The following is a 55749-nucleotide window of genomic DNA, read 5'->3' as shown; positions in this document are numbered from 1 at the left end:
TCGCCGCCGCCGCGGCTTCCGCGCGCGCCTTCCTGCGCCGGGGTGAAATGCCGCCCCAGCCCGATCCGGCCGCGCCGCAGAAGGGCGCGCTGCTGTCGGTCCCGTTCTTCCACGCCACCGGCTGCTTCGCCGTGCTGAACCCGTCGCTGTTCGCCGGCGCCAAGCTGGCGATGATGCGCAAGTGGGATCCCGAGCGCGCCATGCAGGTGATCCAGGACGAAAAGCTGACCCAGATGGGCGGCGTGCCGACCATCGCCTGGCAGATCATCGAGCACCCGAACCGCGACAAGTACGACCTGTCGTCGATCGAGGCCGTGGCCTATGGCGGCGCGCCGTCGGCGCCGGAGCTGGTCCGCAAGATCAAGGAGATCTGGCCCAAGTCCTCGCCCGGCAACGGCTGGGGCATGACCGAGACCTCGGCCACGGCGACCAGCAACTCGGCCGAGGACTACGAAAACCGTCCCGACAGCTGCGGCCCGGCCGTGCCGGTCACCGACCTGAAGATCATGACCGTCGAGGCGCCGTATCGCGAGCTGCCGATCGGCGAGGTCGGCGAGCTGTGGTGCAAGGGCCCGCAGGTCGTGCGCGGCTACTGGAACAAGCCGGAAGCCACCGCCCAGACCTTCGTCGACGGCTGGGTGCGGACGGGCGACCTCGCGCGCCTCGACGCGGAAGGCTTCTGCTTCATCATCGACCGCGCCAAGGACATGCTGATCCGGGGCGGCGAGAACATCTACTGCATCGAGGTCGAGAACTGCCTCTACGACCATCCGGCGGTGATGGACGCGGCCCTGGTCGGCATTCCGCACAAGACGCTGGGCGAGGAGCCCGCGGCGGTCGTCACGTTGAAGCCGGGCGCGGAAGCGTCCGAGGCCGAGCTGCGCGCGTTCGTCGCCGACCGCCTGGCCGCCTTCAAGGTGCCGGTGAAGGTGGTGTTCTGGCCCGAGACCCTGCCGCGCAACGCCAACGGCAAGATCATGAAGAACGAACTGAAGAAGGTGTTCGTCGAGGGGTAGGGCGATTTCTCCACTGCCTTCCTGGGCCTTGCGCCCAGGACCCATGGTTCCGTTGCTCTAAAGAACTGAGGAGCGCTCCACGCTGGCGGAGCGCTCCTTTCACGTCTAAGCCAAGCTGGACCATGGGTCCTCGCCCCAGGGGCGAGGAAGGCCGGGATAAACGAGAGAGCCTAGGTTAGGCGCTGACCGGCGGTCGCTTGTGCGCCCAAGGCTGGGCCTCTTCCAACTGGTAGGCTAGGCCCAGCAGCGTGGCCTCGCCACCCGCGCGACCGGCGAACTGCACGCCCACCGGAAGGCCGTCCGCGGTCCAGTGCAGCGGCACGCTCATGGCCGGGGCGCCGGCGACGTTCTGGATGGGAGTGTAGCCGACATAGGCCATCAGCCGCGCCTGCAGCTCCTCGAACGGAACCCAGCCGGCGACATAGCCCAGCTCGACCGGCGGCTTGCCCAGCACCGGCGACAGGATGACGTCATACTTGCTCAGCCAGGCGTCATAGGCGCCGATCATGGCGTTCAAACGCTTCATGGCGGCCGGCAGGGCGTCCTTGGGCAGCTTGCCGACCAGCTCGGCCATGCCCAGGGTGAAGGGCTCCAGCAGGGTGGCGTCAGGAGCGCGCCCCAGGGTCTTGGTGACGCCGGCCACGAGTTCAGCCGCGCCGGTCGCCCAGAGCGCGGTGAAGTCTTGCCCGAACTGGGCGCCATCAAAGGGCAGGGCGGTCGGTTCGACCCGGTGGCCCAGGTCCTTCAGCAGCTTGGCGGCGTTCTCGACGGCCATCCGCACCTCGGGATCGGGCGCGAGGCCCGTGCCGCCATTCATCACCAGGCCGACCTTCAGCTTCTTCTTCAGCGGCTGGCTGACCATGCCGATCGCTTTGAACGGCGCGGCCGCGTCAGTGCGCTCGGTGGCCGCGAACATCGCCGCCGAGTCGCGGACGCTGTGGGTCAGGACGTGCGAGACCGACAGATCGATGCCGCGGTTGCTCGGGCGATTAGGGATCAGTCGCCCACGCGAGGGCTTGAGGCCGAAGAGACCGCAATTGGCCGACGGGATGCGGATCGAGCCGCCGCCGTCGCTGGCGTGGGCGATGGCCACCATGCCCGAAGCCACGGCCGCCGCAGCGCCGCCGGATGAGCCGCCCGACGAGTGCTTGGTGTTCCAGGGATTGCGCGTGGGCAGGAAGCCCATCGGCTCGGTCGTCGGCAGGAAGCCGTATTCCGGCGTCGTCGACTTGCCCAGGGTGATCAGGCCCGCCGCGTCGAAGGCGTCGATATAGGCCGTCTGCTCCTTGTCGGGCTTGGCGCCTTGGCTGACGCGCGTGCCATAGCGCGTCGGCAGGCCCTTGTAGGGGTCCAGGTCCTTGACCAGGAACGGCACGCCGGCGAACGGGCCGGAGAGCTTGCCGGCCTTGGCCTTGTCCAGCGCGCGCTCGAAGTCCGAGGCGACCAGGGCCTGGACCTGCGGCTGCAGCGTTTCGATCCGCTGGATCGCCGCCTCGACCAGCTCGGCCGCGCTGACCTCCTTGCGGCTGACCCGGCCAGCCAGTTCGGTGGCGTCGGGCGTCCACGGCGCCGGGGCGGCGGACGACTTGGGCTTGGCGAAGGCTGAAGGGGCGGCCGCTATGGCGGCGGAGGCGGCCAGAAGGCCGCGACGGCTGAAACGCATGAATTCTCTCCCAAGAGCCGGCGTCTTTCGCGCCGGTGATCGTCGTTAAGTTGACCCGGAAGAGACCTTGGCCGCAAGCCCGTGCTACACGGCGGCCTTCGGTTTTGAGGAGGCGTCGTGGCCCGCAAGCGCATCGATCAGCTGCTCGTCGAGCGAGGCGTCTTCGACAGCCGCGCCAAGGCTCGCGCGGCTGTCGAGGCGGGGCGTGTGGCTGTGGCCGGCAAGGTTGTCGCCAAGCCCTCGGAAAGCGTCGACGAGGACGCCGAGATCGTCGCCAAGGCCGCCCACCCCTGGGTCGGGCGCGGGGCGCTGAAACTGGTCCATGCGCTGGATCTGTGGCCGATCGCGGTCGAGGCGCGGGTGGCCGTCGATGTCGGCGCCTCGACCGGCGGCTTCACCGAGGTCTTGCTGTCGCGTGGGGCGGCCAAGGTGTTCGCGGTCGACGTCGGCCGCGACCAGCTTCACGCCAAGCTGAAGGCCGACGATCGTGTCATGGACCTGTCCGGCGTCGACGCGCGGGCGCTGGACGCCGAGCGCATCCCGACGCCGCCGCACCTGGTCGTCAGCGACGTCAGCTTCATCTCCCTGACCAAGGCGCTGCCGGCGGCGCTGGATCTCGCCGCCCAGGGCGCCGACCTCGTGGCGCTGATCAAGCCGCAGTTCGAGGCCGGCCGCGAGCACGTCGGCAAGGGCGGTCTGGTCAAGGACGCGGAGGTCATCGCCCGTGTCGAGCGCGAGATCGTCGCGTTCTTGGAGGCGGCCGGCTGGTCGGTGAAAGGCCTCGCCGAAAGCCCGATCAAGGGCGGCGAGGGCCAGGTCGAACGTTTGGTCTGGGCGACCAAGCGCTAAAAAGAAATCGGCCGCCCCCGAGGGAGCGGCCGATCGTCTTCCACAAGAGAGAGGTCGTTTAGTCGACGACCTGATACTTGCCGTTGGCGTCGGGGCAGACGCGCACGAAGCGCTTCTGGACGCGGCCGTCCGGCAAGTAGATCGGGCTTTCGGCCAGGGTGCAGCCGTTCATGTCGGCCTTCGGGCGATCGGCGACGCGATAGCCTTCGTGGCGCTCGTAGGTGCGTTCGTAATAGCTGTCGCGCTCGGCGTCGCGGCGGGCGTCGTCGTACGAAGACGGCGGCGGAGGCGGCGGTTCGTTATAGGCCACCGGCGGCGGGGGAGGCGGCGGCGGCGGAGCGCGACCCGGGGTGCAGGCGGCCGAGTGCTTGCCGACATTGGTCCCAATCACCGCGCCCAGCAGGCCGCCGAGCACGGCGCCTTCGGTGCGCGCGCCCTTGGCCGCGATACCGCTGCCGATCGCCGCGCCGATGCCGGCGCCGGCCAGGCCGCCGCCCGCGCCGCGCTGCGTCGTCGAGCGCTGGCACTGGTCGTAATAGTAGCCCTGGTTATAGGCGCCGCCCGAGCCATAGGCCTGGGCCGAGGCCAGGGTCGGCGTGAGAACGCCGCAGACGAGGGCGAAGGAGACGCCCAGAACGGTCTTCATCTTGGTGGTCCTGCTCTTGGTGGCGGTCATGGTCATGAGAGAGCTTGTCAATTTGGGGGCGAGGCCCAGTCCGTTCGTTGTCCAAGCTATGGCGTGGTCAACATGAACGACGCCTGACCGAGGTATTCAGCTTCCCTCCCACGCGGTATGGACGCCTCTGCGCGCCGGTGCTCGGCGCCGAAACGGATATGAAATGCGAGAACTGACGATCGACGCGGTCGGCGCCCAGGGTGACGGCCTCTCCCGCAATGCGGAGGGCAAGGGCGCGGCTTTCGTGCCCCTGACCCTGCCCGGCGAGCGGGTGTTGGCCAAGATGGAGGGCGCGCGCGGCGAGGTCGCCGAGATCCTGTCCGCAAGCCCGGATCGCGTGACGCCGCCGTGCCGTCATTTCGGGACCTGCGGCGGCTGCGCCCTGCAGCACTGGGCGGCCGAGCCCTACCGCGCGTGGAAGGGCGAACAGATCCGTCTGCAGCTGTCGATGGAGGGGCTCGAGACCGAGATCCTGCCGACCTTCGCCGCGCCGCCGGCCTCCCGCCGCCGGGTGGCGCTGCACGCCCGCAAAGGGCCCAAGGGCGCCGGCGCGCTGCTGGGCTTCAAGGAGCGCCGCTCCTGGAACCTGGTCCCGATCGCGGAGTGCCCGGTCACCGACCCCCGTCTCGTCGCCGCTCTGCCGGCCTTGGCCCGCCTGGCCGAGCCGTTCCTGGAGCATCCGAAGTCCGCGCCCACCCTACACGTGACCCTGACCGGCACCGGGCTCGACATCGACGTCACGGGCGTCGAGCGCAAGAGCGGCGGGCTGTCCGCCGACGCCCGCATGCGCGCGGCCATGGCGGCGAGCGAGGGCGACTTCGCCCGCGTGACCATGGCCGGCGAAACCGTCTATGGCGCGCGCCAGCCGCTGGTGAAGCTGGGGCCGGCGGTGGTCGCCCTGCCGCCCGGCGCCTTCCTGCAGGCCGTGCCCGCCGCCGAGCGGGCCATGGTCGACTTCGCCGTCGCCGAGGCGCAGGGCGCTAGTCGCCTCGCCGACCTCTATTGCGGCGTCGGCACCTTCACCTTCCGCCTGGCCGAGATCGGCGCGGTGCACGCCGCCGAGATGAGCGCGCCCGCCATCGAGGCGCTGAAGGCCGCCATCGGTTCGACGCCTGGTCTCAAGCCCATCCAGGCCGAAGCCCGCGACCTCGTCCGCCGTCCGGTGCTGAGCACCGAGCTCGCCAAGACCGACGTCGTGGTCATCGACCCGCCCCGCGCCGGCGCCGCCGAGCAGACGGTTGAAATCGCCAAGTCCAAGGTCGCCAAGGTGATCAGCGTCTCGTGCAATCCCGGCACCTTCGCCAAGGACGCCCGCGCCCTGGTCGACGCCGGCTTCCGGCTGGAAAAGGTGCTGCCGGTCGACCAGTTCGTCTGGTCGCCGCATATCGAGTTGGTCGGCGTCTTGTCGCGCTGACGCGGCGCCCTGGTTTGCGTCCGCCGCCCTGTCGGCTAAGCAAGGACAGGGAGCGAGGGCGGCGGATTGCGAGCTGACGACGCGGGACGACGGTTCGAGGCGCTGGACGGCCTGCGCGGCGTCGCGGCCGTGGGCGTCATGCTCTACCACATCGGCGGCTGGACCGGCCGGCATGGGCTGTTCCCGCACGGCTATCTCGCCGTCGACTTTTTCTTCTGCCTGTCGGGCTTCGTCCTGGCCCACGCCTATGGCCGGCGCGAGATCGGCTGGCTGGGCTTCATGCGCCAGCGGCTGATCCGGCTGTGGCCGCTGATCGCCCTGACCATGCTGCTGGGCGCGACCGTGATCATCCAGCACCGCGAGCGTGTTCCTGGCTGGCTCGGGTTGGGCCTGTTGATGATCCCCCGCGTCTGGACGAGCGACGACGGCTTTTCGCCGCTTTTTCCTTTGAATCCACCGGCTTGGTCGCTGTTCTTCGAGCTGGCGGTCGGGGCGGCATGGTTCCCGATCCGTCGGCTCGGCGTGATGGGCCACGTGCTGATGGTCGTACTGCTACTGCCCGTCGTGCTCTACGTCGCCCACGGCATGGGCGGGGTGCTGACGGGATGGGACCGGGGCACCTTCGTGATCAGCTTCCTGCGGACGGTGTTCGCCTTCCTACTGGGCTGGGGCTGCTATCGCGTCCAGGCCTTCACGACCTGGAGCGCGCCGGTCTGGCTCCTGGCGGCGGTTCTCGCGGCCGTCATGAGTTTTCCGTGGACGTCGTTGAATTGGCTCTATGATTTCGTCTGCGTGAGCGTGATTTTTCCGCTGGTGGTGCTGGCCGGAACGCGCGATCCGACGGGCTGGTTGGGGGCGCTGTGCCGGGTGTCGGGCGCGATCTCGTATCCCCTGTACGCGCTGCACTGGCTGGGCTGGGAGCTGATGCTGCGCGGCTTCCGGGCGATCGGCGGCAAGGGCTATCCGATCGGCTTCGCCCTGGTGGCGATCCCGGTCATCATCGGCGGCGCCTGGGCGGTGCTGAAGCTCTATGACGAACCGGTGCGTCGGCGCCTGCGCGCGCTGTCGGAAAAGTGTCGGCCCGGTGTCGGAAGCGGGCATAGTCCCTCGTCCTAGGGAGAGACGAGGACCGCCATGCTCTACGCCATACTTTGCTACAATCAGGAGGACGTCGTCTGGGCCTGGTCCAAGGACGAGGAAGACGCCGTCATGGAGAAGCTCAGCGCTGTCCAGGAGCGCTTGGCGCGGGAAGGGCGGCTGGGGCCTGTCGCCCGGCTGATGCCGACCACGGCGGCCACCACCCTGCGCAAGGACCGCGATCCGCACCTGGTGCTGGACGGCCCGTTCGCCGAGACCAAGGAGCAGCTGTTGGGCTTCTACGTGGTGGATTGCGACTCGCTGGATGGGGCGCTCGACATCGCCAAGGATCTCGGCAAGGCCAATCCCGGCGGCTCTTACGAAATCCGGCCGATCGCCCTGTTCAAGCCCGGCGAGGCCGGCGCATGACCGACCTGGCCTGGATCGAGGGCGCGGTCGTCGCAGCCCGGCCCCAGGCCATGGCGGCGCTGCTGCGCTACTTCCGCGACATGGACGCGGCCGAGGAGGCGTTCCAGGACGCGTGCCTGCGGGCGCTGAAGGCCTGGCCCAAGAACGGCCCGCCGCGCGACCCGACGGCCTGGCTGATCATGGTCGGCCGCAACGCCGCCATCGACGCCGTCCGCAAGACCAGCCGCAACGCGCCCCTGCCGCCGGAAGAGCTGCTCTCGGACCTCGAGGACGCCGAAGCCGAGGCGGCCGAACGGCTGGACGGCTCGCACTATCGCGACGACGTTCTGCGGCTGCTGTTCATCTGCTGCCATCCCGACCTGCCCGCCACCCAGCAGATCGCCTTGGCCCTGCGCATCGTCTCGGGCCTCACGGTCCGCCAGATCGCCCGCGCGTTTCTGGTCGGCGAGGCGGCCATGGAGCAAAGGATCACCCGCGCCAAGGCCAGGATCGGCGCCGGCGACGCGCCGTTCGAGGCGCCGGGGCCGGTCGAGCGCGCCCAGCGGTTCGCGGCCGTGGCGGCCATGATCTACCTGGTCTTCAACGAGGGCTATTCGGCCAGCGGCCGGGCCCTGGAGGCTCGCGGCGGGCTCTGCGACGAGGCGATCCGGCTGGCGCGGCTGCTGTTGCGCCTGTTCCCGGCCGAGCCGGAGATGATGGGGCTGACCGCCTTGCTCCTGCTGCAGCACGCCCGGGCCGAGGCCCGTTTCGCCGCCGACGGAACCGCCATCCTGCTTGAGGATCAGGATCGAAGCCTCTGGAATCGCAAGATGATTGGCGAGGGCCTCGCCTTGATCGACAAGGCCATGCTCAAGCGCGATCCAGGGCCCTATCAGGTCCAGGCCGCGATCGCCGCGCTGCATGCCCGAGCCGCGCGGCCGGAGGACACCGACTGGCGCGGCGTCGACCAGCTCTACGCCACGCTGGAGATCATGCAGCCATCGCCGGTGGTGACCCTGAACCGCGCGGTGGCGACGGCGAAGGTGCGGGGACCCGAGGCCGCCCTGGCGATGGTCGAGCCGTTGGGGGCGCGGCTGGACGGCTATTTCCACTACCACGGCGCGCGGGGCGCATTCCTGCTGCAGGCGGGGCGCGGCCCCGAAGCGCGCCAGGCGTTCGATCGCGCCATCGCCCTGGCCAACACCGCCGCCGAGGCCGCCAGTATCCGCAGCTATCTCGATCGCCTGAGCGCCGAGGTGGAGAGAACCTCCCATGAAGCTTGAGCGTCCGGCCGGAACCCTAGCTTGCTCCGTCTTTTGATCGCCAGAACCTGCCGCTTGGCGTGAAGAGGAACTCGCCGGCCGCACGCCGGGTTTTCCTCCGCACCCAGAGGAGGAAGCCATGACCCGATCGGCCGACGACAAACGCTGGGGCGGCCCCGGCGCCAGCCACGAGAACCGCGACAAGCCCCAGCCTGATCCGACCGTGAAGGATCGCGATGATCCCGACCGCTACAGCCGGCACAGCCAGGTCTCGGGCGGCGGCGGGGAGGCGGATGTCCATCACGCTCACCCGCCGGAACGCAAACGCGATTTCGAGGCTGGCGACGCGGAGAAGGACAAGGCCTGACGTGATCGAGACCTTTTCCAAGGGCTTGCCGGCGGATGTTCATGCGTTGGCCGAGGCTTTGATGGCCGAGGTCTGTCTCCGCGATCTGAAGGTGGCCGTGGCCGAGAGCTGCACGGGCGGTCTGGCCGCCGCGGTGCTGACCGATGTCGAGGGCCACTCGCACGGTTTTGATCGCGGCTTCGTCACCTATACCGACGAGGCCAAGCACGCCTTGCTCGACGTCGCCTGGGATGTCCTTAGGACCGTGGGCGCGGTCTCGCCCGAGGCGGCGAAAGCGATGGCGGCCGGTGCGCTGGCCGAGTCCGACGCCGACCTTGCCTTGTCGATCACCGGCTTCGCCGGACCCGGCGGTCCCGGCGACCAGCCTGGACTCGTCTATTTCGGTACGGCGGTGCGGGGGCGCGAACCGGAATACGCCGTGCGCCGCTTCGCCGATACGGACCGAACCTCTGTCAGAATCGAGAGTTTGCGGGTGGGATTTCAGCTTCTGCTCGAAACGGCCGATCGGTTCGTCGCCTCCTAAATGTTCTTGAAATGTTCTTTTCTCGTGACATGATTGGGCCATGGCCCAGGCGACGAACATCAAGGGCGCGGTTCCGCGCGGGCGGGGGGCGCGGTCCAACCGGACGGGGCGCTTCGAGGCGCTGGAGCGCGAGGCCTTCGACGACGGCTGGGGCGAGGAGGAAGAGCCCAAGCAGCTGAAGACCGAGCTTCAGCCGATGAAGTCGCGGACGATCATCGCCCGCAACCAGAGCCCCGACGTCGGCTTCGACCGCTCGATCAATCCGTACCGCGGCTGTAGCCACGGCTGCATCTACTGCTACGCGCGCCCCGCCCACGCTTATCTAGGGCTGTCGCCGGGTCTGGATTTCGAGAGCAAGATCTTCTTCAAGCCGCACGCGGGGGAGCTGCTTGAGAAGGAGCTCGCCAAGGCCAGCTATACGCCCGCGACGATCCACATCGGCGGCGACACCGATCCCTACCAGCCCGACGAGAAGCAGCTGCGCGTGACGCGACAAGTGATCGAGGTGCTGGAGCGCTGCAGCCACCCGTTCACGATCATCACCAAGTCGGCGCTGATCCTGCGCGACCTCGACATCTATGCGCGGCTGGCCGAGCGGAAGCTGACGCGGGTGGCGATCTCGATCACCACCCTGGACCGCAAGCTGGCGCGCAGCATGGAGCCGCGCGCGGCCACGCCTGGCAAGCGGATCGAGGCGGTGCGGCGGCTGACCGAGGCCGGCGTGCCGGTGACGGTGATGTTCGCCCCGGCCATCCCCGGCCTCAATGACCACGAGGTCGAGGCGGTGCTTGAGGCTTCCGCCAGGGCCGGCGCGCGCGGGGCGGGCTATGTCGCTTTGCGCCTGCCGCGCGAGATCGCCCAGCTGTTCGAGGAGTGGCTGGAGACCGATCACCCCGATCGCGCGCGGCGGGTGATGTCGCTGGTGCGTCAGGTGCGGCGCGGCGAGACCTATCGCTCGGGCTGGGGCGAGCGGATGACGGGCGAGGGGCCGGTGGCCGAGGTGCTGCGCCAGCGCTTCCACCTGGCGGTCAAGAAGTTCGGCCTGGATCAGCCGTGGTCGCCGCTGGACTGCAGCCAGTTCAAGCGGCCCGTGCTGGGCGGCGCGCAGATGGACCTGTTCGGCTAGTTGCCGCTTGACCGCGCGGCGCCCGCTAGCGAAGCAAGGCCATGATCTCCATCCTGCTGCTCGCTTCCGAGGATCTGCCGGGCCTGGCCGCCCAGATGGCCATGCTGGTGCCCGCCGCCGTCGATGGCCTGGTCAAGGAAGTGATCCTGGTTGGTCCCTCGCCGCCCGGCGTCGAAGCCTTGGCCGAGGATAGCGGCGCGCGGTTGGTTTCGACAGAGGGCGACGCGGCCGCCGGCTTTGCGGCGGGGGCGGGCGCGGCGCGAGGCGATTGGATCCTGACCCTGCGCGCGGCGCCGGCTTTGCGCGAGGGCTGGCGCGAGCCGGTCGAGAAACACTTGGCGGGGGGCGGCGGCGCTCCGGCGGTCCTGGCCGCGCCGGGCGGGCTGTTGGCGCGACGCCTGCACGGCGTGCTGCTCCGTCGCCTGGATTGGCCGGCGAATGGGGGCGATGAGCGGGCGCTGGCCAAGACTCTCAAAGCTAGGCGGCTGACCTACTAGCGCCTTTCCACCGACCTCCCCGGCGAATGTCGGGGTCCAGATCAATTCACGGGGTACGAGGTCTGGCGCCGCGGACTGGCGCATTCACGCCAACCGCTCAGTCTGTATCTGGGCCCCGGCGTTCGCCGGGGAGGTCGGAGTTCAAAAACCGTCCTACGGCAGACTGTTGACCAGCTCACCGATCGAGGTGACCTGCTGCACCTTGGGATCCAGGCGGAAGTCGACCAGGCGCGCGCCGCTGGCCACGGCGTCGAGCGTGCGGGTCTCGGCGCCCATCAGCTTGCGATAGGTCCAGTAGCTGGCCATCACCTTCTCGACGTAGTTGCGGGTCTCCTGGAACGGCAGGCTCTCGATCAGCAGCAGGCTGTCGCAGTCGGCGCCGAGTTGCTGCAGCGTGCGGTTCAGCGTGCCCGGCCCCCCGTTATAGGCGGCGACGGCGCGGAGGATGTCGGGGCTCTGCAGGCCGCGATCCATCAGCCAGGTGAAATAGTCCTGCCCGACCCGCAGGTTGAAGGCGGGATCGAACAGCGGCGTGGTGTCGGCTAGGAGCTTGTCGTCGCCGGCGGCCCGCGCGGCGGCGACGGGCATCACCTGCATCAGCCCCACGGCGCCGGCGTGCGAGACGGCCATCGGGTCGAAGCGGCTTTCCTGGCGCACCAGGGCGTAGACCAGGGCCTTGTCCAGCGTGAAGCCGCCGATCGGCTCCAGGGCGGGCAGGGGATAGTCCTCGCCGCCGACGCGGCGCATGGGGCGGCCGGCGTTCAGCGGGGCGTTGGCGTTGAGCGCCAGGGCCAGGGTGGTCCAGTCGCCGCGCAAGGTCTCGGTGTCGGCCAGGGAGAGGCCGGCGCGAAGCTCCTCGCCAGCTTCGCGCCAGCGGCCGATCTGGGCCAGGGCGGCGGCGCGATGGGCGCGCGGATCCGAGCGCAGCAGACGGTCCAGGGAGGCGCTGTCGGGCCCGGCGTACGACGCGCGGGTGATCAGGGCCGCGATCGGGTCCTCCAGCTCGCCGGGCGTCGCCAGGCCCGCCAAAGCCAGCTGGCGCATGGCGATCATGCCATAGAAGGTGTGCGGCGCGGCGCTGGCCTTGACCAGCAGCTGGCGGGCGCGGTCCTCGCCGCCGGCCTGGCTGGCCGCGCGCGCGGCCCAGAAGGCGCCGGCGGCGCGCATCCATTCGTCCTGCTTGGGATCGTCGGCGACTTGCTCGAAGAACCGCTGGGCCTGATCGGCCTCGCCCAGGCGATAGGACGACAGCCCGGCGATCCAGCGCTCGCCGCTGGCGACGGCCAGGGCATAGGCGCGGCGGACGTCGCCGGAATAATAGGCCTCGCGCGCGGCGCGGCCCTTGTCGACAGGCGACGGACGACGATCGTCGGTGACGAACAGCGCGGGGATCAGCGGCGATGCGACCTGCTTGCCGGCCGGCCTGCGCTTGACCGCCAGGGCGTAGATCCGCTCGGCGCCGGCTTCGTCGCCATAGCGGTTCAGCCAGCCAGCGAGCTCGTCATAGCGGGCCGAATAGAGCGTCGGATGCATCAGCTTGGCGAAGGCCAGCCGTCCGGACAGGCTGCGGTCGCGAACCTTGGCGAAGGCCGCCTCGGCGGCGTCGAAGTCACCGCGATCGGTCGCGGCGAAGGCGGCGCGATAGGCGCGCGCGTCGTCCTGCGACAGCGGTTCGAGCGCGCTGGCGTGCGCGATCGCGAAGCACAGGAAGAAGGCCGAAACGACGGCCAGGGCGCGAGTCCAAAGCGGCAAAAGCTGTCCGCGCCCCCGAAGCCGCGCGTCCCCGTTCAACTGGTGGGGGAAACTTCTAGTGGGGGCGCTCCGGCCGATCAAGCCGTTCGGTTAATGTCAGAAGGTCTTGCCACGCCTTCTTTTTCTGGGCGGGCGTCCGCAGCAGGAAAGCCGGGTGCAGGGTGGGCATGGCCGGCAGTTCGGTGGCCTTGTCTTCGGACAGCCATTCAAACCAGCGGCCGCGCATCGACAGGATGCCTTCGTCGCGCTTGAGCATCGCCTTGGCCGACGCGCCGCCGGCCAGGAGCAGCATCCTGGGCTTCACCAGCGCGATGGCGCGCTCGACGAAGGGGGCGCAGACGGCCTGCTCCTGCGGGGTGGGCGTGCGGTTGCCGGGCGGTCGCCAGAAGACGGTGTTGGTGATGAAGACGCGACCTTCTAGGCCGGCTGCCTTCAGCATCCGGTCCAGCAGCTTGCCGGCCCGGCCGACGAACGGCGCGCCTTGGGCGTCCTCGTCGGCGCCCGGGCCTTCGCCGATGATCATCAGCGGCGCGTCGGCGACGCCTCGCGAGAACACCGCCTGCTTGGCGCCTTGCGTTTTCAGCGCGCAGCCATCGAAGGCGGCGATGGCGGCGGCGAGGCTCTCCAGATCCTGGCAGGCGGCCGCGGCGGCCTTGGCCGCGGCGATCGCCGTTCCAACGTCGGGGCCACGTACGGCGGCCAGGCCCGGACGCGACGGCTGGGGCGGCGGCGGGGGCTGGCTCTTGGCCCGCAGCATCGCCGCGCCCTCGGCCAGGCGGTCGATTGGCGCCTCCGCGTACGAGGCCTCGACGCCCGCATCGGCCCAGAAGGCCAGCAGGCTCTCGACGGCGCGTTGATCGACGGCGGGGCTCATGTCACCGTCATAAAGCGGGACGCATGAAAAAGTCAGCGCTTTTGGCGCGACCGCGCGCCGAATGTGGAAACGCTTGGCGTTGGGAGGTCTTATCCACGCTGCGGCGCAGCGAAAAATTGCGGCGGACGCTTGACCGCCTCAGCGTCAGGTACGGATAAGCTGTGATTCAAACAGTGATAAGAGGGGCCGCAGGGCCCAACCGGGAGAACCCATGAGCGAAGACCTCGAACGCGAGTCGATGGAGTACGACGTCGTGATCGTCGGCGGCGGTCCCGCGGGGCTCTCGGCCGCGATCCGCCTGAAGCAGATGGCCGCCAAGGCCGGGACCGACATTTCGGTCGCCCTGCTGGAAAAAGGCTCGGAAGTCGGCGCGCACATCCTGTCGGGCGCCGTGATCGATCCCAAGGGCCTGGCCGAACTGTTCCCCAACTGGAAGGAAGAGGGTGCGCCGCTCGAGACGCCGGTCACCAAGGACCGCTTCAAGCTGCTGGGGCCGCAAGGCGAGCTTTCCCTGCCCATGTGGGCGATGCCGCCCTTCATGCACAACCACGGCTGCTACATCGCCTCGCTGGCCAACCTCACCCGCTGGCTGGCGACCAAGGCCGAAGAGCTGGGCGTCGAGATCTATCCGGGCTTCGCGGCCTCGGACCTCGTCTGGAACGCCGACGGCTCGGTCAAGGGCGTCGTCGTCGGCGTCGTCGGCATCGCCAAGGACGGCCACCACAAGCCGGACTACCAGCCGGGCATGGAACTGCATGGCAAGTACGTCTTCATCGCCGAGGGCGTGCGCGGCTCGTTGGCCAAGCAGCTGATCGCCAAGTTCAATCTCGACGCGGGCAAGTCGCCGCAGAAGTACGGCATCGGCATCAAGGAGCTGTGGCAGGTCCCGCCCGAAAAGCACCAGCCGGGCCTGGCCGAGCACACCACCGGCTGGCCGCTGGACAACAAGACCGGCGGCGGCAGCTTCATGTACCACTTCGGGGACAACTACGTGGCCATCGGCTACGTCGTGCACCTGAACTACAAGAACCCCTGGCTGTCGCCGTTCGACGAGTTCCAGCGCTTCAAGCAGCACCCGACCGTGCGCCCGCACCTGGAAGGCGGCAAGCGCATCGCCTACGGCGCCCGCGCCATCACCGAGGGCGGCTATCAGTCGGTGCCGAAACTGACCTTCCCGGGCGGCGCGCTGATCGGCTGCTCGGCCGGTTTCGTCAACGTGCCGCGCATCAAGGGCAGCCACAACGCCGTCAAGACCGGCATTCTGGCCGCCGAGGCCGCGTTCGAGGCGGTTCAGGCCGGCCGCGCCAGCGATGAGCTGACCGCCTACCAGGCGTCCTATGAGACCTCGTGGGTGGCCAAGGAGCTGAAGGTCGTTCGCAACGCCAAGCCGCTGCTGGGCAAGTTCGGCACCGCCCTGGGCGGCGCGTTCGGCATGCTGGACATGTGGACCAACCACCTGTTCGGCTTCTCGTTCTTCGGCACGATGAAGCACGACAAGACCGACGCGGCCTCGACGGGGCTGGCCAAGGACTACAAGCCGATCGTCTATCCCAAGCCCGACGGCGTGATCAGCTTCGACAAGCTGTCGAGCGTGTTCCTGTCGGCGACCAACCACGAGGAAGACCAGCCGGCGCACCTGAAGCTGAAGGACCCGTCGATCCCGATCGCGGTCAACCTGCCCAAGTACGGCGAGCCGGCGCGCCTTTACTGCCCGGCCGGCGTCTACGAGGTGCTCTACAACGAGCAGGGCGGGGATCCGCGCTTCCAGATCAACGCCCAGAACTGCGTCCACTGCAAGACCTGCGACATCAAGGATCCTTCGCAGAACATCGTCTGGACCACGCCGGAAGGCGGCGGCGGACCCAACTATCCGAACATGTAAGCGGCGCGCCTGAAGCGCCCGAAAGCCTCCCGGTCCGGACCGGGAGGCTTTTTGTTGCGGACCGCCTCGAAACCTCGGAGGGTGCGGGCCATGACGCGTATCAAAGTCCTCCTCGCCTGCGTTTCCGTCGCCGCCCTGGCCGCCTGTTCCAGCGTACCCCGTGAGATCACGATGCGGGGGCCGATCGCGCTCGGCTCGCCGCTGTTCGACACCCGCAGCTCCTATGGCCAGTTCCTGGCGGGCCAGGCGGCGTTGCGCGATGGGCAGTCGAAGCAGGCGGCGACCTATTTCGACGCGGCCGCCTCCATGGACGACGACCCGGGCTTGATCGGCGAGCGGGCCTTCACGGCCTTGCTGCTGGCCGGCGACATCACGCGCGCCGCGGCGGTGGCCCCGACGGCCGCCGACACGCCCGAGGCGGTCAAGCGGCTCAGCGTGCTGACTCGCGTGGTCGAGGCGATCGCGGTCGGAGATGGCAAGACGGCCGAGACGCTGCTGAAGACCTCGCCGCCTGGCTTCCCCCATCAGCAGGCGACCGCCTTGCTGGGCCCGTGGGCCGCCGCCCTCGCTGGCGACAAGGAAGGCGCGGTGGTCCAGCCGACCCTGCGCAACGACAAGCTGGTGCAGTTCTTCGGCCAGCAAGGCCAGGCGCGGCTTTACGAGCGCGCCAAACGCTATGACGAGGCCGAGACCGACTACAAGGCGCTGACCGCCAACGCCGCGACCGCCAGCATCTTCACGCTGGACTACGGCGCGTTCCTGGAGCGTCGCAAGCGTCACGCCGACGCCGTGGCCTTGTACGATGGCGCTCTGCGCGCGGCGCCGAACGATATCGGCCTGTTGCGCGCCCGCGCTCGGGCCGCCGCCAAGGGCGCGCCGCCGCCCCCGCCCACCATCCGCCAGGGCGCGGCCGAGGGCTTGATCGCCTGCGCCGCCACCTTCGCCGGCGAGCGCCAGATCCAATTCGCCCAGGCCTATCTGCGCCTGGCGCTGCGGCTCGATCCCGCCCGCGACGAGGCGTGGGTGCTGCTGGGCGACCTGATGAACCAGAACGAGGATCCCAAGGGCGCGATCGAGGCTTTCGCCCGTGTCCCGGCGACCTCGCCCCACTATGTCACCGCCCAGACCAAGACCGCCTGGTCGCTGAACGACCTGGGCGACAAGGCCAAGGCGCTGGAAGTGGCTCGCGCCGCCGCGACCGCGGCCCCGAACAATCGCGACGCTCAGGTGGCGCTGGCCGACCTCCTGCGGTCCAACAGCCAATGGAACGAGTCCGTCGCGGTGCTCGATCCGATCATCGCCCACGAGTCCGGTTCACCGGATTGGCGCCTGCTGTATCTGCGCGCGGTGTCGCTGGAGCAGGGCGGCCGCTGGCCGGAGGCCGAGCGCGACCTGCAGGCGGCGCTGAAGCTCAATCCGGACGAGCCCGAACTGCTGAATTTCCTGGGCTACAGCTGGATCGATCGCGGCCAGCACCTGAAGGAGGCCTTGGCCATGGTCCAGAAGGCGGTCGACGCGCGGCCGCAGTCGGGGGCCATGCTCGATTCCCTGGGGTGGGCCTATTACCGGCTCGGCGACTACAAGACCGCGGTCGAGAAGCTGGAAGCCGCTGTCGAGATGGAGCCGGGCGATCCCGACGTGAACGGCCACCTGGGCGACGCCTACTGGCAGGTGGGGCGCAAGATCGAGGCGACGTTCCAATGGCGGCGCGTGCTGAGCCTGGAGCCCGACGACAAGCAGAAGGCCGAGGCCGAAGCCAAGCTGAAGAACGGGCTGGGGCCGGCGACCGCGCCGATCGCCAAGTCGACGGTGGCCAACAACTGAGCTATCGCACGGCCGCTTTACGCAACTGAGCTTTGAAGATCCATGCGGCTTTCCGCCTTCGCGCCCGCCAAGGTCAATCTGTTCCTCCATGTCGGCGGGCCGGACGCCGAAGGCTATCACCCGATCTCGAGCCTGATGGTCTTCGCCGACCTCGGCGATCAGGTGATGATCCAGCCGAGCGACGCGCTGGCGTTCGAAACGACGGGGCCGTTCGGCGCGAGCATTCCGGCTGGCGACGACAACCTCGTCCTACGCGCCGCGCGGGCGTTCCACGCCAAGCTGGGCGGGCCGATCCCGCCGTACCGCCTGATCCTCGACAAGCGCCTGCCGATCGCGGCGGGGCTGGGCGGCGGCTCCAGCGACGCCGGCGCGGCCTTGAAGTTGCTTCGCGACGCGCTGGCGCCGAACATCCCCGATGATGCGTTGGAGCCTCTGGCCGCCAGTCTGGGCGCCGACGGCGCGGCCTGCTTCCGCGCCACGGCGCTGATGGCCGAAGGGCGAGGGGAGGCGCTGTCCCCCGCGCCAGCCTTGCCGCCGCTGCACGCGGTGCTGGTCAATCCGGGCGTCCCGTCGCCGACCGGCGCCGTCTATCGCGCCTATGACGCCGCCGTGCATCCGGAGGGAGCCGCGCGGCCGTTTGTTCCGTCTGAGCTCGAAACCGCCGAAGAGACCGCCGCCTGGCTGGGCGTCGCCACGCGCAACGATCTGGAGGCGCCGGCCGTGGCGCTGACGCCCTTGATCGGCGAGGCGCTGGACGTGCTGCGCGACCAGCCCGAAAGTCTGCTGGTCCGAATGTCGGGATCGGGCGCGACCTGTTTCGCGCTCTGCGCCGGCGACATCGAGGCCGAGACCCTGGCCGAACGGATCGAGACGGTCCGTCCGGACTGGTGGGTGCGGCGCTGCCGCCTGGGTTAGGAGAAGAGACGCATGAAGCGCCGCGACATACTGGCCGCCCTGGGCGGAATGGCCGCCGCGCCCGGCCTGGCCTCGGCGCAGATCCTGAACCTCGCCCCCGCCCCAATCGTCCCGGGACCGGGCGACGTGCTGGTGTCGCTGGAGACGAGCCTTGGTCCGATCATCATCGCGTTGAAGGTCAAACAGGCCCCGCTCACCACGGCCAACTTCCTGCGCTATGTCGACGAGAAGCGCTATGACGGCGCCAGCTTCTGGCGTTCGGCCAAGGCCAACAGCCCCGTGGACTACGGCCTGATCGAAGGCGGCCTGCAGGGCGATCCCAAGAAGCTGCTGCCGCCAATCGCGCATGAGCCCACCAGCCAGACGGGCCTGCGCCACGTGGACGGCACGGTGTCGTTGGCGCGGAAAGAGCCGGGCTCGGGCGACAGCGACTTCTTCATCTGCGTGGGCGAGGCGCCGTATCTGGACGCCAATCCGGCGGGCAATCCCGCCGATGGGGGCGACAACCTGGGCTTCGCCGCCTTCGGCCAGGTGATCAAGGGCATGGAGATCGTCCACAAGATCCTGAACCTGCCGACACCGGGCAAGGCGACCAATCCGGTGATGGAGGGCCAGATGCTGGACCCGGTGGTGCCGATCATCAGCGCGCGGCGGATCTAGAGCAGGCGCGCGAGGGCGGCGACGACCATCGCGGCCGGCACGAAGAGAACTTGGGCCAGCACCGTTCCCGCCACCCGGCTGCCGGCGAACCAGACGACGGCGCGGCGGAACGCCGGCTCGCTGACGCGCCCCTCCATCACGTCGTCGGTCATGATCGACAGGCTCGGATCGATCAGCACGAACAGGAGGATCGTCGCCACTCCGTTGATCACCGAGGATAGATTGCTGGCGGTCAGGCGGAACTGCGGGTCAAGATAGCCCGCGTACAGCGAGGCGAAGACGCCCACGGTGAGCAGCGCCTGGGCCAGCACGTTCATGACGATCACCCGAACGGGCACATCGATCTTCTGCTTGAGGCCCTTCAGGTGGCTGGATGAGGGCAGGGCGACCGACTGGCGCACATAGGACAGCCCGCCCTTGGCGAAGGCGTGCATCAGCAGCTTCGGGATCGAGCGATGGACCTGGAAGTGGGCCACCGCTCGGGTGAACAGGCGCTGGGCGGTGGGAATGGCCAGGGCGCCCACCAGGGCGGCCAGGCTGGCGCTGGCCATCAGCCACTGGAAGTCGTGGAGCAGCCGCTCGCCCGTGCCCGCCAGCAGATTGGTCTCGACACGCTTGGACAAGAACGGGCCTTGGAACGCGTTCGAGGTTCGCGACAACAGCACCAGCACGTTGAACAGCGCGAACGACATGGCGATGCGCCGCGTGCGCACGCCGGCGATCCGCACCGCATAGGCCAGGGCGCCGATCAGATGGATCACGAAGGTCAGGACGCAAAGCAGGAAGAGTTGGGCGTCCATGGCGATCTCCGTCGAGCCGAGCGCAGCTTGGCCAAGGCGGCGCGAGTCGCAAAGAGAAAGGGCGCGGAGATCGCTCTCCGCGCCCTTCGGCTTTCAGTGAGACCCTACGCCAGCCTTAGCTGTGGTAGGCGCGCTCGCCGTGTTCCGAGATGTCCAGGCCTTCTTCCTCGGCCTCGGGCGAGGCGCGCAGCCCGATGACCAGCTTGATCACGAAGAAGACGATGGCCGAGGCGATGGCCGACCACAGGATCGTGACGCCGACGGCCTTCAGTTGCGCCATCAGTTGGACGCCCATGTCGTAGACGGCGCTGTCGCAGGTCGAGAAGTCGCCGTCCTTGCCGCAGCTGGTGTAGTCGACGACGCCGGCGCCGCCCCAGGCGGGGTTGACCACCAGGCCGGTGCCGATGGCGCCGACGATGCCGCCGACGCCGTGGATGCCGAAGGCGTCCAGGCTGTCGTCGTACTTCAGCGCGTTCTTCACGACCGAGCAGAAGACGATGCAGATCGGCGAGACGACCAGACCCAGGATCAGGGCGCCCATCGGACCGGCGAAGCCGGCGGCCGGGGTGACGGCCACGAGGCCGGCGACGATGCCCGAAGCCAGGCCCAGGGCCGACGGCTTACCACGGGTGGCCCACTCGACGATGATCCACGACAAGCCGGCGCCAGCGGTGGCGATGAAGGTGTTGACCATGGCCAGCGAGGCGTAGCCGTTCGACTCCAGGTTCGAGCCGGCGTTGAAGCCGAACCAGCCCACCCACAGCAGGCCAGCGCCCACCAGGGTCAGGGTCAGCGAGTGCGGCGGCATCGGCTCCTTGCCGTAGCCTTGGCGCTTGCCGAGGATCAGGGCGCCGACCAGGGCGGCGATGCCGGCGTTGATGTGGACGACCGTGCCGCCGGCGAAGTCCAGGGCGCCGAAGCCCCAGAGCAGGCCCGACTTCACGGGGTCTTCAGGCGCCAGAGCAATGGCGTTCGGACCCGGCCACCACCAGACCATGTGGGCCATCGGGTAGTACGACAGCAGCGGCCACAGAACGGCGAAGGCGACGATGGCGGCGAACTTCATGCGCTCGACCAGCGAACCGACCACCAGGGCGGCGGTGATGGCCGCGAAGGTCGATTGGAAGGCGATGAAGGTCAGTTCCGGGATCACCACGCCGGTCGAGAACGTCGCGACGTTGCTGGCCGGGGTCACGTCCTTCAGGAAGATCCGACCAAAGCCCCCCACGAATTTGTCGAGGCCGCCGCCGTCGGTGAAGGCGAAGCTGTAGCCCCACAGCATCCAGGCCACGAAGCCGATCAGGGCGACGGTCGAGACCTGCATCATGACCGACAGCATGTTCTTGGCGCGAACCAGGCCGCCGTAGAACAGGGCCAGGCCCGGCAGGATCATCAGCAGAACCAGCAGGGCCGAGGTGAGCATCCAGGCGTTGTCGCCCTTGTCGTTCTTGTCGACGATGGCGGGCGCGGGGGCCTCGGCGGCGGCCGGAGCGGCGGCGGGCGCCGGAGCCGGGGCGGCTTCGGCCGGAGCGGCGGTCGCGGCGGCCGGCGCGGGCGCGGCCTCCTGGGCGAAGGCGGTCGCCCCCAGCGGAGCCCCCGCGATGGTCGCGGCGAGCATAAGCCCCGCCAGCGGTTTGAAGGTGAGTTTCATCTCGGTATCCCCTTGTTCCCGATTACAGCGCGGCCGAGCCGGTTTCGCCGGTGCGGATGCGGACGGCTTCCTCGACATTGAGGACGAAGATCTTGCCGTCGCCGATCTTGCCGGTGGCGGCGGCGGCCTTGACCGCCTCGACCGCCTTGGCGGCGGACGCGTCATCGACGACCGCTTCCAGCTTCACCTTCGGCACGAAATTCACCTGGTACTCGGCGCCCCGGTAGATTTCCGTCTGGCCCTTCTGGCGGCCGTAGCCCTTCACTTCCGACACCGTCAGACCTTCAACGCCGGCGGCGACGAGCGCTTCGCGCACCTCGTCCAGCTTGAAGGGTTTGACGACCGCTATGATCAGTTTCATCCGCCTTGCTCCGGCCCGCCGCGACGCGGGCTTGTTTGCTTGGTTGTGGGAAGCGAGACCGCCCCCGGTGTGATCACCGCCGACGCCGCGCACTCACGCGCCGCGTCGTTTTCCCCGGCCTGACCACGCTATCGGCGACGGTTCCGTGAAGGGGCGCGCGGAAAAGCTTTCGGAAAGGAATTGACGGAGGCGCCTAATTTTTGAGCGACGCGCGGTCCGGCTGCGCCAGAAAACGGCGTTTTTGGCTGACGGGACAGCTCTGGCGCCGGCGGCGCCACTTGCCCTAGGGTGCGGCCCTTCCCATGGACCCGCTTCGGAGACCGCCCGCATGCCGACCATCGTCCTGAAGATCGCGCCTTGGCTGATGCTGGTGGCGTCCAACATCTTCATGACCTTCGCTTGGTACGGCCACCTGAAGCACAAGAGCCTGGCCTTGCCGGTGGCGATCTTGTCCAGCTGGCTGATCGCGCTTCCGGAGTACATGCTGGCGGTTCCGGCGAACCGGATTGGCAGTGGCATGTATTCCACGGCTCAACTTAAGACGGGACAAGAGGCGATAACCCTGATCGTCTTTACACTGTTCTCGTATTTCTATCTGGGTGAGCCGATCAAATGGACGACGATGGTCGGGTTTGGCCTGATCGTCTGTGGCGCGGCGATGGTGTTCTTTTTCAAGTAACGGCCAAGATATTCACGAGGGCGTGATCGGGGAACCGAGTCCGAGGCTTGGGCGTAAACCGCTCGAACCGAAAGGAACTCGACCATGACCACCAAGCGCCTTCTGACCGCCGCCGCCGCGATCGCCCTGATGGCTGGCGCGGCTCATGCCCAAACCGCCGACACCGCGGCGCCCGCCGCGCAGGCGCCGGCCGCCGCCTCGCCGGTCGTTGCGAAGGGCGACCTGATCCAGACCGCCCAGGCCTCGGGCCAGTTCAACACCTTCCTGAAGGCCGTCTCGTCGGTGAACCTGACCAGCGTCCTGAAGACTAACCAGAACCTGACCCTGTTCGCCCCGACCGACGCGGCCTTCGCGGCCCTGCCGGCCGGCGAACTGGACAAGCTGATGGCGCCCGACAACGGTCCGCTGCTGCAGAAGGTCCTGACCTACCACCTGATCAACGCCAAGGTGGACTCCAGCAAGATCAAGGGCGCCAAGGGCGAGGTGAAGAGCGTCGAGGGCTCGGCCCTGATGCTGGACGGCAGCGGCGCGACGCCGATGGTCGACGGCGCCAACATCATCCAGGCGGACGTGATGGCCACCAATGGCGTGCTGCACGTCGTCGACAAGGTGTTGCTGCCCAAGGACGTGCCGGGCCCGCAAGCCGCTTCCGCCCCAGCCGCCACCGACTCCGGCGCGACGATGAACGTCGCGGCCAATGAGCAGGTCTCGCCTCCCGCGCCGCCGGAGCAAGCTGGCGCCCAGGTCCCCAGCGCCTCGACCACTTCCACCAACCCGACCCCGGCGACGCCGGCGACCGCCACCGACATGGCCGCCGATCCAGCCGCTTCGCCGTCGGCCATGGCGGCTCCGGCCGCTGGCGTCAGCGCCTCGGGCGTCGTGCCGGTCTCGTCGCAATCGCCGGACGCCCAGGCCTCGCTGAAGGCGGGTGACCCGAACGTCGTCTCGAACGGCCCGGTCGCCGACACCCCCGAAAACCGCGCCAAGTACGGCAAGCCGATGTCGAACGCCGGCAAGCGCACCGCGCCAAAGGGCAACTAAGGCCTTCCAAGCCTTCTTGCTGGTCGCGCGTCGGGCGGCGAAACCGCTCACACTTTCGCCTGACGCGCTCCGGACATCGCTTGAAGCACCGGTCGGCGGGCCCTATGGTCCGCCGACTTTTTTCTAGGCCTGCTTCGATTGATGTCGCGCGAAAAACCCAAGTCCTTCCAAAGCCTGATCCTGACGCTCCATGACTATTGGAGCCGGCAGGGCTGTGTGATCCTGCAACCGCACGACGTCGAGGTGGGGGCGGGGACCCTGCACCCGGCCACGGTGCTGCGCGCCCTGGGCCCCAAGCCCTGGAACGCGGCCTATGTGCAGCCCTCGCGCCGTCCGGGCGACGGCCGCTATGGCGAGAACCCCAACCGCCTTCAGCACTACTATCAGTATCAGGTCATCCTGAAGCCGAACCCCGAGAACATGCAGGACCTGTATCTCGGCTCGCTGGAAGCGATCGGTCTCGACCTGCGCACCCACGACATCCGCTTCGTCGAGGACGACTGGGAGAACCCGACCGTCGGCGCCTGGGGCCTGGGCTGGGAAGTCTGGTGCGACGGCATGGAGGTGTCGCAGTACACCTACTTCCAGCAGGTCGGCGGCCTGGACGTCAGCCCCGTCGCCGGCGAGCTGACCTATGGCCTGGAACGCCTGGCCATGTACGTGTTCGGCGTCGACAACGTCTATGACCTGCCGTTCAACGATCCCGACTCGCCGCTGGGCGCGACGACCTATGGCGATGTGTTCCTGGAGAACGAGCGCCAGCAGTCGGAAGCCAACTTCCATGGCTACGACGTCGCCGTGCTGAAGCAGCAGTTCGAGCAGATGGAAGAGCAGGTGCCGCTGATGCTGGCCCGCTCCTATCAGAACAAGGCCCTGGTCCTGCCCGCCTACGACATGGTCCTGAAGGCCAGCCACCTTTTCAACCTGATGAACGCCCGCGGCGCGATCGCCGTCGCCGAGCGCGCCAGCTACATCGGCCGCATCCGCGACCTTTGTAAGATGTGCGCCAGCGCCTGGGTCGAGCAGCAGGAAGCCGCGTAAGTCACGATGCCCCAACTTCTCCTCGAACTGTTCTCGGAAGAGATCCCCGCCCGCATGCAGGCCCAGGCCGCCAAGGACCTGGAGCGCATGGCGCGCGAGCACCTGGCCGCCGCCGGCTTCCTGCCCGAGGCCCTGACCACCTTCGCCGGCCCGCGCCGCCTGACCCTGGTGGCCGAAGGCCTGCCGCTGGCCCAGGCCGACCGCAAGGAAGAGCTGAAAGGCCCGCGCGTCGGCGCCCCGCCGCAAGCCATGGAAGGCTTCCTGCGCAAGACCGGCCTGACGCAAGACCAGCTGGTCGAGCGCGACGGCGTCTATATGGCCTTCATCGAGAAGAAGGGCCGCCCGACGGCCGAGATCGTCGCCGAGATGGTCGAGGCCATCGTCCGGGGCTTCCCGTGGCCCAAGTCGATGATCTGGGGCTACAAGAAGCTGCGCTGGGTGCGGCCGCTGAAGCGCATCCTGTGCGTGCTGGACCGCGAGGTCGTGCCGTTCTCGATCGAAGGCATCGAAAGCGGCGACGTGACCGAGGGCCACCGCTTCATGGGCGATGCGAAACCGTTCGTCGCCAAGGACTTCGACGAATATGCCGCCGGCCTGGAAAAGCACTTCGTCGTGCTGGACGTCGAGGAGCGCAAGCAGCGCATCCTGGAAGGCTGCAAGACCCTGTGCTTCGCGCGTCATCTGGAGCTGGTCGAGGACCAGGGCCTGCTGGACGAAGTCGCGGGCCTGGCCGAATGGCCGACGCCGGTGCTGGGCGACATGGACCCGTCGTTCCTCGATCTGCCGCCCGAGGTCATCCGCACCTCGATGCGCACGCACCAGAAGTACTTCGCGGTCAAGAAGCCGGGCCAGCCGGGTCTGGCCCCGCACTTCATCACCATCGCCAACATCGAAGCCGCCGACGGCGGCAAGGTGATCGCCGCCGGCAACGCCAAGGTGCTGTCGGCGCGCCTCTCCGACGCCCGCTTCTTCTGGGACGAGGACCGCAAGGCCGGCAATTTCGACGCCTGGCTGAAGAAGCTGGACGGCGTGACCTTCCACGCCAAGCTCGGCACCATGGCCCAGCGCGTCGAGCGCATCGTCGCCCTGGCCGGCGAGATCGCCCCGCTGGTCGGCGCCGATGTCGAAAAAGCCAAGGAAGCCGCGCGGCTGGCCAAGGCGGACCTGGCCTCGGGCATGGTCGGCGAGTTCCCGGAACTGCAGGGCCTGATGGGCGGCTACTACGCCCGCGAGGCCGGCCTCGACCCCGAGATCGCCGCCGCGATCCAGGACCACTACAAGCCGCAAGGCCCCTCGGACGCCGTCCCGACCTCGCCGTTGGCGATCGCCGTGGCCCTGGCGGACAAGCTGGACACCTTGGTTGGCTTCTTCGCGATCGACGAGAAGCCGACGGGCAGTAAGGACCCGTACGCGCTGCGTCGGGCGGCGTTGGGCGTGATCCGGATTGTGTTGGAGAACGGGCTGCGAGTTCCGCTGAACACAACCATCAATAAGGCGATGGAGATCGAGACCGGGCGTAAGGCCATGGAGTCTGCTGATAGTGCTGCGAAGCTCATCAGCGTCCGTCTGGATCTGAAAGCCTTCTTCGCCGACCGCCTGAAGGTCACGCTCCGCGACCAAGGCAAGCGCCACGACCTCGTCGACGCCGTCTTCGCCCTGGGCGATGACGACCTGGCGCGCATCGTCGCGCGGGTCGAGGCTCTGGACGGATTCCTGAAGACCGACGACGGCAAGAACCTGCTGGCCGGCTACAAGCGCGCCTCCAACATCCTCAAGGCCGAGGAGAAGAAGGGCGCCCTGCCGACCGGCGAGATGCAGGCTCCGACCGCCGACAACGCCGCCGAGGTGGGGCTCTACAACGCCCTGCGCCTGCTCGATATGCCGCTGAAGGAAGCCCTCGCCAAGGAAGACTTCACCGGCGCCATGACCCAGCTGGCCGAGCTGCGCGGTCCGGTTGACGCCTATCTGGACGGCGTCTTCGTCAACGAGCCCGAGCACCGCGACAACCGCCTGCGGACGCTGGCGGCGGTGCGTGATGCGATGGGTCAGGTGGCGGATTTTGGCCTGATCGCCGGGTAGGGAACCCTCCTCTTGTCATCCCGGCCGTAGCGCGGAGCGCGAAGAGCCGGGCCCCAGGGGCGGTGCGCACGGCGTTTCGTCACCCCCTGGGTCCCGGATAACGCCTGCGGCGTCTCCGGGATGACACGGGTTTAGATGACACGGGTTTAGAGGCGGTCGAGCCTACGGCTTCAACGACGCCGCATAGACCGCCAGATCCCGGATCTCCTCGTCATTCAACCCACGCGCGGGGCCTTGCATCTGGGCGGCCAGCGGGCCGTTCCGCGCGCCCGTCTTGATGTCCAGCAGCTGTCGCGCCAGATACGCCGCCGAACGGCCGGCCAGGGGCGGCGCGACGGGCGAGCCCTTCAGGCCCTGGCCGTGACAGGCCGCGCAAGCCTGGCCATTGCCGCCGCCGCTGGCCGCCAGCGCCTCGCCGCGCGCCGTGGCGCCGATCGGCGCGTGGACCACGATCACCGCGTTCGGATCGGCCAGCAGCATGCGCGGCCCGTCCTCGGCGACCTCGATCACTTGGCCGTTCAACGCTTGCGGCGGCTTGCCGGGATCGAGGTCCAGCCAGCCGTAGTAGTTCGGCTTGGTCGCCGGGGCGGTCTCGCCCTCCACGACCCGAACGCGCGGCTTGTAAGGCAGGGCGGCGTAGTAGGCCGCGGCGGCCGCCAGTTCCTCGTCGGTGACGGTCTTGGCGACCTTGATCATGTCCTGGTTCGTGGGCCAGTTGGCTTTCCACGACGCGCGCCGCCCCTCGCGGAACTCGCGGACCTGCTGGACGATGTAGTCCTCGGACAGCCCCGCCAGGTTCGGCGAGCCCAGCGAGCCGCCGCCGCCGATCTGGTGGCATTCGGCGCAGGCCATCAGCCCCTTGCGCCCCTGGGCGACCACTTCGGGCGCGGGCGGATGGCTGTCGGGGAACCAGTCGGGCGGGCCCGCGCCCTTGTTCAGCGCCTCGCCGGCATAGGTCACCGCGCTGCCGGGGATGTGTTGAGGGCCGGCCGGATAGGGCGGCAGATTGCTCTTCACGCCCTGCGGATAGGCCCAGCCGAGCAGGGCTCCAGGCGGGGGCTCGGGCTTGGGTTGGCAGGCGGCGAGGCTGAGCAAGGCTCCGCCCAGGATCATCGTCGACGACACCGCGCCCAAACGCATCTGAAAGCCCCCCGGCATGACGAGCGGCTATGACGCGCTCCGGCGCCGGCCCTCAAGCCTGAGCGATTTGAGGGCGGCGGCGCGAAGCCCTACCGAACGCTTGTTCGCGGGGCAAGCCTCAGGCGGCGGCCGCGTCGAATTCGGCCTTCCAGTCGGCGAACTGCGCGCGGTCGTCCTGGTCCCAGGGATGGAACCCCGGGCGGTACCAGGCGAAATAGGTCTTGGCGCCGCGGCTGAAGATCCCCGGCTCGCGCCAGACATAGCGCTTCACCGCCTTCAGCGCGTCTTCGGGCGTATAGCCGTCCGTCTCCAGCAGGCGCGCGGCGTAGCGGGTGATGTTGCGGGTGAACATGTAGGTCACCAGCGCCATCGCCCGGCAGCGGATGAAGTAGCGCTTCAGCGGCGACCAGTCCTTGGTCACCTCCAGAAAGACGTCATAGGCGACCGCCTTGTGCTCGGTCTCCTCCATGGCGTGCCAGCGCCACAGCTTCTCGATCTCGGGATCGGTGGTCTCGAAGAGGTCGCGATGGCGCGCGTGCATCTCGGCCATCATCGCCGTGAAGTGCTCAAGCGCGATCGTCGAGATCAGCATCGCCATCGGGCCGCGATCGCGGGCCATCTTCACGCGGCCGCGGATCGTCTCCTCGATCTCGGCGACGGGATAGCGCGCGCGGTCGATCAGGCTGTTCAGCTGATGGTGCTCGCGCGAGTGGATCGCTTCCTGGGCGATGAAGCCCTTGGCGTCCTGCGCCAACTTGCCGGTGAGGCGGTCGCGATAGGCCTTCACCGCGTCCATGAACATCCGCTCGCCGTCGGGGAAGGTCAGGGACAGGGCGTTGAACACCGCCGTGCCGACCGGATCGCCGCCCAGCCAATGGCCTTGGCGCGCGCTGTCGAGGGAAAAACGGATGTCGCGCGGGGCGACGTCGAGATCGTCGGGCGTGTGCTTGGTGTGGGTCATGGCGTTCTGGGCTCCGCCGGTTTAGGGCTTGGACATCGGCCTTAGAGCCTCAGAGTTGGTTATACTGACAAAAATGTCAATAGAAGCGTCCGCGCCCCGTCCGACCCGAGTCCGCCGCTCGCCCGAGGCCGCGCGCGAGAACATCCTGGCCGCGGCCGAGGCGATCCTGGTCGAGCAGGGGCCCCAGGCGCTGAAGCTGGCCGACGTCGCCAAGGCCGCTGGCGTGGTCCATGCCAACGTCATCCACCACTTCGGCTCGATCGCCGGCGTCGAGACGGCGCTGATGGAACGGATGATCCGCCAGCTGGCCGACAAGGTGATCACGGGGTTCAACAGCGGCGGCGCGGCCCCGGGGTTCGGGGCGCAGGCCCTGTTCGAGGCGTTCGAGACCAAGGGGGCGGCCCGTCTGGCGGCCTGGCTGGAACTGACGGGCGAGGGACGGCGGATGACCCTGGTTCGCGAGGTCGTGGACGAGATCGTCCAGACGCGGGTCGCTCAGGAGGTCGGCGTCGAGCGCGAAGCGATCGTGGACTTCATCCTGGTGAACATCATCCTGGCCGTCGGCGTCGGACTGTTTGGCCCGACCCTGTCGGAGCTGCTCGGTCGCCCTCCTGAGCGGGCGCGGGAGCTGGCTCTGGAGATGGTGCAGGGGCGCATCAGCGCCCTGGGCTCAAAGGGCTAGGGGCGTCAGCAGGGCCGGTAACACCCGCCGCGTCAGCAGCGGCGCCAAGCGCAGGTCACCGGGGGCCGCCGGGTCGACCCAGACGATCTCCTCGATCTCGGCGCGGGGAGCGATCTCGCCTTCGACCACAGCCAGATAGGTCGCCGACTGGACGGTAAAGCCGGCCTCGTTGGCGGCCGGGGCGCTGAAATGGCCCAGCAGGTCGGCGGAAACCAGCCGGCAGCCCAGCTCTTCCTCAAGCTCGCGGGCCAGGGTGGTCAGGTCGTCCTCGCCGGCGTCGCGCTTGCCGCCGGGCTTCATGAAGGTCGCGGTCCCGCGCTTGCGAACCAGCAGCATGCGGCCCGCCTGGTCGCGGATCACGGCGGTGACGATGTCGAGGACGCGGCTCATGCGTGAGCCTTAAGCGCCCAGCTTCTCCGCCGCCCACGGCGCGAAATAGGTGATGATCCCCGCCGCGCCGGCGCGCTTGAAGGCGGTCAGGCTTTCCAGGATGGCGCGGTCCTTGTCGATCCAGCCGTTCTGGGCGGCGGCCATGATCATCGCGTACTCGCCCGACACCTGGAAGGCGTAGGTCGGCATGCGGAACTCGTCGACGATGCGGCGGACGATGTCGAGATAGGGCATGCCCGGCTTGACCATGACCATGTCCGCGCCCTCGGCGATGTCCATGGCGACCTCGCGGATGGCTTCTTCGGTGTTGGCTGGGTCCATCTGGTAGGTCTTCTTGTCGCCCTGGCCCGCGGAGAGCTTCGCCGAGCCGATGGCGTCGCGGTACGGGCCGTAGAAGGCCGAGGCGTACTTGGCCGCGTAGGACATGATCATCACGTCCTGGTGGTTGGCGCCCTCCAGCGCCGCGCGCAGCTTGCCGATGCGGCCGTCCATCATGTCGGACGGGGCCAGGATGTCGGCGCCGGCCTCGGCCTGCATCAGGCCCTGTTCGATCAGGCGATCGATGGTCGGGTCGTTGAGAATCTTGCCGCCCTCGACCACGCCGTCGTGGCCGTGGTCGGTGAAGGGGTCCAGCGCCACGTCGCACATGATGCCGACCTCGGGGGCGGCGTCCTTCATGGCCTTCACGGCGCGCGGGATCACGCCGTCCGGATCGGCGGCGATCGAGCCCGCCGCGTCCTTCCGCGAGCCGTCGATGTGCGGGAAGATGGCGATGGCCGGAATGCCCAGGTCGCGGGCGCGGACGGCGGCCTTGGCGGCCTCCTTGACCGACAGGCGCTCGACGCCCGGCATCGAGGCCACGGGGATGGTCCCTTCGCCCTCGTGAACCACCATCGACCAGATCAGGTCGGAAGGCCGCGTCTCGGTCTCGCGGACGAGACGGCGGACCCAGTCGGCCTGGCGAACGCGGCGCAGGCGGGTGTGCGGGTAGGGGGCGAGCGGGGGCGTGGTCATGCCGCTGATTTGGACCGCGCCGCTCGTTGAGGCAAGACGGGCGGCCCCTTAAGGCCGCCCTCCGCGCGGATCAGGCGATCACGAATAGCGGAACGCCGGGTCGGCAAGGTCGATCTTCGGGAAGATCTCCTTCTCGGCCCAATAGTCCTGGGTGTGGCGCCACTCCGGCTTGTCGCCAGCCTTGGGCAACAGGTGCATGTTGCGCATCAGGTAGCCGGGATTGAAGTCCTCGGGATCGATCCAGTTCCCGATCTTCATGTCCTTGTCCTCGGGGCGCAGGGCGACCTCGACCTGCTTCTTGCCGGTCTTTTCCATGTGGGCCAACAAGCGACAGACGAAATCGCCGATCATGTCGGCGCGCAGCGTCCAGCTGGCGCGGAAATAGCCGAACACCCAGACGAGGTTCGGCACGCCGGTGAACATCATGCCGCGATAGGTGACGGTGTTTGCGAAATCGAGCGGCTTGCCGTCGATCTCGAAGGCGATGTCGCCCAGCACGCTGAGATCAAAGCCCGTGGCGGTGACGATGACGTCCGCCTCCAGCTCCTGGCCGGACTTCAGCCGCAGGCCCTTTTCGGTGAAGCGCTCGATCTCGTCGGTGACCACCGAGGCCTTGCCCGAGGCGATGCCCTGGAAGAGGTCGCCGTCGGGCACGAAGGCGATCCGCTGTCGCCAGGGGCGGTAGCGCGGCGTGAAGTGCTTGGCGATGTCGAAATCCTCGCCGAGGAACATCTTCACGCCCTCGAGCAGCTCCGCCTTCACCGCGTCGGCCTCTTCGATGGCGCGGCGCGTGAACGCGTGCTGGTCGAACAGCACCTTGCGGCGGACGATCTCGTGGATCCAGCTCTCGTCGATCTGCAACTGGCGCAGGATGTCGGCCAGCTCGTTCTCGTTGCGGCCGGGCACGAAATAGGTCGGCGAGCGCTGCAGAAGCGTAACGTGGGCGCAGTCGCCGGCGATGTTCGGGACCAGGGTCGCGGCCGTGGCGCCCGAGCCGATGACGACGACCTTCTTGCCTTTGAGATCGAGGTCCTTGGGCCAGGTCTGGGGGTGGACGATCCGACCCTTGTAGCGCTCCATGTCGGGCCATTCGGGCGTGTAGCCGACCGAATGCCGGTAATAGCCCTGGCACATCCAAAGGAAGTTGGTGGTGTAGGTCTCGACGCCGTCGGGACCCGAGACGGTCAGCGTCCACACCTTGTCCTGGCTGGACCAGACCGCGTTGGTGATGCGGCGGCGATAGCGGATGTGGCGCGCCAGATCGTTCTCGTCGATCACCTCGCCCATGTAGCTGAGGATCTCGCCGGCCGTGGCGATCGGCGGTCCGACCCAGGGCTTGAAGCGGTAGCCGAAGGTGTAGAGGTCGCTGTCCGAGCGGATGCCCGGATAGGTGTGGGTCAGCCAGGTGCCGCCGAAGCTCTCCAAGGCCTCCAGCACCACGAAGCGTGTTCCGGGCCTCTGATGCGTCAGGTGATAGGCGCCGCCGACCCCGGATATGCCGGCGCCCACGATAATGACGTCGAAATGTTCGCTGGCCGCGTCGCGCGCGGTCCTTTGAAGCGTCGCCGCTTCGTCCATGCTCGTTCCTCCCGTGCCAGCCGTCGCGCGGCCTGGATCGCTTGGCGTCTCTGTCGGACGCTCAAGTGATCACTGTACACTTAGAGGTTCGCGCGGCTCTTGCGCTGAATCAAGCGAAAGCGGCGAGAGCGTGTTTTAGGGAGCCGCGCGCGAGGCCAGGACCGCGGGACTGTCGATGCGGGTCCACAGCTGCGACTTGCACAGGAAGTTGCCGATCACACAGCCCTTGGCGCGCATGGTCTTGGTGTCGACGATGTCGGCGGTGCCGACCAGCGTGACCTTCAGGGTGGGGACCCAGACGCGCCCCTTCAGCGAGCCGTTGTTCTGGGCTTCGAAGTCGCGCAGCAGCTGTTTGCCGATCAGGGTGTCCGTGCCCGACTTGCGCGCGTCGGCTTCGGCCTTGGGGCTGGCCCAGACCACGACGCCACAGGTGCTGGGGCCGCAGTCCTTGATCTCCAGGTGGACGCTGTTCTTCGGATTGCGCCAGACGCCATAGCTGCGCGAGATATCGCCGCCGTCAGCCGCATGGGCCGAAGCGGTGATGACGGTCATTCCCAGGGCCGCCGCCAGGGCGGCCTTAACGAACTTCACGAAACGCATGGTCGTCGATGCAAATTTTATGTTGAGAACGGTCAGACTCGAAGATCGCCATTTGGGCTGAATGCGTATCGTTATCAAGGGGTGTGGCCCAATTGCCGATTCAAGTCGTGTAACGGAGGATTTCAGGCCACACCCTCCGGCGGCTTTCGCAACGTTCCGATGCGCCTTGCCGAGCGTGATTGACAGCGGTCCGTCGGCGCCGCAGTCAGGCGAAAAGAAGTGAGGGCCGTTCTGCCCCGATCGGGAGGAAGTTGCGCATGGATTTCGCGCTGAACGAGGATCAGGTCGCAATCCAGGATGCGGCGCGCGCGTTCGCCGAGGGACAGCTTGCCCCGTATTCGGCGGAATGGGACGAAAAGAAGCACTTCCCCGTCGATGTCCTGCGCCAAGCGGCCGAACTGGGCTTCGCCGGCATCTATGTGAATGAGGACGTCGGCGGCAGCGGCCTGTCGCGCCTCGACGCCTCGATCATCTTCGAGGCCTTGAGCTACGGCGATGTGCCGGTGGCGGCCTATCTGACCATTCACAACATGGCGTCGTGGATGATCGACCGCTTCGGTTCGGACGATCTGCGCCAGCGCTACCTGCCGCGCCTGACCTCCATGGAGCAGATCGCCAGCTACTGCCTGACCGAGCCGGGCTCGGGCTCGGACGCCGCGGCGATGCGCACCACGGCCAGGCTCGATGGCGACCACTACGTCCTGAACGGCGGCAAGGCGTTTATCTCGGGCGGCGGCGTTTCGGACGTCTATGTCGTGATGGCGCGCACCGGCGGCGAAGGCGCCAAGGGCGTCTCGGCCTTCGTGGTCGAGAAGGGAACGCCGGGCCTGAGCTTCGGCGCCAACGAGCGCAAGATGGGCTGGAACGCCCAGCCCACCGCCCAGGTCAATTTCGACAACTGCCGCGTGCCGGTCGAAAACCGCATCGGCCAGGAGGGCGAGGGCTTCCGCTTCGCCATGATGGGCCTGGACGGCGGGCGGCTGAACATCGCCTCGTGCTCCCTGGGCGGCGCCCAGTTCGCGCTCGACACGGCCAAGGCCTATCTGGAGACCCGCAACCAGTTCGGCCGTCCGCTGAAGGATTTCCAGGCCCTGCAGTTCAAGCTGGCCGACATGGCCACCGAGCTGGAGGCGGCGCGCCTGATGGTTCGGCGGGCGGCCCACGCGCTGGACCACAAGCACCCCGAAGCCACCAAGCTGTGCGCCATGGCCAAGCGCTTCGCCACGGACGCCGGCTTCCAGGTGGCCAATGACGCCTTGCAGCTGCATGGCGGCTACGGCTACCTCCAGGACTATCCGCTGGAGCGCATCGTGCGCGACCTGCGGGTGCACCAGATCCTGGAAGGGACCAACGAGATCATGCGCGTCATCATCGCCCGCGAGATGTTCCGCCAATGAGCGTCGGATGATCTATCTCTGCCGCCACGGCCAGACCTTCCACAATCGCGAGGGGCGCCTGCAAGGACGTACGGAGTCCGATCTCACGCGCTAGGCCAGGCGCAGGCCAGGGCGATGGCGGCGTTACTGGACGATCTGGCGCCAGCATCCGAGCGCGCGCCTTGGCGGCTGGTCTCTAGTCCTCTGCGTCGGGCGCATCACACGGCCCAGGCGATCGGCCAGCGCCTGGGTCTCGCCGTTGAGCTGGATGAGCGACTGGTCGAGATCGATGTCGGCGAATGGTCCGGACGGCTTCGCGAGGAGGTGAGGGGGCAGAACCCGCATCTGCTGGGCGACGACGCCTGGGGCTTTTGCGCGCCGGGCGGCGAGACCTACGAGGCCATGACAGCCCGCCTTGGCGCCTGGCTGGCGGAGCAAGCGGCCGAGCCGGAGCGTCGGCTGATCGTGGTCAGCCATGGCGTCGCCGGCCGTCTCCTGCGGGGCCTCTACGCGCGCCTTTCCAAGGAAGAGGCCCTGCGCCAGGACATCCCGCAGGACGCGATCTTCCGCCTCGCCGGAGGCCGGATCGAGCGCATCGACTGCGCGCCGGTCGCCGAACCCGCCGAACTCGCCTGAAGGCCATCCATGACCGAAGACCCCGAAGTCCTGATCCGCGTCGAAAAGAACGTCGGCCGCATCACGCTCAACCGCCCAAAGGCCCTGCACGCCCTCACCCTCGACATGTGCGAGGCGATGATCGCCGCGCTCGTGGAGTGGCGCGAGGACCCCGAGATCTACATGGTCCTGATCGATCATGCGGGCGAGCGCGGCTTCTGCGCCGGGGGCGACATCCGCATGCTGGCCGAAAGCGGCGCGAAGGACGGCGTCGAGGCCCGGAGGTTCTTCCAGACCGAGTACCGCCTGAACCACCTGCTGTTCACCTACGACATTCCCGTCGTGGCCGTGATGGACGGCGTGGTGATGGGCGGCGGGGTCGGGATCTCGATGCCGGCGCACGTGCGGATCGCCACCGAGCGCACGACCTTCGCCATGCCCGAGACCGGCATCGGCCTGTTCCCCGACGTCGGCGGCGGCTGGTACCTGCCGCGCTTGCCGGGCAAGGCGGGGCTGTGGCTGGCCTTGACCGGCGCGCGGATCAAGGGCGCGGACTGCATGCGCCTGGGGATCGCCACCCACTTCGTGGAGTTCGGCGCCATCGAGGGCCTGAAGAAGGCGATCATCGCCGATCCGCGCCGGATCGACGAGACGCTGCGAAAGTACCGCGCCGACGCCGGCAAGGCCGCGTTGCTGGGCTTCGAGCAGGACCTGAACCGCCTGTTCGTCGGCGACAGCGTCGAGGAGATCGTCGAATTCCTGACCGTCGATTCCAGCGACTGGGGCAAAGCTCAGCTGGAGGTGATGAAAACCAAATCGCCCCAGACCCTGAAGGTCGCCTTCGAGCAGCTGAAGCGCGGCGCGGCCATGACCGACTTCGCCGACAACATGGCCATGGAGTACCGGATCGGTTCGCGCGTCGTGCGCAAGCACGACTTCATCGAGGGCGTGCGGGCGGTGATCATCGACAAGGACAATGCTCCGCGCTGGAGCCCGGCGCGTCTGGAGGACGTCACCGACGCCATGCTCGACGAGATTTTCGCGCCCCTGCCGACCGACGAGGAATGGACGCCGCTGACGTGACGGATGTCGTGCGCTAACGTGCGCGACAACGATAAAGTGCCGGTTTGGAAGGATCGCCATGCGTAAGCCGCTTCTCAGTCTCGTCGCCGTGCTCGGCCTCGCCGCCTGCGCTACGCAGCCGATGCTGGGACCGCCGCCGCCGCCGCCCTCCGGCCCGGCTTCCGTTTCCATCCCGGCCAATATCGCCGCGGCGCTGAGCGATCCGTCGCGCCCCGCCGCCGACATGGTGCGCGACGAGGCTCGCCATCCGGGCGAGGTTCTGGCCTTCGCCGGCGTCAAGCCGGGCGCCAAGGTCGCCGACCTGATCCCGGGCGGCGGCTATTTCACGCGGATCTTCTCCAAGGCCGTCGGCCCCAGGGGCAAGGTCTACGCCTATGTGCCCGACGAGCTGACCAAGCTGGCCAAGCGCGAGCCGGCGGTGAACGCCATCGCCCGCGATCCGGCCTATTCGAACGTGACGGTGATCCTGAACACGCTGCCCAACTTCGCCACGCCGGAGAAGCTGGACCTGGTGTTCACGGCCCAGAACTATCACGACATGCACGACAAGTTCATGGGCCCGGCGGACCTGTCGGTCGTGAACCGCCAGGTCTTCAAGGCCCTGAAGCCGGGCGGCGTCTATCTGGTCATCGACCACTCGGCCGAGCCGGGCTCGGGCCTGCGCAACACCGAGGACCTGCACCGTATCGACTCGGCGGTGGTGAAGTCTGAAGTGACGGCGGCGGGCTTCATCTTCGAGGGCGAGAGCCGGGTGCTGCGCGCCCCGGCCGACACCCGCAAGGTCAACGTCTACGACCCGTCGATCCGCGGCAAGACCGACCAGTTCGTCTACAAGTTCCGCAAGCCCGCCTCGGCGCGCTGACGGACGCAGGCCATAACCATAAGAGCCGCGCCCAACGAGGCGCGGTTCGTCTTTGCAGGGAGTAGCGGATGACCCGCGTCGCGTTCATCGGGCTGGGCAACATGGGCGGCGGCATGGCCGCCAACCAGGCGGGCGCCGGACATCAGGTTCGCGCTTTCGACCTGTCGGCGGACGCCCTGGCGCGCGCGACGACCGCCGGATGCCAGGCCGCCACCTCGGTCGCCGAGGCGGTCGCGGACGCCGAGGTGGTGATCACCATGCTGCCCGCCGGTCCGCACGTGCGGTTGGTCTATGGCGAGCAGGTCTTCAAGAGCGCGCCGAAATCCGCTCTGCTGGTCGACTGTTCGACCATCGACGTCGAGACCGCCCGCGACGTGGCGCGCCAGGCGGCGGAGGCGGGCTTCCGCTTCGCCGACGCGCCGGTCTCTGGCGGGGTGATGGCGGCCGAGGCGGGGACCCTGGCCTTCATGGTCGGCTGCGACGAGGCCGATTTCGCCGCGGTCGAGGCGGCGCTGGAGCCGATGTCCCGCGCCACGATCCGCGCCGGCGACCACGGCGCGGGGCAGGCGGCCAAGATCTGCAACAACATGTTGCTCGGCGTCTCGATGCTGGGCGTCTGCGAGGCCTTCGCCCTGGCCGAGAAGCTGGGCCTGGCGGCGGAGAGTTTCTTCGAGATCGCCAGCAAGTCCTCGGGCCAGTGCTGGTCGCTCAGCACCTATTGCCCCGTGCCCGGCGTCGGTCCGCAGACGCCGGCCGATCGCGGCTACGAGGGCGGATTCGCCACGGCGATGATGCTCAAGGACCTGAAGCTGGCCCAGGGCGCGGCCGCCCAGGTCGGGGCGTCGACCCCGATGGGCGCCCAGGCCGAGGCGCTGTACGCGCTGTTCGCGGCCAACGGCTTTGGCGGCAAGGACTTCTCGGCGGTGATTCAGCTTTTGCGGGGCAGGTTGGACAAATTGACCTGATGCGCTCCGAGCGACAAAAGCGCACAGAGCTTACAGAGTTAGCGGCGTGGATCGGTTATTCTATTTGCTAGGTAAACGCCCGTAGATGGACACTCGTGACGCTTGGTGCGAAAAGCCAGGCCTGTAATCAAGGGGACCGCCCGCCCAATCGGCCGTCGGTTTAGAGATCGCAATGGACTACAAAGCCGCGTTCCGCAGCGCCGTCGACCAGATCCGCGACGAGGGCCGTTACCGGGTTTTCGCCGACCTGAAGCGCCAGCGCGGCCAGTTTCCGCGCGCCACCTGGACCCGCGAGGACGGCTCGGAACGCGAAGTCGTGGTCTGGTGCAGCAACGACTATCTCGGCCAAGGCCAGAACCCCGTCGTGCTGGAAGCCATGAAGGACGCGGTCGATCAGCACGGCTCCGGCTCGGGCGGCACCCGCAATATCTCGGGCACCAATCACGACCACGTCCTGCTTGAGCAGGAACTGGCGGATCTGCACGGCAAGGAAGCCGGCCTGTTGTTCACCTCGGGCTATGTCTCGAATGAGGCGGCGCTGTCGGTCGTCCAGAAGATTCTGCCCGGTCTGATCATCTTCTCGGACGAGCTGAACCACGCCTCGATGATCGCCGGCATCCGCAATGGCGGCGGTCCGCGCAAGATCTTCAAGCACAACGACCTGGCGCATCTGGAAGAGCTGCTGGCCGCGGCCCCGGCCGACGCGCCCAAGCTGATCGCCTTCGAAAGCGTCTATTCGATGGACGGCGACATCGCCGACATCGCCGGCACGATCGCGCTGGCCAAGAAGTACGGCGCCATGACCTATCTGGACGAGGTCCACGCGGTTGGCATGTACGGCCCGCGCGGCGGCGGCGTCGCCGAGCGCGAAGGCCTGATGGGCGACATCGACATCATCGAAGGCACGCTGGGCAAGGCGTTCGGCGTGATGGGCGGCTACATCACCGGCGACGCCGAGGTGATCGACGCCATCCGCTTGATGGCCGCCGGCTTCATCTTCACGACCTCGCTGCCGCCGGCCCTGGTGGCGGGCGCCCTGGCCAGCGTCCGTTGGCTGAAGCAGCACCCGGAAGTGCGCGAGATCCACCAGGAGCGCGCCGCGACCCTCAAGGCGATGTTCCGCGCCGCCGGCCTGCCGGTGATGGACAGCGAGAGCCACATCGTCCCGGTGCTGGTCGGCGATCCCGTCCACTGCAAGATGATCAGCGACATGCTGCTGGCCGATCACGGCGTCTATGTGCAGCCGATCAACTATCCGACCGTGCCGCGCGGCACCGAGCGCCTGCGCTTCACCCCCACGCCGTTCCATACCGACGAGATGATGCGCAAGCTGGTCGCCTCGATGGAAAAGCTGTGGGCCCACTGCAATGTCGCCCGCATGGGCGGTTACGCGGCTTAAGGACGAAACGCACTTCAGCTTCGACTCGAACCGTCATCGTCGAAACGAGAAACGCCGCCGGAGTCCGGCGGCGTTCGCATGCCCGGCGCGGCCGACGCGCTTAACTGCCGCGCCGCACGCCCTTGCCCAGCCCGATCTTCTTGGCGAAGTCCGAGCGCCGCGCGGCATAGGCCGGCGCCACCATCGGATAGTCGGGCGGCAGGCCCCACTTGCGACGGTATTCCTCGGGGCTCATGTCGTAGTGCGAGCGCAGATAGCGCTTGAGCATCTTCAACTTTTTCCCGTCCTCCAGGCAGACGATGTAGTCGTGCTGCACCGAGCGCCCCACCGGCACCGCCGGCTTGGCCTTCTCGACCGGGCGCGGCGGCTCACCGCCATTGTTCAACGACGTCAGCGCGTCGTGCACCGTCCGGATCAGCTCGGGAATGGCCGTCTGGGGCACGGTGTTCTGGCTTACATAGGCCGCCACGATTTCCGCGCTGAGGCCCAGGATGTCGAGGCTGTTGTTACTTGCCGTGTCCGAAGTGCCGCCGCCCTGAGACGCCATGAGATATCCCACTCTCGTTGCTGCCGTTGTTATGTCGCGGGGGGACGGAGCCGCCCTGCAGGACTGCAACGCACAGCTTCTCGTGTGGTTCCAAGATTGATTGCCGCGCCTATCTCGTTAAAGAGGGCGCCTCTGCCGACTCCCCGCAGCGCCAGGAGAGCGTGATGAATGAAGCCAACCTCAGCGCCTTTTTCGGCGCGGACCTCGCCACCGCCGACCGTGACATCTTCGATCGTATCGGTCGCGAACTGGATCGGCAGCAGAACCAGATCGAGCTGATCGCCTCGGAGAACATCGTCTCTAAGGCCGTGCTCGAGGCTCAGGGCTCGATCCTCACCAACAAGTACGCCGAGGGCTATCCCGGCAAGCGCTATTACGGCGGCTGCGAATATGTCGACGAGATCGAGACCATCGCCATCGAACGCGCCAAGGCGCTGTTCGGCGCCGGTTTCGCCAACGTCCAGCCGCACTCGGGCTCGCAGGCCAACCAGGCGGTGTTCATGGCCCTGCTGCAGCCGGGCGACACCTTCCTGGGCATGGACCTGGCCGCCGGGGGGCACCTGACCCACGGCTCGCCCGCCAACCAGTCGGGCAAGTGGTTCAAGCCGATCTCCTATTCGGTGCGCCAGCAGGACCAGCTGATCGACTATGACGGCGTGGCCGAGATCGCCCAGCGCGAGAAGCCCAAGCTGATCATCGCCGGCGGCAGCGCCTACAGCCGCGAGATCGACTTCGCCAAGTTCCGCCAGATCGCCGACTCGATCGGCGCCTATCTGATGGTCGACATGGCGCACTATGCCGGCCTGATCGCGGGCGGCGCCTATCCGAGCCCGATCCCGCACGCCCACATCGTGACCACGACCACGCACAAGACCCTGCGCGGTCCGCGCGGCGGCATGATCCTCACCAACGACGAAGCGATCATCAAGAAGGTCAATTCGGCCGTGTTCCCGGGCCTGCAAGGCGGTCCGCTGGAGCACGTCATCGCCGCCAAGGCCGTGGCCTTCGGCGAGGCTCTGCAGCCGTCGTTCAAGGCCTACGCCAAGCAGGTTGTCGCCAACGCCCGCGCGCTGTCGGAAGCCCTGCTGAAGTCGGGCGTCAACATCGTCTCGGGCGGCACCGACAGCCACCTGATGCTGGTCGACCTGCGTCCCAAGGGCGTGACGGGCCGCGACGCCGAGCACAGCCTCGAGCGCGCCCATATGACCTGCAACAAGAACGGCGTGCCGTTCGACACCGCGCCGTTCACGGTCACCTCGGGCATCCGCCTGGGCACGCCGGCCGGCACGACGCGCGGCTTCAAGGAGGCCGAGTTCACCCGCGTCGGCGAATTGATCGGCGAAGTGGTCAACGGCCTGGCGGCCAATGGCGTCGACGGCAACGCCGAGGTCGAGGCCAAGGTGCGCCAGGAAGTGCTGGCCTTGACGGGCCGGTTCCCGATCTACAACTAATAGAACCAGGCGCCGCGGGAGGGGCCACATCATGCGCTGCCCCTTCTGCGGACACGCCGAAAGCCAGGTCAAGGACAGCCGCCCGTCGGAAGATGGCGCGGCCATCCGCCGTCGCCGGATGTGCCCGGAGTGCGGCGGCCGCTTCACGACCTTCGAGCGCGTTCAACTGCGCGAGCTGATCATCCTGAAGCGGTCGGGCCGCCGCTCGCCCTTCGATCGCGACAAGCTTGTGCGCTCGATCACCCTGGCGATGCAGAAGCGTCCGGTGGACCCGGAACGGGTAGAGCGGATGATCAACGGCATCGTCCGCCAGCTGGAAAGCATGGGCGAGACCGAGCTTCCGTCCTCGACGGTGGGGGAAATGGTCATGAAGGCGTTGAAATCCCTCGATGACGTGGCCTATGTCCGCTACGCCTCGGTCTATCGCGATTTCAAGGAAACCGGCGACTTCGCCAAGTTCCTCACGGAAGAGGGACTGAGCGACGGCGTCGAGGAAGAGCTATAGTCCGTTAAGCCTAATGTGTGTTTCTGGTCGCGCGCGACGCGGCCGTGGAGAGTCGAGCTAGATGGTTGAAGACAACATCCGCCTGTTGATCGTGGAGGGACGAAGCCATTCGGGCGTCTCCGACGAGCTGCTGCGCGGTGCCGCCCAGGCGATCGAAGCCTATGGCGCGGAATACGACGTGATCACGGTTTCCAGCGCGCTTCAGATCCCGACGGCCATCGCCCTGGCGGAAGACGCCGGCCAAGGCCCGATGGGCCGACGCTATGACGGCTATGTCGCCCTGGGCTGCGTGATCCGCGGCGAGACCTACCACTTCGAGCTCGTTTCCAACGAGACCGCCCGCGGTCTGCAGGACCTGGGCATCGGCCGCCGCCTGCCGATCGGCTTCGGCGTGCTGGCGGTCGATGACGAGCAGCAGGCCTGGGCGCGCGCCAAGGTCAGCGAAGGCGATCGCGGCGGCGCGGCCGCCAAGGCTTGCCTGGAGACCATCGCGCTGAAACGCCAGCTTCTGGGGCGCGGCAGATGAGCGCACCCCGCACCCAACCGCGCTCGGTCGCGCGCCTGGCGGCCGTCCAGGCCCTCTATCAGATGGAAGTTTCGGGGGCCGGCGTCGACTCGGTCATCCGTGAATTCTCCGAGCATCGCTTCGACCGCGACGTCGAGGGCGAACGCCTGGCGCAGGCCGATGAAACCTTCTTCGCCGAGCTGGCGAAGGGCGTTGTGGCCCATCAGGCCAAGGTGGATCAGGGAATCGTCAAGCGTCTGGCCTCGGGCTGGCGGCTTGAGCGCCTGGACGCCACGGCGCGCGCCGTTCTGCGCGCCGGCGCCTACGAATTGATGTATCGGCCGGACGTTCCGACCGAAGTCGTCATCAATGAGTATGTCGAGATAGCGAAATCCTTTTTTGAGGGTCCTGAGTCAGGCTTCATCAATGGCGCCCTCGACGCGATCGCCCGTGATGCAAGAGACTGACGAAGAAGACTGGTTCGCTGAAGACGAGGCGCCATCCACAGCGGTGGCGCCCGCGACCGAGTTCGACCATATCGAACGCCTCCTGCGTCCTTTGACGCGGGGCGATCCGGCCGCATTGGATCTGTTGGACGACGCGGCCGTGCTGCCGTCGCGGCCTGGCTATGACCTGGTGATCACCAAGGACGCCATGGTCGGCGGCGTGCACTTCCTGGTCGACGAGGCGCTGGACGTGGTTGCGCGCAAGCTGTTGCGCACCAATCTCTCCGACCTCGCCGCCAAGGGCGCCGAGCCCTATGGCTATTTCCTGTCCGTCGGCTGGCCCTCGGGCTCGGACGTCACCTCGCGCGAGACCTTCGCCCGGGGGCTGGCGGAAGATGGGGCGCTGTTCGACATTTCGCTGCTGGGCGGCGATACGGTGACCACCTCGGGGCCGCTGGTGCTGTCGGCGACCCTGCTGGGCTGGGTTCCCCAGGGCGAGGCGATCCTGCGTCGGGGCGCCAAGCCGGGCGACAGGCTCATGGTGTCCGGCACGATCGGCGACGGTTGGCTCGGCCTGCTGGCCCAATGGGGCGAGGTCGCCGATCCCGACGGCGGGCTTCTGCGCCGTTATCGTCAGCCCGAGCCGCGCATCGGCCTTCGTGAGTCCATGCGCCAGCACGCCAAGGCCGCCGCCGACGTCTCCGACGGCCTGCTGGCCGACAGCAGCCACATCGCCAAGGCCAGCGGCTGCCGCGTCCGCGTCGACCTGGAACGCCTGCCGCTCTCGCCGGGCGGTCAGGCTTGGCTCGAGCTTCAGCCCGAGCAGGTCGAGGGGCGCATTTCCCTGGCCTCCGGCGGCGATGACTACGAGATCGTCTGCGCCGTCGATCCCAACGAGGCCTGGAACTTCCGCATCGCCGCCGCGGCGGCGGGCGTGAAGGTCAGCGAGATCGGCGAGTTCGTCGAGGGCGAGGGCGTGTCGGCCTATTACAAGGGCCGCGACGTGACCCCGTCGCGCCTGGGCTGGCTGCACGGCTAGAGCTTTCCGCCGGTAGGGGAATATCAAGCCCCGCTTGCTAGAAGCGGGGCATGAGCCCGACCTTTTCACGCCGATTTCTACTCAGCCTCGCCGCCGTCGCGGTGACAAGCGGGCCGGCGTTCGCCCGATCCGAGAAGAAGAAGGAAGGGGGGGAGCAGGCGCTCGACCCGACCTACAAGCTTGGCTCGATGACGATCCCGATCATCGCCAATGGGCGGATCGTCAACTACGTCTTCGTGGCCCTGACGCTCAGGCTGACCTCGGGCGCCGAAGTCGAGAGCTTCAAGGCTCAGGAACCAGCGCTGCGCGACGCCATCATGCGGGCTTCGTACCGCACGCCGTTCGTGCGTCAGGACACCTGGCAGGAAGTCGACGGACCTCGTCTCCAGGTCTTCGTCCTTAGCCAATGCGCCACTCTGTTCGGCAAGGGTAAGGTCGCGGCCGTGGAAATCGCCAAGCAGGTTCCGCGTCAGCACGTCATGCCGCCGAACGCCGCCGCCCTGCGCGCGATCCAGCAAAAGCCGGACGCGCCTAGCCCCTAAACCGCCGACGCCGGCGCTCTAGGAGCGCGGAATCGCTTGTTCTGACGCGGGTTGCGCGCCTCCCGGGCATCTGACAGTGTCCTTGGGATGACGCCGTTCGGCCGTCATTTCAGGGAGAACGAGGGGGCACGAGGCCAAAAAGGCCCGCTTGTCGACCTCGACGGCGATTGAGTTGGCTTGTTTGAGTTGGCTCAAGGTCGCCGCCGACGGATCGGCGTCCCCTCGTTGCAAAGAAGCGCGAAGGGGCGAAGAATCTAATGAGTCTTTGGCTTTATCTGGCCATCGGGGCCGGGCTTCTGGCGGTGCTGTATGGCGCCGTGCAGACGGCCAGTCTGATGCGGGCCTCGGCCGGCAACGCACGCATGCAAGAGATCGCCGCGGCGATCCAGGAAGGCGCTCAAGCCTATCTGCGGCGGCAGTATCTCACCATCTCCATCGTCGGCGCGGTCATTCTCGTCGCCGTCTATCTGCTGATCGGCCCGTGGGCCGCCCTCGGCTTCCTGGTCGGCGCGGTGCTGTCGGGCGCGGCGGGCTTCGCCGGCATGCTGATCTCGGTGCGCGCCAACGTCCGCACCGCCCAGGCCGCCTCCGAGGGCCTCGCCAAGGGCCTGTCGCTGGCTTTCACCTCCGGCGCCGTCACCGGCATGCTGGTGGCGGGCTTCGCCCTGCTCGGCGTGGCCGGCTACTACTGGGTGCTGACCGACGTCCTGGGTCTTGAGCCGACGGGCCGCGGCGTCGTCGACGCCCTGGTGGCCCTGGGCTTCGGCGCCTCGCTGATCTCGATCTTCGCGCGCCTCGGCGGCGGCATCTTCACCAAGGGCGCCGACGTGGGCGGCGATCTGGTGGGCAAGGTCGAGGCGGGTATCCCGGAAGATGATCCGCGCAACGCCGCGACCATCGCCGACAACGTCGGCGACAATGTCGGCGACTGCGCCGGCATGGCCGCCGACCTGTTCGAGACCTACGCCGTGACCACCGTCGCGACCATGGTCCTGGCGGCGATCTTCTTCCGCGGCCACGAGGCGGTCGGCGCGATGATGCTGCTGCCGCTGGCCATCTGCGCGGTCTGCATCGTCACCTCGATCATCGGCGCCTTCTTCGTCCGCCTGGGCAAGAGCCAGAACATCATGGGCGCGCTGTACAAGGGCCTGATCGTGACCGGCCTCCTGTCGATCCCGGCGGTCTGGTACGTGCTGCACCAGCTGGTCCCGGCCCCTGTGGTGACCGAAGCCCGCACCTACACGGCCGACGGCCTGTTCTACTGCGGTCTGGTCGGCCTGGCGGTCACCGCCGCCATCGTGATGATCACCGAGTACTACACCGGCACGAACTTCCGCCCGGTGAAGTCGGTGGCCCAGGCCTCGGTCTCGGGTCACGGCACCAACGTGATCCAGGGCCTGGCCATGTCGCTGGAAGCCACGGCCCTGCCGGCCCTGACCATCATCGTCGGCATCGTCGTCACCTATAACCTGGCCGGCCTGTTCGGCATCGCGATCGCCACCACGACCATGCTGTCGCTGGCCGGCTTCATCGTCGCCCTGGACGCCTTCGGCCCCGTCACCGACAACGCCGGCGGCATCGCCGAGATGGCGGGCCTGCCGCCGGAAGTGCGCGTCACCACCGACGCCCTGGACGCCGTGGGCAACACCACCAAGGCCGTGACCAAGGGCTACGCCATCGGCTCGGCCGGTCTCGGCGCCCTGGTGCTGTTCGCCGCCTATACCGAGGACCTGAAGTTCTTCTCGGCCAATGCGACGCCGGGCAGCTTCTTCGACGGCATGGGCCCGGTGACCTTCGACCTGTCGAACCCGTACGTCGTGGTCGGCCTGCTGTTCGGCGGCCTGCTGCCGTTCCTGTTCGGCGGCATGTCGATGACCGCCGTCGGCCGCGCGGCCGAGTCGGTCGTGGCCGAAGTGCGTCGTCAGTTCCGCGAGAACCCCGGCATCATGACGGGCGAGGTGAAGCCGGAATACGGCCGCGCCGTCGACATCCTGACCAAGGCGGCCATCCGCGAGATGATCGTGCCTAGCCTGCTGCCGGTCGTCTCGCCGGTGGTGCTGTTCTTCGTGATCAACGCCATCGCCGGCAAGGTCGACGCCTTCGCGGCGCTCGGCGCCATGCTGATGGGCGTGATCGTCACCGGCCTGTTCGTCGCCATCTCGATGACCAGCGGCGGCGGCGCCTGGGACAACGCCAAGAAGGTGATCGAGGAAGGCTTCACCGACAAGAACGGCGTCCTGCACAAGAAGGGCGGCGAGACCCACAAGGCCGCCGTCACGGGCGACACCGTCGGCGACCCCTACAAGGACACCTCGGGGCCGGCCGTGAACCCGATGATCAAGATCACCAACATCGTGGCCCTGCTGCTGCTGGCGGTCCTGGCCCACGGCGGCTGATCAAGAAAAGCGCCTGAAATGGAAACGCCCCGGAGGAGACTCCGGGGCGTTTTCTCATTCGGGCCGATCAGTAGACGTCTTCGGGATCCATCTCGGCGAGAGCGTCCTGGACCCTTGGAATCACGTCGATCGGCACTTCGCTCCGGCGGTCCACGCCGACGAAGTCGTGGTCGATCCGCCGACGACGGCAGGGACCGAAATACGCCTTGGCCTGCACGAAGGGGCGGGGATTGTTGATGATCTCGTTGATGCGATGCATCACCGTCCGCGCCGTCAGCGGCTTGGCCAGGAATTCGGTCACCCCAGCCATGCGCGCCTCGTTCAAGGTTCGCTGCGTGGCGTGGCCGGTCATCATGATGATCGGAACGAAACGATTGGGGCTGGCCGTCGAGGTGCGGGCCCACTTGACGAACGCCAAGCCATCGACCGGGTGCATCACCAGGTCGGTGAAGATGATGTCGATCTCTTTCGACTGAAAGATTCGCAAGGCTCCGAGGCCATCGTCGGCTTCGTAGATCTTCCGGACGCCCGCCGACTTCAGGATGGTGGTGATCACCCTGCGCATATTGGCGTTGTCGTCGATCAGCAGGACGGACAGCGCACGAAGATCTGTTGTTTCCACAGCGCGCCTCCTTAGCTTCCGTGAATTCGCTGGCGCGCTGCTTGCGCGTCATCAGAATTCGAGGATCGCTCAAACTGGGTTTATGGAGTGTTTAGGGCGCGACAATATGTCTCAAGAAAGATGGTCAATTTTGAATTCATAGTAAACCATCCGCCGTTTGGTTGCGGCGTTTCTCGAATACTGTCTGGGCGCATAAGAAAAGCCGCCCACCTTGCGGCGGGCGGCTTTCGTAAAGCTTTGCCTTGGTCGAATGTTAACGACGGTCGCCAGGGCGTTGGCCGGGGGCCTCGTCGTCTTGCGGAAGCATGCCGCCGCGACCGACGTTGCCGAGCAGTTGTTCCAGGATCGTCATCTCGCGACCGCGGGTCGGCGTCTCGCGACCGTTGTAGGCGATGACCTTGCCGTCCTTCAGCGTGTAGGTGTTCACCGAGGCGACCTTCTCGTCGGCCGGATTGAACTTGATCGCCACGACGTCGCGCTTGATCACGCGCGGGTAGTAGAAGGCCACCCGGTCGGTCGTCTGGGAGATGTAGTACCAGGTGTTGTTGTCGAAGGTCGAAACGGCCGACGGCGAGCCCAGCTTTTCCATCAAGGTCGACTTGCTGTCCTCGCCGACCTTCATGTCGGCGGGCTTGGCTTCGATGGCCTGAAAGCCGGAATAGCTCGTCAGCGGCGTACAGGCCGAAGTGGCGACAGCCAGGGCCAGGACGGCGGCGGCGAAAACGGCGGGGCGAGACATCAAGGCTCCGAACCGGAAAAATGCAGACTTTGACCTATCGCCCGCGGGAGCTTAGTTCAATGCCCGCGTGAAAGCGGACCCCGCCTCTAGCGGGATGTCGCGGCGAAATCGAGGCGTTTCAATGTTTCTGGATCGATGGCTAAAGCCCAGGCCCGCCAAGGCGGCGGGGGCCAAGCTCTACGCATCGGCCGTGGCCCAGGCGCGTTCGCCGGCTTTCTATCGCGATTTCGGCGTCCGCGACTCGATGGAAGGGCGCTTTGAACTGTTCAGCCTGCACGTGATCTTCCTGATCGAGCGGTTGAAAGGGCAGGGCGACGCCGCGGCGGAGACCTCGCAGGCGGTGTTTGATTCTTATGTGAAGGGGCTCGACGACGCCTTTCGCGAGATCGGCGTGGCCGACACCGCGGTCGGCAAGAAGATGAAGAAGCTGGCCGGCGCCTTCTACGGCCGCCTGAAGACCTATGACGAGGCCGTCGCCAGCCTGCCGGACGAGGCCGCGACTCGCGACTTCCTGGCCCGCACCGCGTTCGAGGAAAGGGGCGAGGGCGACGTCGCCGCCTTGAACGCCTATCTGATCAAGACGCGCGCGGCGCTGGCGGACCAGCCGCTGGCCGCGTTGCTGCAAGGAGACGTGACTTGGCCGAACCCGTGACCGCGCCCTGGCCCTGCGAGATTCCGCTGTCCCAGGTCGATCGTGGCGCCGTGAAGCTGCGCCTGGAGCCCAGCGCCGAACAACGCCAGGCGATCGCCAAGCAGCTGGGCCTCGTCAGCCTGGAGGCGCTTTCGGCCGAGGTGTTCCTGACCTCGTGGCTGGACGGCGCCGAGATCTCGGGCGTCCTGCGCGCGCGGGTCGTCCAGACCTGCAGCGCGACGGCCGACGACTTCGAGACGCCGATCGACGCCCGCTTCAGCCTCCGCGTCCTGCCCGCCAACAGCGAGAACGCGCCGCAGGAAGAGTTCGGCGACCTGGGCGCTGATCCCGATGGCGACGATCCGCCCGACGTGCTGGAAGGCCAATCAGTCGACGTCTCGGGCTATGTGGTCGAGCACTTGGCGTTGGAGCTGGATCCGTTCCCGCGCAAGCCCGGCGCGGTGTTCGTTCAACCGCCCGAACCGGTGGAATTGTCCCCGTTCGCGGCGCTGAAGGGGCTGAATTTGAAGGACGACCAGGGCTAAAGGCCCCGACTCGACCGCTTGCGTGATATTCACGCGGATGTATCGTCCGCCGCCTTGAAGGCGGCTGGCCGCCTGCCGGAGCTCTCAGCGCCACGTGACTCAATCCGTCGTCATCTCGATCGACGCCATGGGCGGCGATCATGGCCCCTCCATCGTCGTGCCCGGCGTCGCGCTCGCGGCCCAGGCGCTGCCGGGCGTGCGCTTCCTGCTGCATGGGGACGGCGCGGCTATCGAGGCCGAGCTGGCCAAATGCCCGGCGGCCAAGGCCGTCAGCGAGGTCCGTCACTGCGACAAGGCCATCAGCATGGACGAGAAGCCCGCCCAGGCCATGCGCCGGGGCAAGGGCTCCAGCCTGTGGAACGCGATCGAGGCGCTGCGCGAGAACGAAGCCCACGCCTGCGTCTCGGCCGGCAACACCGGCGCCCTGATGGCGATCTCCAAGCTGATCCTGCGCATGGGCGCGGGACTGGAGCGCCCGGCCATCGTCGCCAACTGGCCGACCATGAAGGGCGTCACGGCGGTGCTGGACGTCGGCGCCAATGTCGAGAGCGACGCGGCCCAGCTGGTCGAGTTCGCCATCATGGGCGCGGCCTTCCACCACGCGGTGCACGGCTCTCACCGCCCGACCGTCGGCCTGCTGAACGTCGGCTCCGAGGAGCAGAAGGGCCACGAGGAGGTGCGCGAGGCGCACGCCATCCTGCGCGAGACCAAGCTCGACTTCGACTATCACGGCTTCGTCGAGGGCAACGACATCGCCTACGGCACCGTGGACGTGGTCGTCACCGACGGCTTCACCGGCAATGTGGCCCTGAAGACCGCCGAGGGCTTGGCGCGGTTCTTCTCCAATGAGATCAAGTCCACCCTGACCTCGACGCCGCTGGCGATGCTAGGCGCGGCCGTGGCTTCGGGCGCGCTGAAGAAGATGCGCCAGCGCCTGGATCCGGGCCGGGTGAACGGCGGGCCGCTGCTGGGCCTGAACGGAATCGTGGTCAAGAGCCACGGCGGCGCGGACGCGGGCGGCTTCGCCTCGGCGATCCGGGTCGCCACCAACCTCGCGCGCAGCGACTTCCGCGCCGAGATCGACAGAAATCTGAAGCGCCTGACCGCCGCCGCGGCCAAGGACGAGGCCTCCGGCGAGGAGCCCGATCCCGGCGTTGATCCCCAGGGAGCGGCCGAGTGAGCGTAGTTCGTAGCGTAGTGACCGGCGTCGGCGCCTATCTGCCCCCCAAGGTCGTGACCAACGACGATCTGGCCAAGTTCGTCGACACCAGCGACGAATGGATCGTCGAGCGGACCGGCATCCGCCAGCGCCACCAGGCCGCCGACGACCAGCCGGTCTCTGACCTCGCGGTCGAGGCCGCCAAGGAGGCGCTGGCCGCCGCCGGCAAGACCGCGGCCGACGTCGACCTGATCATCGTCGCCACCACCACCGCGGATCTGACCTTCCCGGCGGTCGCCACGATCGTCCAGCGCAAGCTGGGCGCGCCGGTCGGCATCGCCTTCGACGTCCAGGCCGTCTGCTCGGGCTTCGTCTATGCGCTCAGCGTCGCCGACGGCTTCGTGGCGCGCGGCAACGCCAAGTGCGCCCTGGTCATCGGCGCCGAGACCATGACGCGTCTGATGGACTGGAGCGATCGCGGCACCTGCGTGCTGTTCGGCGACGGCGCGGGCGCGGTGGTTCTCGAGCCCGGCGAAGGGCAGGGGACGACCGAGGACCGTGGCATGCTGGGCTTCGCCCTGCGCGCCGACGGCACGAAGCAGGATCTGCTCTATGTCGACGGCGGTCCGTCGACGACGGGCACGGTCGGCAAGCTGCGGATGCTGGGCAACCAGGTCTTCAAGCACGCCGTGGTCAACATCTCCGAAGCGATCCACGCCGCCGCCGACAAGGCGGGCGTGGCGGTCGCCGACGTCGACTGGTTCATCCCGCACCAGGCCAACCAGCGAATCCTCCAGGGCGTCGCCCATCGCTGCGGCATCGACGAGCAGAAGGTGATCTCGACGGTCGCCGTCCACGCCAACACCTCGGCCGCCTCGATCCCGCTGGCCTTCGCCGAGGGCGTCAAGGACGGTCGGATCAAGAAGGGCGACCTCTTGCTGCTGGAGGCCATGGGCGGCGGTCTGACCTGGGGCGCCTGCGTTCTGCGCCTTTGACGCGCATCATGGCGCAAGCCTCGAATATGGCATGAACTGTTGACCTTGAGCCTTTGACTTCACGCGATAATCACGGCATGAGGTCATCGGTGGGCGAGGGCGTGGCTGGTTGAGGGCGGCCGCATCAAGCTCTTGTTCGCCGCGAGTGCTCTATCGGAGGTGGTCTCGTGGCCGCCAGGATACGCGTGAAGGGGGTTGCATGAAGGGCTCTACTTTGACCCGGGCCGACCTATGCGAGGCGGTCCACGAGGAGGTCGGCCTGACCCGTCAGGACTGCGCCGGCCTCGTCGAGCGCACCCTGGATCTGGTGGCCGAGGCCCTGGAGAAGGGCGAGACGGTCAAGCTTTCCGGCTTCGGCGTCTTCCAGGTTCGCGCCAAGCGGGCTCGGATGGGGCGCAATCCCAAGACGGGCGAGCCCGCCGAGATCGAGCCCCGGCGCGTGATCGGCTTCCGCGCTTCCCAGGTCATGAAGGCGCGAATCGACCGCGCCTTGGGCGACTAGGATTCGTGCGGTGGCGAAGGGGCCGAACGCCTTCCGCACGATTTCCGAAGCCGCCGAGGAGCTGGGCGTGCCGCAGCACGTCCTGCGCTTCTGGGAGACCAAGTTCTCCTTCATTCGCCCCATGAAACGCGCTGGCGGACGGCGCTTCTATCGTCCGCAGGACGTGGCCGTGCTGAACGGCGTCCGCACCTTGCTCCACAGCGAAGGCCTGACCATCAAGGGCGTGCAGAAGCTGCATCGCGACCATGGCCTGGCGCAGGTGATCGCCGCGGGGCTGGGCTCCAACGGCTCGGCCAAGCTCGCGACAGACATCGATTATGGCGCGCTCGACCAAGGCGGTCGGCGTCTGGAGAGCGAGGCGCGCGAGCGTCTGGCTTTCATGTTGCGCGACCTCACGGAGGTCAAATCGCGACTGGACGGACTGCTGTCGCGCTAGCGACGCATGGGTCCCGCGTTTTCCTCGGAAATGGCAGTTGCCCAACCCCGGACCGGCGCCTATAAGAGCGCCTCTTCCGCGTCGGAGCGTGGCGCAGCCTGGTAGCGCACTTGACTGGGGGTCAAGGGGTCGCAGGTTCGAATCCTGTCGCTCCGACCATTTCCTTCGGGAACAGCGGAAGCCGAAAGGGTCGCCGAAAGGCGGCCCTTTTTCATGTCCGGCCTGTTTACTTCACGACCGGCTTGTCGGCCTTGCCCATCCACGAGATCAGCGGAATCACGGGCAGGATCCAGCCCATGCCCAGCGCCACGAAGTAGACGAGGTGCACGAAGCGGTTCTGCGGCAGGCGGTCGTAGAGGCTGGTGAAAATCCAGATCCAGGCGAACAGAACGGCCATCACGGCGATCGAGCCGATCAGCTTTCGCAGACGGGCCGGAATGAGGGGAGCGCTCACGCGGGTCTCCGGAAGAGGCCGAGCACGGCCAGGAACACGATGGCGCCCACGCTGGAGACCATCAGTTCGCCAACGAATCCGCTGACGTGAAGATCGATGCGCGTCGCCACGAACGCTCCGATGAACGCGCCGATCACGCCGATCAAGAGCTTGATGAACAGGGAGTGGCGTCGATCCAGAACGAAATCGGCGATCCAGCCGGCGATAATGCCGACGATCGCCGCCGCGAAGACGCCCGTGCCGCTCATCAAAGTCCTCCTGCGCGGCGCTTTGTGCCACGCGGCGCGCGGGTCGTCATGCGTAGGCATACAGACGTTGAAGCGCGCGTCCGGCGGGCGTAGGGAAGGTTCGGCCGCATTTCGGCCCAGAAGTGACGCTTTTCCGATTCCATGACGTCTTTCCTGCGTTCCGACCGTTCGCGTCCTGTTGCGATCTGGCTCTTCATCGTGGCCGCCATGGTCTTTTCCATGGTCGTCGTCGGCGGCGCGACGCGCCTGACGGATTCGGGCCTGTCGATCACCCAGTGGCAGCCGATCATGGGCGCCCTGCCGCCGATGTCGGACCAGGCCTGGCGCGAGAGTTTCGAGCTCTACAAGCAGATCCCCCAGTACAAGCTGGTCAATCCGGACATGACGCTGGAGGGGTTCAAAGGGATCTTCTGGTGGGAGTGGGCGCACCGCCTGCTGGGACGGACCGTCGGCGTCGTCTTCGCGATCCCGTTCATCGTCTTTCTGATCCGCCGCGACATCCCGCGCCGGCTGATCTGGCGCTGCGCCGTGATGCTGGGCCTGGGCGGCCTGCAGGGTCTCGTCGGCTGGTGGATGGTCTCCAGCGGCCTGTCCGAGCGGGTCTCGGTGGCGCCGGAACGCCTGATGACGCACCTGGGCTTGGCCCTGGCGCTGTTCGTGGTCTTGATCTGGACCGCCCTGGACGCCTGGAACGGCGCGCCGCGCGTCGAGGAGCGTTCGCCCTGGCGCGGCTGGGCGCTGGCCTTCCTGGGGGCGGTGTTCTTCCAGAGCCTGCTGGGCGCCTTGGTGGCCGGAAACGACGCGGGCCTCGTCTATAACGACTGGCCGCTGATGAACGGCCGCTTCTTCCCGGCCGACTATTTTGGCGCCGGCTTCTGGGGCACGATCGCGCACAGCCATGGCGCGGTGCAGCTGCACCATCGTCTGGTGGCCTACGCCTTGTTCGTCGCCGGGATCGCCATCGCGGTGATCGCCCGGCGCGACAGGCCCCTGGCGGCTGGCAGCAAGGCGATCGCGACGGCCCTGGCGGTGATTGTCGTCCTGCAGGCCTTGCTGGGCGTCTGGACCCTGATGGCGGCCGTACCGATCACCCTGGGCGTTCTGCATCAGGCCGGTGCGGCGGTGCTGCTGGCCGCGGCCACCGCCTTCGCCTGGCGGGTGCGACGCGCCTGAAGCGCGCTTCGTCGTCACCAACGGAAAAACTGTCACACGCCGGGAGCAAATCGGGCCGATTCCTCATGGAGCTTGGCCTTGATCCGCCCCTTTGTTCTCGCCCTGGTGGCGTCCGCCTCGATCTCGACCTTCGCTCACGCCCAGGTCGGCGGGCCCATGGCGGCCGTCAGCGCCGCCGATCCCTATTACAAGGCGGGCGAAGCGGCTCTGGCGCGGCAGCTGACGGTGGTTCCCAACACCGGCCGGGCCAAGAACGTCATCCTGTTCCTGGGCGACGGCATGGGCATTTCGACGGTCACGGCCGGCCGCATCTATGACGGCCAGCAAAAGGGCGTCGACGGCGAGTCCAATTCGCTGGCCTTCGAGAAGCTGTCCTACGCGGCGCTCTCCAAGACCTACAGCCACGACACCCAGGTCACCGACAGCGCCGCCGGCATCACGGCGATCATGACCGGCGTGAAGACGCGCAACAAGATCATCGGCCTGACCGGCGCGGCGATCGGCGAGAAGTGCGAGACCGAGAAGGGCAATGCGGTCCAGACCCTGGCCGAGCTGGCCAAGGCCAACGGCAAGGCGGCCGGCGCGGTCACCACGACCCGCGTCACCCACGCCACGCCCGCCGGCGCCTACGCCCATACGGCCTATCGTGATTGGGAAGGCGACAGCGACATGCCCGTCGAGGCCATCAAGGGCGGCTGCAAGGACATCGCCCGGCAACTGGTCGAGGCGCCCGACGCCCTGCGCCTGGACGTCGTCATGGGCGGCGGTCGCTCGCGCTTCCTGCCCGGGGACAAGGACGGCAAGCGCGCCGACGGCCGCGACCTGACCGCCGAATGGCTGAAGGCCGAAGGCCCGGATTCCGCCTATGTCACCACCGTCGATCAGCTGAAGGCGCTCCCCGCCGACACCAAGCACGTGCTGGGCCTGTTCGCCTCCGAGCACCTGCCTTACGAGGTCGAGCGCCCGGTGCTGGGGCAGGGCGTGCCGACCCTGGCCGAGATGGCGACGACGGCCGTGGATATCCTCTCCAAGAACCCGAACGGCTATTTCCTGATGGTCGAGGGCGGCAAGATCGACATGGGCAGCCACCTGGGCAACGCCAAGCGCACGCTGAGCGAGACGGTCGAGTTCTCCAAGGCCATCGACGCGGTGCTGGCCAAGGTCGACCTCAAGGACACGCTGGTCGTGGTCACGGCCGACCACAGCCACGGCCTGGTGATCTCGGGCTACGCGCCGCGCAACTCGCCGATCCTGGGCGTGGCGGGCAACGAGGGCGAGCCGGCGATCGCCGCCGACGGCAAGGCCTATACGACTCTCATGTTCGCGACGGGGCCCGGCGGCCCTCTGGGCAGTGACACCCGCGCCGATCCGGCCAAGGAAGACCTGGACGACGTCGACTACCACCAGCAGGCGGTCGTGAACCTCTACAGCGCCGCCCACGCGGGCGAGGACGTCGGCGTCTTCGCCGACGGCCCGCAAGCCTATCTGGTGCGCGGCGTGGTCGAGGAAAGCTACATCTTCCAGGTCATGCGCCACGCGTTCGGGTTTGACGCGCAGGCGCCGGCCGCGAAGAAGCGCTGAGGTTCGAAAGTCCCTCTCCCCTTGTGGGAGAGGGTGGCCCGGAGGGCCGGGTGAGGGGTTGCGCGGCGGCGCCGTCTATCGACCCCTCATCCGTCAGCTTCGCTGACACCTTCTCCCGCAAGGGGAGAAGG

General features: G+C 67.8%; 57 protein-coding genes, 1 tRNA gene and 1 pseudogene (1 of these 59 only partly in view). 41 read left to right on the top strand and 18 right to left on the bottom strand.

Features of this window, described 5'->3' with window-relative positions; all coding sequences use genetic code 11:
• A protein-coding gene (locus AX690_RS18890; protein ID WP_066687030.1) for a class I adenylate-forming enzyme family protein crosses the window boundary here: on the top strand, positions 1–1016 show its 3' portion. 739 nt of this gene lie to the left of the window's left edge; the window shows 1016 of its 1755 coding nt (coding positions 740–1755); its start codon lies beyond the left edge, outside the window; the stop codon is at positions 1014–1016.
• Between the two features lie 175 nt (positions 1017–1191).
• Here the strand turns inward: AX690_RS18890 and AX690_RS18885 are convergent, their stop codons facing one another.
• Positions 1192–2679 carry an amidase gene (locus tag AX690_RS18885; protein ID WP_066687027.1) on the bottom strand — a complete coding sequence of 496 codons (1488 nt, stop codon included), beginning with the start codon at positions 2677–2679 and terminating at the stop codon, positions 1192–1194.
• Between the two features lie 117 nt (positions 2680–2796).
• Between AX690_RS18885 and AX690_RS18880 the strand changes: the two genes are divergently transcribed.
• Positions 2797–3528 carry a TlyA family RNA methyltransferase gene (locus AX690_RS18880; RefSeq protein ID WP_066687024.1) on the top strand — a complete coding sequence of 244 codons (732 nt, stop codon included), beginning with the start codon at positions 2797–2799 and terminating at the stop codon, positions 3526–3528.
• A 58-nt stretch (positions 3529–3586) separates the two neighbouring features.
• Here AX690_RS18880 and AX690_RS18875 read toward each other — a convergent pair whose 3' ends face one another.
• Positions 3587–4210 (bottom strand): hypothetical protein, encoded by a 624-nt coding sequence (locus tag AX690_RS18875; protein ID WP_082769743.1) that lies wholly within the window; start codon positions 4208–4210, stop codon positions 3587–3589.
• A gap of 157 nt (positions 4211–4367) precedes the next feature.
• Between AX690_RS18875 and AX690_RS18870 the strand changes: the two genes are divergently transcribed.
• The 8 genes from AX690_RS18870 (at position 4368) to AX690_RS18835 (ending at position 10878) form a co-directional block, all read left to right on the top strand.
• The gene (locus AX690_RS18870) at positions 4368–5618 is read left to right on the top strand and encodes a class I SAM-dependent RNA methyltransferase (RefSeq protein ID WP_066687021.1); all 1251 of its coding nucleotides are present in this window, start codon (positions 4368–4370) and stop codon (positions 5616–5618) included.
• A gap of 66 nt (positions 5619–5684) precedes the next feature.
• Complete coding sequence (locus AX690_RS18865) at positions 5685–6734, top strand: acyltransferase (RefSeq protein ID WP_066687019.1); 1050 nt, start codon at positions 5685–5687, stop codon at positions 6732–6734.
• Positions 6735–6752: 18 nt separating this feature from the next.
• Entirely contained in the window at positions 6753–7124 is a 372-nt protein-coding gene (locus tag AX690_RS18860) for a YciI family protein (RefSeq protein ID WP_066687017.1), read from the top strand.
• Positions 7121–8386, top strand: coding sequence for an RNA polymerase sigma factor (locus AX690_RS18855; protein ID WP_066687014.1), 1266 nt, complete (start codon positions 7121–7123; stop codon positions 8384–8386). The genes AX690_RS18860 and AX690_RS18855 overlap by 4 nt, the downstream gene beginning before the upstream one ends.
• A 118-nt stretch (positions 8387–8504) precedes the next feature.
• Positions 8505–8732 carry a hypothetical protein gene (locus tag AX690_RS18850; protein WP_066687011.1) on the top strand — a complete coding sequence of 76 codons (228 nt, stop codon included), beginning with the start codon at positions 8505–8507 and terminating at the stop codon, positions 8730–8732.
• 1 nt (position 8733) lies between these two features.
• A complete protein-coding gene (locus AX690_RS18845; protein WP_231732238.1) occupies positions 8734–9255 on the top strand; it encodes a CinA family protein in 522 nt (173 codons plus the stop codon).
• Between the two features lie 40 nt (positions 9256–9295).
• Positions 9296–10381, top strand: a complete 1086-nt coding sequence (locus AX690_RS18840; RefSeq protein ID WP_066687008.1) for a PA0069 family radical SAM protein — start codon at positions 9296–9298, stop codon at positions 10379–10381.
• 41 nt (positions 10382–10422) lie between these two features.
• Positions 10423–10878, top strand: a complete 456-nt coding sequence (locus AX690_RS18835) for a cell wall biosynthesis glycosyltransferase (RefSeq protein WP_066687004.1) — start codon at positions 10423–10425, stop codon at positions 10876–10878.
• A gap of 153 nt (positions 10879–11031) precedes the next feature.
• Here the strand turns inward: AX690_RS18835 and AX690_RS18830 are convergent, their stop codons facing one another.
• Both AX690_RS18830 and AX690_RS18825 read right to left on the bottom strand, forming a co-directional pair.
• The gene (locus tag AX690_RS18830; protein WP_066687003.1) at positions 11032–12669 is read right to left on the bottom strand and encodes a lytic transglycosylase domain-containing protein; all 1638 of its coding nucleotides are present in this window, start codon (positions 12667–12669) and stop codon (positions 11032–11034) included.
• A gap of 16 nt (positions 12670–12685) precedes the next feature.
• A complete protein-coding gene (locus AX690_RS18825) occupies positions 12686–13504 on the bottom strand; it encodes a uracil-DNA glycosylase (protein WP_066687001.1) in 819 nt (272 codons plus the stop codon).
• A gap of 211 nt (positions 13505–13715) precedes the next feature.
• Here AX690_RS18825 and AX690_RS18820 point away from each other — a divergent pair, with 211 nt between their 5' ends.
• The 4 genes from AX690_RS18820 (at position 13716) to AX690_RS18805 (ending at position 18785) form a co-directional block, all read left to right on the top strand.
• The gene (locus AX690_RS18820) at positions 13716–15386 is read left to right on the top strand and encodes an electron transfer flavoprotein-ubiquinone oxidoreductase (protein WP_066686991.1); all 1671 of its coding nucleotides are present in this window, start codon (positions 13716–13718) and stop codon (positions 15384–15386) included.
• Between the two features lie 90 nt (positions 15387–15476).
• Positions 15477–17210: a tetratricopeptide repeat protein gene (locus AX690_RS18815; RefSeq protein ID WP_066686987.1), complete on the top strand. Its 1734-nt coding sequence runs from the start codon at positions 15477–15479 to the stop codon at positions 17208–17210.
• A gap of 42 nt (positions 17211–17252) precedes the next feature.
• Positions 17253–18125, top strand: a complete 873-nt coding sequence (locus AX690_RS18810; protein ID WP_066686984.1) for a 4-(cytidine 5'-diphospho)-2-C-methyl-D-erythritol kinase — start codon at positions 17253–17255, stop codon at positions 18123–18125.
• A 12-nt stretch (positions 18126–18137) separates the two neighbouring features.
• Positions 18138–18785, top strand: a complete 648-nt coding sequence (locus AX690_RS18805) for a peptidylprolyl isomerase (RefSeq protein WP_066686981.1) — start codon at positions 18138–18140, stop codon at positions 18783–18785.
• Here AX690_RS18805 and AX690_RS18800 read toward each other — a convergent pair.
• From AX690_RS18800 to AX690_RS18790, 3 genes are all read right to left on the bottom strand, one after another.
• Positions 18782–19585 (bottom strand): lipid II flippase Amj family protein, encoded by an 804-nt coding sequence (locus tag AX690_RS18800; protein WP_066686978.1) that lies wholly within the window; start codon positions 19583–19585, stop codon positions 18782–18784. The genes AX690_RS18805 and AX690_RS18800 overlap by 4 nt on opposite strands.
• 115 nt (positions 19586–19700) lie before the next feature.
• On the bottom strand, positions 19701–21236 hold the full coding sequence (locus AX690_RS18795) for an ammonium transporter (RefSeq protein WP_066686976.1): 1536 nt from the start codon (positions 21234–21236) through the stop codon (positions 19701–19703).
• Between the two features lie 22 nt (positions 21237–21258).
• On the bottom strand, positions 21259–21597 hold the full coding sequence (locus tag AX690_RS18790) for a P-II family nitrogen regulator (protein WP_004623580.1): 339 nt from the start codon (positions 21595–21597) through the stop codon (positions 21259–21261).
• A 328-nt stretch (positions 21598–21925) separates the two neighbouring features.
• Between AX690_RS18790 and AX690_RS18785 the strand changes: the two genes are divergently transcribed.
• From AX690_RS18785 to glyS, 4 genes are all read left to right on the top strand, one after another.
• Positions 21926–22276, top strand: coding sequence for a DMT family protein (locus AX690_RS18785; RefSeq protein ID WP_066686973.1), 351 nt, complete (start codon positions 21926–21928; stop codon positions 22274–22276).
• Between the two features lie 84 nt (positions 22277–22360).
• Positions 22361–23317 (top strand): fasciclin domain-containing protein, encoded by a 957-nt coding sequence (locus AX690_RS18780; protein WP_066686970.1) that lies wholly within the window; start codon positions 22361–22363, stop codon positions 23315–23317.
• Between the two features lie 141 nt (positions 23318–23458).
• Complete coding sequence (locus AX690_RS18775) at positions 23459–24358, top strand: glycine--tRNA ligase subunit alpha (RefSeq protein WP_066686968.1); 900 nt, start codon at positions 23459–23461, stop codon at positions 24356–24358.
• 6 nt (positions 24359–24364) lie between these two features.
• Positions 24365–26437, top strand: coding sequence for a glycine--tRNA ligase subunit beta (gene glyS / locus AX690_RS18770; RefSeq protein WP_066686965.1), 2073 nt, complete (start codon positions 24365–24367; stop codon positions 26435–26437).
• Positions 26438–26599: 162 nt separating this feature from the next.
• Here the strand turns inward: glyS and AX690_RS18765 are convergent, their stop codons facing one another.
• Positions 26600–27577, bottom strand: a complete 978-nt coding sequence (locus AX690_RS18765) for a c-type cytochrome (RefSeq protein ID WP_066687058.1) — start codon at positions 27575–27577, stop codon at positions 26600–26602.
• Between the two features lie 118 nt (positions 27578–27695).
• On the bottom strand, positions 27696–28538 hold the full coding sequence (locus AX690_RS18760) for a metal-dependent hydrolase (RefSeq protein ID WP_066686962.1): 843 nt from the start codon (positions 28536–28538) through the stop codon (positions 27696–27698).
• A 55-nt stretch (positions 28539–28593) separates the two neighbouring features.
• On the opposite strand from AX690_RS18760, the gene AX690_RS18755 reads away from it, so the two are divergent.
• A complete protein-coding gene (locus AX690_RS18755) occupies positions 28594–29220 on the top strand; it encodes a TetR/AcrR family transcriptional regulator (protein WP_082769741.1) in 627 nt (208 codons plus the stop codon).
• On the opposite strand, the gene AX690_RS18750 is transcribed toward AX690_RS18755, so the two are convergent.
• The 4 genes from AX690_RS18750 to AX690_RS18735 form a co-directional block, all read right to left on the bottom strand.
• Positions 29209–29610 (bottom strand): NUDIX domain-containing protein, encoded by a 402-nt coding sequence (locus AX690_RS18750; RefSeq protein WP_066686956.1) that lies wholly within the window; start codon positions 29608–29610, stop codon positions 29209–29211. The genes AX690_RS18755 and AX690_RS18750 overlap by 12 nt on opposite strands.
• Before the next feature lie 9 nt (positions 29611–29619).
• Positions 29620–30624 (bottom strand): porphobilinogen synthase, encoded by a 1005-nt coding sequence (gene hemB, locus AX690_RS18745; protein ID WP_066686953.1) that lies wholly within the window; start codon positions 30622–30624, stop codon positions 29620–29622.
• A 78-nt stretch (positions 30625–30702) separates the two neighbouring features.
• Positions 30703–32202: an NAD(P)/FAD-dependent oxidoreductase gene (locus tag AX690_RS18740; protein WP_066686950.1), complete on the bottom strand. Its 1500-nt coding sequence runs from the start codon at positions 32200–32202 to the stop codon at positions 30703–30705.
• Positions 32203–32337: 135 nt separating this feature from the next.
• Positions 32338–32802 (bottom strand): DUF2147 domain-containing protein, encoded by a 465-nt coding sequence (locus tag AX690_RS18735; RefSeq protein WP_066686947.1) that lies wholly within the window; start codon positions 32800–32802, stop codon positions 32338–32340.
• A gap of 251 nt (positions 32803–33053) precedes the next feature.
• Here AX690_RS18735 and AX690_RS18730 point away from each other — a divergent pair, with 251 nt between their 5' ends.
• From AX690_RS18730 to hemA, 6 genes and pseudogenes are all read left to right on the top strand, one after another.
• Positions 33054–34199: an isobutyryl-CoA dehydrogenase gene (locus AX690_RS18730; protein WP_197426910.1), complete on the top strand. Its 1146-nt coding sequence runs from the start codon at positions 33054–33056 to the stop codon at positions 34197–34199.
• A gap of 7 nt (positions 34200–34206) precedes the next feature.
• A pseudogene (locus tag AX690_RS18725) lies at positions 34207–34814 on the top strand (histidine phosphatase family protein).
• Positions 34815–34823: 9 nt separating this feature from the next.
• A complete protein-coding gene (locus AX690_RS18720) occupies positions 34824–35876 on the top strand; it encodes an enoyl-CoA hydratase/isomerase family protein (RefSeq protein WP_066686932.1) in 1053 nt (350 codons plus the stop codon).
• A 58-nt stretch (positions 35877–35934) separates the two neighbouring features.
• Positions 35935–36738 carry a class I SAM-dependent methyltransferase gene (locus AX690_RS18715; RefSeq protein WP_066686928.1) on the top strand — a complete coding sequence of 268 codons (804 nt, stop codon included), beginning with the start codon at positions 35935–35937 and terminating at the stop codon, positions 36736–36738.
• 68 nt (positions 36739–36806) lie between these two features.
• Complete coding sequence (gene mmsB / locus AX690_RS18710; protein WP_066686925.1) at positions 36807–37703, top strand: 3-hydroxyisobutyrate dehydrogenase; 897 nt, start codon at positions 36807–36809, stop codon at positions 37701–37703.
• Between the two features lie 172 nt (positions 37704–37875).
• Complete coding sequence (gene hemA, locus AX690_RS18705; protein WP_066686923.1) at positions 37876–39102, top strand: 5-aminolevulinate synthase; 1227 nt, start codon at positions 37876–37878, stop codon at positions 39100–39102.
• Positions 39103–39202: 100 nt separating this feature from the next.
• Here the strand turns inward: hemA and AX690_RS18700 are convergent, their stop codons facing one another.
• Positions 39203–39649 (bottom strand): MucR family transcriptional regulator, encoded by a 447-nt coding sequence (locus tag AX690_RS18700; RefSeq protein ID WP_066686921.1) that lies wholly within the window; start codon positions 39647–39649, stop codon positions 39203–39205.
• 164 nt (positions 39650–39813) lie between these two features.
• On the opposite strand from AX690_RS18700, the gene glyA reads away from it, so the two are divergent.
• The 7 genes from glyA (at position 39814) to AX690_RS18665 (ending at position 46533) form a co-directional block, all read left to right on the top strand.
• On the top strand, positions 39814–41100 hold the full coding sequence (glyA, locus tag AX690_RS18695) for a serine hydroxymethyltransferase (RefSeq protein WP_066686919.1): 1287 nt from the start codon (positions 39814–39816) through the stop codon (positions 41098–41100).
• Positions 41101–41131: 31 nt separating this feature from the next.
• The gene (nrdR, locus tag AX690_RS18690; RefSeq protein ID WP_066686918.1) at positions 41132–41605 is read left to right on the top strand and encodes a transcriptional regulator NrdR; all 474 of its coding nucleotides are present in this window, start codon (positions 41132–41134) and stop codon (positions 41603–41605) included.
• A 61-nt stretch (positions 41606–41666) separates the two neighbouring features.
• Entirely contained in the window at positions 41667–42131 is a 465-nt protein-coding gene (gene ribH / locus AX690_RS18685) for a 6,7-dimethyl-8-ribityllumazine synthase (RefSeq protein WP_066686910.1), read from the top strand.
• Positions 42128–42577 carry a transcription antitermination factor NusB gene (gene nusB, locus AX690_RS18680; protein ID WP_066686908.1) on the top strand — a complete coding sequence of 150 codons (450 nt, stop codon included), beginning with the start codon at positions 42128–42130 and terminating at the stop codon, positions 42575–42577. Before ribH ends, nusB begins: the two co-directional genes overlap by 4 nt.
• On the top strand, positions 42537–43595 hold the full coding sequence (gene thiL / locus AX690_RS18675) for a thiamine-phosphate kinase (protein ID WP_066686906.1): 1059 nt from the start codon (positions 42537–42539) through the stop codon (positions 43593–43595). Before nusB ends, thiL begins: the two co-directional genes overlap by 41 nt.
• 50 nt (positions 43596–43645) lie before the next feature.
• Positions 43646–44137 (top strand): hypothetical protein, encoded by a 492-nt coding sequence (locus AX690_RS18670; protein WP_066686904.1) that lies wholly within the window; start codon positions 43646–43648, stop codon positions 44135–44137.
• Positions 44138–44394: 257 nt separating this feature from the next.
• A complete protein-coding gene (locus tag AX690_RS18665; protein ID WP_066686902.1) occupies positions 44395–46533 on the top strand; it encodes a sodium-translocating pyrophosphatase in 2139 nt (712 codons plus the stop codon).
• A gap of 67 nt (positions 46534–46600) precedes the next feature.
• Here AX690_RS18665 and AX690_RS18660 read toward each other — a convergent pair whose 3' ends face one another.
• Entirely contained in the window at positions 46601–47155 is a 555-nt protein-coding gene (locus AX690_RS18660) for a response regulator (RefSeq protein WP_082769740.1), read from the bottom strand.
• A gap of 253 nt (positions 47156–47408) precedes the next feature.
• Positions 47409–47894 carry an outer membrane protein assembly factor BamE gene (locus tag AX690_RS18655; RefSeq protein WP_066686900.1) on the bottom strand — a complete coding sequence of 162 codons (486 nt, stop codon included), beginning with the start codon at positions 47892–47894 and terminating at the stop codon, positions 47409–47411.
• A gap of 121 nt (positions 47895–48015) precedes the next feature.
• Here AX690_RS18655 and AX690_RS18650 point away from each other — a divergent pair, with 121 nt between their 5' ends.
• The 7 genes from AX690_RS18650 (at position 48016) to AX690_RS18620 (ending at position 52321) form a co-directional block, all read left to right on the top strand.
• Complete coding sequence (locus AX690_RS18650) at positions 48016–48546, top strand: ubiquinol-cytochrome C chaperone family protein (RefSeq protein WP_066686897.1); 531 nt, start codon at positions 48016–48018, stop codon at positions 48544–48546.
• On the top strand, positions 48531–49070 hold the full coding sequence (locus tag AX690_RS18645) for a DUF177 domain-containing protein (RefSeq protein WP_066686895.1): 540 nt from the start codon (positions 48531–48533) through the stop codon (positions 49068–49070). Before AX690_RS18650 ends, AX690_RS18645 begins: the two co-directional genes overlap by 16 nt.
• A 94-nt stretch (positions 49071–49164) precedes the next feature.
• Positions 49165–50250 (top strand): phosphate acyltransferase PlsX, encoded by a 1086-nt coding sequence (gene plsX / locus AX690_RS18640; protein ID WP_082769739.1) that lies wholly within the window; start codon positions 49165–49167, stop codon positions 50248–50250.
• The gene (locus AX690_RS18635) at positions 50247–51224 is read left to right on the top strand and encodes a beta-ketoacyl-ACP synthase III (RefSeq protein WP_066686893.1); all 978 of its coding nucleotides are present in this window, start codon (positions 50247–50249) and stop codon (positions 51222–51224) included. The genes plsX and AX690_RS18635 overlap by 4 nt, the downstream gene beginning before the upstream one ends.
• A 199-nt stretch (positions 51225–51423) precedes the next feature.
• Entirely contained in the window at positions 51424–51726 is a 303-nt protein-coding gene (locus AX690_RS18630) for an integration host factor subunit alpha (RefSeq protein ID WP_066686891.1), read from the top strand.
• A 10-nt stretch (positions 51727–51736) separates the two neighbouring features.
• Positions 51737–52162: a MerR family transcriptional regulator gene (locus AX690_RS18625; RefSeq protein ID WP_066686889.1), complete on the top strand. Its 426-nt coding sequence runs from the start codon at positions 51737–51739 to the stop codon at positions 52160–52162.
• 82 nt (positions 52163–52244) lie between these two features.
• Positions 52245–52321: transfer RNA gene (locus AX690_RS18620), tRNA-Pro, on the top strand.
• A gap of 67 nt (positions 52322–52388) precedes the next feature.
• On the opposite strand, the gene AX690_RS18615 is transcribed toward AX690_RS18620, so the two are convergent.
• On the bottom strand, positions 52389–52616 hold the full coding sequence (locus tag AX690_RS18615; RefSeq protein ID WP_066686879.1) for a DUF2842 domain-containing protein: 228 nt from the start codon (positions 52614–52616) through the stop codon (positions 52389–52391).
• Complete coding sequence (locus AX690_RS18610) at positions 52613–52864, bottom strand: GlsB/YeaQ/YmgE family stress response membrane protein (protein WP_066686876.1); 252 nt, start codon at positions 52862–52864, stop codon at positions 52613–52615. Before AX690_RS18610 ends, AX690_RS18615 begins: the two co-directional genes overlap by 4 nt.
• A gap of 141 nt (positions 52865–53005) precedes the next feature.
• Here AX690_RS18610 and AX690_RS18605 point away from each other — a divergent pair, with 141 nt between their 5' ends.
• Positions 53006–54037: a COX15/CtaA family protein gene (locus tag AX690_RS18605; protein ID WP_066686873.1), complete on the top strand. Its 1032-nt coding sequence runs from the start codon at positions 53006–53008 to the stop codon at positions 54035–54037.
• Positions 54038–54115: 78 nt separating this feature from the next.
• Positions 54116–55618 (top strand): alkaline phosphatase, encoded by a 1503-nt coding sequence (locus AX690_RS18600; protein WP_066687052.1) that lies wholly within the window; start codon positions 54116–54118, stop codon positions 55616–55618.
• Positions 55619–55749 lie beyond the last annotated feature (131 nt).

The sequence above is a fragment of the Caulobacter sp. CCH9-E1 genome (assembly GCF_001556515.1).
Lineage (GTDB): Bacteria > Pseudomonadota > Alphaproteobacteria > Caulobacterales > Caulobacteraceae > Caulobacter.
Note: the sequence above shows the minus strand (reverse complement) of the source record. Positions and strands in the feature narration are given on the sequence as shown.

Bases quoted from the DNA above. Each gene is read 5' to 3' on its own strand.
- AX690_RS18605 (WP_066686873.1), top strand. From the start codon at position 53,006: ATGACGTCTTTCCTGCGTTCCGACCGTTCGCGTCCTGTTGCGATCTGG.
- AX690_RS18630 (WP_066686891.1), top strand. From the start codon at position 51,424: ATGAAGGGCTCTACTTTGACCCGGGCCGACCTATGCGAGGCGGTCCAC.
- AX690_RS18840 (WP_066687008.1), top strand. From the start codon at position 9,296: ATGGCCCAGGCGACGAACATCAAGGGCGCGGTTCCGCGCGGGCGGGGG.
- AX690_RS18820 (WP_066686991.1), top strand. From the start codon at position 13,716: ATGAGCGAAGACCTCGAACGCGAGTCGATGGAGTACGACGTCGTGATC.
- ribH (WP_066686910.1), top strand. From the start codon at position 41,667: ATGGTTGAAGACAACATCCGCCTGTTGATCGTGGAGGGACGAAGCCAT.
- AX690_RS18650 (WP_066686897.1), top strand. From the start codon at position 48,016: ATGTTTCTGGATCGATGGCTAAAGCCCAGGCCCGCCAAGGCGGCGGGG.
- glyA (WP_066686919.1), top strand. From the start codon at position 39,814: ATGAATGAAGCCAACCTCAGCGCCTTTTTCGGCGCGGACCTCGCCACC.
- AX690_RS18785 (WP_066686973.1), top strand. From the start codon at position 21,926: ATGCCGACCATCGTCCTGAAGATCGCGCCTTGGCTGATGCTGGTGGCG.
- AX690_RS18670 (WP_066686904.1), top strand. From the start codon at position 43,646: ATGAGCCCGACCTTTTCACGCCGATTTCTACTCAGCCTCGCCGCCGTC.
- AX690_RS18800 (WP_066686978.1), bottom strand. From the start codon at position 19,585: ATGGACGCCCAACTCTTCCTGCTTTGCGTCCTGACCTTCGTGATCCAT.
- AX690_RS18860 (WP_066687017.1), top strand. From the start codon at position 6,753: ATGCTCTACGCCATACTTTGCTACAATCAGGAGGACGTCGTCTGGGCC.
- AX690_RS18760 (WP_066686962.1), bottom strand. From the start codon at position 28,538: ATGACCCACACCAAGCACACGCCCGACGATCTCGACGTCGCCCCGCGC.
- nusB (WP_066686908.1), top strand. From the start codon at position 42,128: ATGAGCGCACCCCGCACCCAACCGCGCTCGGTCGCGCGCCTGGCGGCC.
- AX690_RS18750 (WP_066686956.1), bottom strand. From the start codon at position 29,610: ATGAGCCGCGTCCTCGACATCGTCACCGCCGTGATCCGCGACCAGGCG.
- hemB (WP_066686953.1), bottom strand. From the start codon at position 30,624: ATGACCACGCCCCCGCTCGCCCCCTACCCGCACACCCGCCTGCGCCGC.
- mmsB (WP_066686925.1), top strand. From the start codon at position 36,807: ATGACCCGCGTCGCGTTCATCGGGCTGGGCAACATGGGCGGCGGCATG.
- AX690_RS18655 (WP_066686900.1), bottom strand. From the start codon at position 47,894: ATGTCTCGCCCCGCCGTTTTCGCCGCCGCCGTCCTGGCCCTGGCTGTC.
- AX690_RS18715 (WP_066686928.1), top strand. From the start codon at position 35,935: ATGCGTAAGCCGCTTCTCAGTCTCGTCGCCGTGCTCGGCCTCGCCGCC.
- AX690_RS18870 (WP_066687021.1), top strand. From the start codon at position 4,368: ATGCGAGAACTGACGATCGACGCGGTCGGCGCCCAGGGTGACGGCCTC.
- thiL (WP_066686906.1), top strand. From the start codon at position 42,537: ATGGCGCCCTCGACGCGATCGCCCGTGATGCAAGAGACTGACGAAGAA.
- AX690_RS18810 (WP_066686984.1), top strand. From the start codon at position 17,253: ATGCGGCTTTCCGCCTTCGCGCCCGCCAAGGTCAATCTGTTCCTCCAT.
- AX690_RS18700 (WP_066686921.1), bottom strand. From the start codon at position 39,649: ATGGCGTCTCAGGGCGGCGGCACTTCGGACACGGCAAGTAACAACAGC.
- AX690_RS18855 (WP_066687014.1), top strand. From the start codon at position 7,121: ATGACCGACCTGGCCTGGATCGAGGGCGCGGTCGTCGCAGCCCGGCCC.
- AX690_RS18765 (WP_066687058.1), bottom strand. From the start codon at position 27,577: ATGCGTTTGGGCGCGGTGTCGTCGACGATGATCCTGGGCGGAGCCTTG.
- hemA (WP_066686923.1), top strand. From the start codon at position 37,876: ATGGACTACAAAGCCGCGTTCCGCAGCGCCGTCGACCAGATCCGCGAC.
- AX690_RS18740 (WP_066686950.1), bottom strand. From the start codon at position 32,202: ATGGACGAAGCGGCGACGCTTCAAAGGACCGCGCGCGACGCGGCCAGC.
- AX690_RS18790 (WP_004623580.1), bottom strand. From the start codon at position 21,597: ATGAAACTGATCATAGCGGTCGTCAAACCCTTCAAGCTGGACGAGGTG.
- AX690_RS18610 (WP_066686876.1), bottom strand. From the start codon at position 52,864: ATGAGCGGCACGGGCGTCTTCGCGGCGGCGATCGTCGGCATTATCGCC.
- AX690_RS18665 (WP_066686902.1), top strand. From the start codon at position 44,395: ATGAGTCTTTGGCTTTATCTGGCCATCGGGGCCGGGCTTCTGGCGGTG.
- AX690_RS18850 (WP_066687011.1), top strand. From the start codon at position 8,505: ATGACCCGATCGGCCGACGACAAACGCTGGGGCGGCCCCGGCGCCAGC.
- AX690_RS18780 (WP_066686970.1), top strand. From the start codon at position 22,361: ATGACCACCAAGCGCCTTCTGACCGCCGCCGCCGCGATCGCCCTGATG.
- AX690_RS18825 (WP_066687001.1), bottom strand. From the start codon at position 13,504: ATGAGCCCCGCCGTCGATCAACGCGCCGTCGAGAGCCTGCTGGCCTTC.
- nrdR (WP_066686918.1), top strand. From the start codon at position 41,132: ATGCGCTGCCCCTTCTGCGGACACGCCGAAAGCCAGGTCAAGGACAGC.
- AX690_RS18805 (WP_066686981.1), top strand. From the start codon at position 18,138: ATGAAGCGCCGCGACATACTGGCCGCCCTGGGCGGAATGGCCGCCGCG.
- AX690_RS18720 (WP_066686932.1), top strand. From the start codon at position 34,824: ATGACCGAAGACCCCGAAGTCCTGATCCGCGTCGAAAAGAACGTCGGC.
- AX690_RS18795 (WP_066686976.1), bottom strand. From the start codon at position 21,236: ATGAAACTCACCTTCAAACCGCTGGCGGGGCTTATGCTCGCCGCGACC.
- AX690_RS18835 (WP_066687004.1), top strand. From the start codon at position 10,423: ATGATCTCCATCCTGCTGCTCGCTTCCGAGGATCTGCCGGGCCTGGCC.
- AX690_RS18775 (WP_066686968.1), top strand. From the start codon at position 23,459: ATGTCGCGCGAAAAACCCAAGTCCTTCCAAAGCCTGATCCTGACGCTC.
- AX690_RS18815 (WP_066686987.1), top strand. From the start codon at position 15,477: ATGACGCGTATCAAAGTCCTCCTCGCCTGCGTTTCCGTCGCCGCCCTG.
- AX690_RS18735 (WP_066686947.1), bottom strand. From the start codon at position 32,802: ATGCGTTTCGTGAAGTTCGTTAAGGCCGCCCTGGCGGCGGCCCTGGGA.
- glyS (WP_066686965.1), top strand. From the start codon at position 24,365: ATGCCCCAACTTCTCCTCGAACTGTTCTCGGAAGAGATCCCCGCCCGC.
- AX690_RS18885 (WP_066687027.1), bottom strand. From the start codon at position 2,679: ATGCGTTTCAGCCGTCGCGGCCTTCTGGCCGCCTCCGCCGCCATAGCG.
- AX690_RS18875 (WP_082769743.1), bottom strand. From the start codon at position 4,210: ATGACCATGACCGCCACCAAGAGCAGGACCACCAAGATGAAGACCGTT.